This window comes from Bradyrhizobium quebecense (assembly GCF_013373795.3).
GTDB classification, from domain to species: Bacteria; Pseudomonadota; Alphaproteobacteria; order Rhizobiales; family Xanthobacteraceae; genus Bradyrhizobium; species Bradyrhizobium quebecense.
In genome coordinates this window covers 5,713,459-5,771,129 of record NZ_CP088022.1, presented here as the reverse complement: position 1 = coordinate 5,771,129, position 57,671 = coordinate 5,713,459, and the positions used below count along the sequence as shown (strand labels likewise).

The 57,671-nt window shown below is 58.6% G+C and carries 48 protein-coding genes and 14 pseudogenes; 52 read left to right on the top strand and 10 right to left on the bottom strand.

Annotated elements, in window-relative coordinates; genetic code table 11:
- Window positions 1-1,901 precede the first annotated feature (1,901 nt).
- The 4 genes from HU230_RS27835 to dctA form a co-directional block, all read right to left on the bottom strand.
- Window positions 1,902-2,288: a response regulator transcription factor gene (locus HU230_RS27835; protein WP_176529023.1), complete on the bottom strand. Its 387-nt coding sequence runs from the start codon at window positions 2,286-2,288 to the stop codon at window positions 1,902-1,904.
- 93 nt (window positions 2,289-2,381) lie between these two features.
- Window positions 2,382-3,059: a response regulator transcription factor gene (locus HU230_RS27830; protein ID WP_176529024.1), complete on the bottom strand. Its 678-nt coding sequence runs from the start codon at window positions 3,057-3,059 to the stop codon at window positions 2,382-2,384.
- The gene (locus HU230_RS27825; RefSeq protein ID WP_176529025.1) at window positions 3,056-5,728 is read right to left on the bottom strand and encodes a PAS domain S-box protein; all 2,673 of its coding nucleotides are present in this window, start codon (window positions 5,726-5,728) and stop codon (window positions 3,056-3,058) included. Before HU230_RS27825 ends, HU230_RS27830 begins: the two co-directional genes overlap by 4 nt.
- A 943-nt stretch (window positions 5,729-6,671) precedes the next feature.
- Window positions 6,672-7,994: a C4-dicarboxylate transporter DctA gene (gene dctA, locus HU230_RS27820; protein ID WP_176529026.1), complete on the bottom strand. Its 1,323-nt coding sequence runs from the start codon at window positions 7,992-7,994 to the stop codon at window positions 6,672-6,674.
- A 443-nt stretch (window positions 7,995-8,437) separates the two neighbouring features.
- Here dctA and HU230_RS27815 point away from each other — a divergent pair.
- From HU230_RS27815 to tnpC, 6 genes and pseudogenes are all read left to right on the top strand, one after another.
- A pseudogene (locus HU230_RS27815) lies at window positions 8,438-8,720 on the top strand (DNA-binding protein).
- Between the two features lie 256 nt (window positions 8,721-8,976).
- Window positions 8,977-9,987: pseudogene (locus HU230_RS27810) on the top strand (aromatic ring-hydroxylating dioxygenase subunit alpha).
- A gap of 3 nt (window positions 9,988-9,990) precedes the next feature.
- Window positions 9,991-10,400 (top strand): annotated as a pseudogene (locus tag HU230_RS27805) (GntR family transcriptional regulator); the annotation flags it as partial.
- A 251-nt stretch (window positions 10,401-10,651) separates the two neighbouring features.
- Entirely contained in the window at window positions 10,652-10,921 is a 270-nt protein-coding gene (locus tag HU230_RS44150) for a transposase (protein WP_420840809.1), read from the top strand.
- Window positions 10,918-11,268, top strand: a complete 351-nt coding sequence (gene tnpB, locus HU230_RS27790; protein ID WP_176529027.1) for an IS66 family insertion sequence element accessory protein TnpB — start codon at window positions 10,918-10,920, stop codon at window positions 11,266-11,268. Before HU230_RS44150 ends, tnpB begins: the two co-directional genes overlap by 4 nt.
- 99 nt (window positions 11,269-11,367) lie before the next feature.
- Entirely contained in the window at window positions 11,368-12,951 is a 1,584-nt protein-coding gene (gene tnpC, locus HU230_RS27785) for an IS66 family transposase (protein ID WP_176534833.1), read from the top strand.
- On the opposite strand, the gene HU230_RS27780 is transcribed toward tnpC, so the two are convergent.
- The gene (locus HU230_RS27780) at window positions 12,952-13,389 is read right to left on the bottom strand and encodes a hypothetical protein (RefSeq protein ID WP_166202962.1); all 438 of its coding nucleotides are present in this window, start codon (window positions 13,387-13,389) and stop codon (window positions 12,952-12,954) included.
- A gap of 136 nt (window positions 13,390-13,525) precedes the next feature.
- Between HU230_RS27780 and HU230_RS27775 the strand changes: the two are divergent.
- From HU230_RS27775 to HU230_RS27660, 27 genes and pseudogenes are all read left to right on the top strand, one after another.
- Window positions 13,526-13,884 (top strand): annotated as a pseudogene (locus HU230_RS27775) (FCD domain-containing protein); the annotation flags it as partial.
- A gap of 10 nt (window positions 13,885-13,894) precedes the next feature.
- Window positions 13,895-14,101, top strand: a complete 207-nt coding sequence (locus tag HU230_RS27770) for a hypothetical protein (protein ID WP_176529028.1) — start codon at window positions 13,895-13,897, stop codon at window positions 14,099-14,101.
- 843 nt (window positions 14,102-14,944) lie between these two features.
- Complete coding sequence (locus tag HU230_RS27765; RefSeq protein WP_176534834.1) at window positions 14,945-15,622, top strand: molybdate ABC transporter permease subunit; 678 nt, start codon at window positions 14,945-14,947, stop codon at window positions 15,620-15,622.
- A gap of 401 nt (window positions 15,623-16,023) precedes the next feature.
- A pseudogene (locus tag HU230_RS44410) lies at window positions 16,024-16,295 on the top strand (P-loop NTPase family protein); the annotation flags it as partial.
- Window positions 16,237-16,647: an acylphosphatase gene (locus HU230_RS44405; protein ID WP_476727275.1), complete on the top strand. Its 411-nt coding sequence runs from the start codon at window positions 16,237-16,239 to the stop codon at window positions 16,645-16,647. The pseudogene HU230_RS44410 and the gene HU230_RS44405, both read left to right, overlap by 59 nt.
- 35 nt (window positions 16,648-16,682) lie before the next feature.
- Entirely contained in the window at window positions 16,683-16,991 is a 309-nt protein-coding gene (locus HU230_RS44400) for a hypothetical protein (RefSeq protein WP_476695717.1), read from the top strand.
- Window positions 16,912-17,691, top strand: a pseudogene (locus HU230_RS44395) (Sua5/YciO/YrdC/YwlC family protein); the annotation flags it as partial. The gene HU230_RS44400 and the pseudogene HU230_RS44395, both read left to right, overlap by 80 nt.
- Before the next feature lie 83 nt (window positions 17,692-17,774).
- Window positions 17,775-18,155 (top strand): Kae1-like domain-containing protein, encoded by a 381-nt coding sequence (locus tag HU230_RS44390; protein ID WP_476727274.1) that lies wholly within the window; start codon window positions 17,775-17,777, stop codon window positions 18,153-18,155.
- A gap of 80 nt (window positions 18,156-18,235) precedes the next feature.
- Window positions 18,236-19,072: pseudogene (hypD, locus tag HU230_RS27750) on the top strand (hydrogenase formation protein HypD); the annotation flags it as partial.
- Window positions 19,069-20,117: pseudogene (hypE, locus tag HU230_RS27745) on the top strand (hydrogenase expression/formation protein HypE). The pseudogenes hypD and hypE, both read left to right, overlap by 4 nt.
- A gap of 799 nt (window positions 20,118-20,916) precedes the next feature.
- Window positions 20,917-21,951, top strand: a pseudogene (locus HU230_RS27740) (alanine dehydrogenase).
- A 728-nt stretch (window positions 21,952-22,679) separates the two neighbouring features.
- The gene (locus HU230_RS27735; protein ID WP_165128097.1) at window positions 22,680-22,874 is read left to right on the top strand and encodes a 4Fe-4S binding protein; all 195 of its coding nucleotides are present in this window, start codon (window positions 22,680-22,682) and stop codon (window positions 22,872-22,874) included.
- A 187-nt stretch (window positions 22,875-23,061) separates the two neighbouring features.
- Window positions 23,062-24,558, top strand: a complete 1,497-nt coding sequence (sufB, locus tag HU230_RS27730; RefSeq protein WP_176529029.1) for a Fe-S cluster assembly protein SufB — start codon at window positions 23,062-23,064, stop codon at window positions 24,556-24,558.
- A 68-nt stretch (window positions 24,559-24,626) separates the two neighbouring features.
- The gene (gene sufC / locus HU230_RS27725; protein ID WP_176529030.1) at window positions 24,627-25,379 is read left to right on the top strand and encodes a Fe-S cluster assembly ATPase SufC; all 753 of its coding nucleotides are present in this window, start codon (window positions 24,627-24,629) and stop codon (window positions 25,377-25,379) included.
- 19 nt (window positions 25,380-25,398) lie between these two features.
- A complete protein-coding gene (gene sufD / locus HU230_RS27720) occupies window positions 25,399-26,721 on the top strand; it encodes a Fe-S cluster assembly protein SufD (protein WP_176529031.1) in 1,323 nt (440 codons plus the stop codon).
- A complete protein-coding gene (locus HU230_RS27715; RefSeq protein WP_176529032.1) occupies window positions 26,718-27,965 on the top strand; it encodes a cysteine desulfurase in 1,248 nt (415 codons plus the stop codon). The genes sufD and HU230_RS27715 overlap by 4 nt, the downstream gene beginning before the upstream one ends.
- Before the next feature lie 469 nt (window positions 27,966-28,434).
- The gene (gene nifD, locus HU230_RS27710) at window positions 28,435-29,937 is read left to right on the top strand and encodes a nitrogenase molybdenum-iron protein alpha chain (protein ID WP_176529033.1); all 1,503 of its coding nucleotides are present in this window, start codon (window positions 28,435-28,437) and stop codon (window positions 29,935-29,937) included.
- 67 nt (window positions 29,938-30,004) lie between these two features.
- A complete protein-coding gene (nifK, locus tag HU230_RS27705; protein WP_176529034.1) occupies window positions 30,005-31,561 on the top strand; it encodes a nitrogenase molybdenum-iron protein subunit beta in 1,557 nt (518 codons plus the stop codon).
- Between the two features lie 95 nt (window positions 31,562-31,656).
- Window positions 31,657-33,303 (top strand): nitrogenase iron-molybdenum cofactor biosynthesis protein NifE, encoded by a 1,647-nt coding sequence (gene nifE / locus HU230_RS27700; protein ID WP_176529035.1) that lies wholly within the window; start codon window positions 31,657-31,659, stop codon window positions 33,301-33,303.
- Between the two features lie 8 nt (window positions 33,304-33,311).
- The gene (gene nifN / locus HU230_RS27695; protein WP_176529036.1) at window positions 33,312-34,721 is read left to right on the top strand and encodes a nitrogenase iron-molybdenum cofactor biosynthesis protein NifN; all 1,410 of its coding nucleotides are present in this window, start codon (window positions 33,312-33,314) and stop codon (window positions 34,719-34,721) included.
- The gene (gene nifX / locus HU230_RS27690) at window positions 34,718-35,113 is read left to right on the top strand and encodes a nitrogen fixation protein NifX (protein WP_166073337.1); all 396 of its coding nucleotides are present in this window, start codon (window positions 34,718-34,720) and stop codon (window positions 35,111-35,113) included. Before nifN ends, nifX begins: the two co-directional genes overlap by 4 nt.
- 6 nt (window positions 35,114-35,119) lie before the next feature.
- A complete protein-coding gene (locus HU230_RS27685) occupies window positions 35,120-35,578 on the top strand; it encodes a NifX-associated nitrogen fixation protein (RefSeq protein ID WP_176529037.1) in 459 nt (152 codons plus the stop codon).
- An 8-nt stretch (window positions 35,579-35,586) separates the two neighbouring features.
- On the top strand, window positions 35,587-35,787 hold the full coding sequence (locus HU230_RS27680) for a CCE_0567 family metalloprotein (protein WP_166073365.1): 201 nt from the start codon (window positions 35,587-35,589) through the stop codon (window positions 35,785-35,787).
- Between the two features lie 13 nt (window positions 35,788-35,800).
- The gene (gene fdxB, locus HU230_RS27675; RefSeq protein WP_176529038.1) at window positions 35,801-36,100 is read left to right on the top strand and encodes a ferredoxin III, nif-specific; all 300 of its coding nucleotides are present in this window, start codon (window positions 35,801-35,803) and stop codon (window positions 36,098-36,100) included.
- A gap of 96 nt (window positions 36,101-36,196) precedes the next feature.
- Window positions 36,197-37,150, top strand: coding sequence for an IS481 family transposase (locus HU230_RS27670; RefSeq protein WP_176529039.1), 954 nt, complete (start codon window positions 36,197-36,199; stop codon window positions 37,148-37,150).
- A 465-nt stretch (window positions 37,151-37,615) separates the two neighbouring features.
- On the top strand, window positions 37,616-38,467 hold the full coding sequence (locus HU230_RS27665) for a host specificity protein (RefSeq protein WP_224496567.1): 852 nt from the start codon (window positions 37,616-37,618) through the stop codon (window positions 38,465-38,467).
- Window positions 38,468-39,112: 645 nt separating this feature from the next.
- Window positions 39,113-39,508 carry a Rieske (2Fe-2S) protein gene (locus HU230_RS27660; protein WP_176529040.1) on the top strand — a complete coding sequence of 132 codons (396 nt, stop codon included), beginning with the start codon at window positions 39,113-39,115 and terminating at the stop codon, window positions 39,506-39,508.
- Window positions 39,509-39,517: 9 nt separating this feature from the next.
- On the opposite strand, the gene HU230_RS27655 is transcribed toward HU230_RS27660, so the two are convergent.
- Complete coding sequence (locus HU230_RS27655) at window positions 39,518-40,123, bottom strand: hypothetical protein (RefSeq protein WP_176529041.1); 606 nt, start codon at window positions 40,121-40,123, stop codon at window positions 39,518-39,520.
- Between the two features lie 272 nt (window positions 40,124-40,395).
- On the opposite strand from HU230_RS27655, the gene HU230_RS27650 reads away from it, so the two are divergent.
- From HU230_RS27650 to HU230_RS27625, 6 genes are all read left to right on the top strand, one after another.
- Complete coding sequence (locus HU230_RS27650) at window positions 40,396-40,716, top strand: HesB/IscA family protein (RefSeq protein ID WP_173643898.1); 321 nt, start codon at window positions 40,396-40,398, stop codon at window positions 40,714-40,716.
- 19 nt (window positions 40,717-40,735) lie between these two features.
- Window positions 40,736-41,026 (top strand): NifU family protein, encoded by a 291-nt coding sequence (locus tag HU230_RS27645; RefSeq protein ID WP_176529042.1) that lies wholly within the window; start codon window positions 40,736-40,738, stop codon window positions 41,024-41,026.
- An 11-nt stretch (window positions 41,027-41,037) separates the two neighbouring features.
- Window positions 41,038-42,231 carry a cysteine desulfurase NifS gene (nifS, locus tag HU230_RS27640; RefSeq protein ID WP_420840808.1) on the top strand — a complete coding sequence of 398 codons (1,194 nt, stop codon included), beginning with the start codon at window positions 41,038-41,040 and terminating at the stop codon, window positions 42,229-42,231.
- Complete coding sequence (gene nifT, locus HU230_RS27635; protein ID WP_166073478.1) at window positions 42,228-42,452, top strand: putative nitrogen fixation protein NifT; 225 nt, start codon at window positions 42,228-42,230, stop codon at window positions 42,450-42,452. Before nifS ends, nifT begins: the two co-directional genes overlap by 4 nt.
- Before the next feature lie 760 nt (window positions 42,453-43,212).
- Entirely contained in the window at window positions 43,213-44,766 is a 1,554-nt protein-coding gene (nifB, locus tag HU230_RS27630; RefSeq protein WP_176529044.1) for a nitrogenase cofactor biosynthesis protein NifB, read from the top strand.
- 11 nt (window positions 44,767-44,777) lie between these two features.
- Entirely contained in the window at window positions 44,778-45,002 is a 225-nt protein-coding gene (locus tag HU230_RS27625; protein WP_029084666.1) for a 4Fe-4S binding protein, read from the top strand.
- On the opposite strand, the gene HU230_RS27620 is transcribed toward HU230_RS27625, so the two are convergent.
- Window positions 44,999-45,262: a hypothetical protein gene (locus tag HU230_RS27620; protein ID WP_176529045.1), complete on the bottom strand. Its 264-nt coding sequence runs from the start codon at window positions 45,260-45,262 to the stop codon at window positions 44,999-45,001. The two genes, HU230_RS27625 and HU230_RS27620, sit on opposite strands and share 4 nt — an antisense overlap.
- Before the next feature lie 74 nt (window positions 45,263-45,336).
- On the opposite strand from HU230_RS27620, the gene HU230_RS27615 reads away from it, so the two are divergent.
- The 11 genes and pseudogenes from HU230_RS27615 to HU230_RS27565 form a co-directional block, all read left to right on the top strand.
- A complete protein-coding gene (locus HU230_RS27615) occupies window positions 45,337-45,873 on the top strand; it encodes a hypothetical protein (protein ID WP_176529046.1) in 537 nt (178 codons plus the stop codon).
- Window positions 45,870-46,190, top strand: a complete 321-nt coding sequence (locus HU230_RS27610; RefSeq protein WP_176529047.1) for a nitrogen fixation protein NifZ — start codon at window positions 45,870-45,872, stop codon at window positions 46,188-46,190. Before HU230_RS27615 ends, HU230_RS27610 begins: the two co-directional genes overlap by 4 nt.
- Window positions 46,187-46,427, top strand: a pseudogene (locus tag HU230_RS27605) (nitrogen fixation protein NifZ). The gene HU230_RS27610 and the pseudogene HU230_RS27605 overlap by 4 nt, the downstream one beginning before the upstream one ends.
- Window positions 46,428-46,442: 15 nt before the next feature.
- Window positions 46,443-46,802 carry a DUF3024 domain-containing protein gene (locus HU230_RS27600; RefSeq protein WP_176529048.1) on the top strand — a complete coding sequence of 120 codons (360 nt, stop codon included), beginning with the start codon at window positions 46,443-46,445 and terminating at the stop codon, window positions 46,800-46,802.
- Between the two features lie 32 nt (window positions 46,803-46,834).
- Window positions 46,835-47,095 (top strand): hypothetical protein, encoded by a 261-nt coding sequence (locus HU230_RS27595; protein WP_173643904.1) that lies wholly within the window; start codon window positions 46,835-46,837, stop codon window positions 47,093-47,095.
- Window positions 47,096-47,110: 15 nt separating this feature from the next.
- Window positions 47,111-48,304 carry a DegT/DnrJ/EryC1/StrS family aminotransferase gene (locus tag HU230_RS27590; RefSeq protein ID WP_176529049.1) on the top strand — a complete coding sequence of 398 codons (1,194 nt, stop codon included), beginning with the start codon at window positions 47,111-47,113 and terminating at the stop codon, window positions 48,302-48,304.
- 342 nt (window positions 48,305-48,646) lie between these two features.
- Entirely contained in the window at window positions 48,647-48,868 is a 222-nt protein-coding gene (locus tag HU230_RS27585; protein WP_176529050.1) for a hypothetical protein, read from the top strand.
- A pseudogene (locus HU230_RS27580) lies at window positions 48,865-49,339 on the top strand (Rieske (2Fe-2S) protein). The gene HU230_RS27585 and the pseudogene HU230_RS27580 overlap by 4 nt, the downstream one beginning before the upstream one ends.
- A gap of 429 nt (window positions 49,340-49,768) precedes the next feature.
- Window positions 49,769-50,065, top strand: a complete 297-nt coding sequence (locus HU230_RS27575; protein WP_176529051.1) for a hypothetical protein — start codon at window positions 49,769-49,771, stop codon at window positions 50,063-50,065.
- A gap of 759 nt (window positions 50,066-50,824) precedes the next feature.
- On the top strand, window positions 50,825-51,172 hold the full coding sequence (locus tag HU230_RS27570) for a (2Fe-2S) ferredoxin domain-containing protein (RefSeq protein ID WP_176529052.1): 348 nt from the start codon (window positions 50,825-50,827) through the stop codon (window positions 51,170-51,172).
- Window positions 51,173-51,263: 91 nt separating this feature from the next.
- Window positions 51,264-52,312, top strand: a pseudogene (locus HU230_RS27565) (IS630 family transposase); the annotation flags it as partial.
- A gap of 582 nt (window positions 52,313-52,894) precedes the next feature.
- On the opposite strand, the pseudogene HU230_RS27560 reads toward HU230_RS27565, so the two are convergent.
- Window positions 52,895-53,230: pseudogene (locus HU230_RS27560) on the bottom strand (OmpW/AlkL family protein); the annotation flags it as partial.
- A 217-nt stretch (window positions 53,231-53,447) separates the two neighbouring features.
- Here HU230_RS27560 and istA point away from each other — a divergent pair.
- A complete protein-coding gene (istA, locus tag HU230_RS27555) occupies window positions 53,448-54,986 on the top strand; it encodes an IS21 family transposase (RefSeq protein WP_420840807.1) in 1,539 nt (512 codons plus the stop codon).
- A 13-nt stretch (window positions 54,987-54,999) separates the two neighbouring features.
- The gene (gene istB, locus HU230_RS27550) at window positions 55,000-55,743 is read left to right on the top strand and encodes an IS21-like element helper ATPase IstB (protein ID WP_176529054.1); all 744 of its coding nucleotides are present in this window, start codon (window positions 55,000-55,002) and stop codon (window positions 55,741-55,743) included.
- A 268-nt stretch (window positions 55,744-56,011) separates the two neighbouring features.
- Here the strand turns inward: istB and HU230_RS27545 are convergent.
- Both HU230_RS27545 and HU230_RS27540 read right to left on the bottom strand, forming a co-directional pair.
- Window positions 56,012-56,431 (bottom strand): annotated as a pseudogene (locus HU230_RS27545) (OmpW/AlkL family protein); the annotation flags it as partial.
- A 459-nt stretch (window positions 56,432-56,890) separates the two neighbouring features.
- Window positions 56,891-57,304: an ArsC/Spx/MgsR family protein gene (locus HU230_RS27540; protein ID WP_176529055.1), complete on the bottom strand. Its 414-nt coding sequence runs from the start codon at window positions 57,302-57,304 to the stop codon at window positions 56,891-56,893.
- Between the last annotated feature and the right edge of the window lie 367 nt (window positions 57,305-57,671).

Sequence of the window (57,671 nt, the reverse complement as noted above, 5' to 3'; positions counted from 1 at the left end):
AAGTGTATGCCCGCTGGGAGCATCAATCGCCATGTATAATCGGATCAATGGCTTGTCCGACTTCCAATCCTCACGCTTTGTCGAAGCTGACGAGCAAGGGGATGCAAACAGCTTCGCGGATGCGTTCGCCAATATGCGCTTGGCCGCGCCAGGCCCCAGTGGCAGCTCATCGTCGGCAACAAGACCGTATTCGCTCGTTCAAAACCCTCCTGTGGTGGAGATCAATAGGCTCAGACCTATCACGGCGAAGAGATCAAGTACATCGCCGACAACCCGCAAGAGTACTCAGATTTCGTGTCCGCAAGAGCAAGGCGAACTGCGGAAATTGCTGAGGACTATGGAACAACTCGAGATTCCGATAATGCGCGATACTTCAGCTGCCAATTAGGAAACAAGAGTGTCGGGCTTCTAAGAATGGAAGGCGGCGACAGCATGACAGAGTTCGACGTCAAGCGATGGCGGGAGCTGTTTCCTGGGCGAACGGGGACTACCTCGAGTGTAGATCTTCAGGTCGTTCATCCGCTTGTCGAGAACGCTGGCGATATTCTGCTCGAGCATCGACTTCGAATGGACGGTAAGGCCGTTGCTCAATTTGCGTCCGGCTAATCCAGAAGCAGGAGCCGGTGCGGAGAAGTTGGGGTTTGTCGAGGTTGACGCCGACAAATGGTCCTCGACCCAGAGACGTCAGAAAATTGGATAAGGAACAGTGATGGTGAATGGCGGCGAAATGGCGCTGCCGCGCGATATCTTTCCGAAATTGGCAACTGTGAGAACGGTGATACCGAGATCGCAGAAGGCTCAGCGACATACGATTGCGAGGATGATTTTATGTGACTAGAGTATAGTTGCGTGGAACGTATCTCGTCGTGCTCTTCGCGCCGTCTTTGCTGCGCTAGGCGGCCTTGGGGAAGGCTCACAGTCAGAAGAGCTCCTGCGCAGAGAAGATGGTACGCAGACTGAGCCGGCCGGCGTAGTCTTCGCCGAGCTGCTAGTGCCTGGTGCGCTCTGTGACAGCATTGCACAAGCCGATAGATCGAATTGGCGGCGTCGTAATAACTTTACGAGGCGCGGCCAAGATCCGCCCGGCCGTCGAAAGGAGGCCGGGCATTTTGCACGCAGATTATGTGGGGTATCTGGAGGCAAAGGTCTTCCGGGCGATCTGATGAGGCCCAAGAGTTCATGAGGAGCAAAGGAGCAGCCTGAGATAGGGCGTGAAGGAGCTACGGAGCGATTGCTGCCTCCCAATAGACAAGGAGGATAGAAGCTGTGACGGGCGGCGCGGTGAACAGGAGCTCGTCCCACAGAGCTTTTCGCCCGACGACCAACATCGATGATGAACAAGACGCAAGCAATTGGTTCGAAAATGCTTTCCGGAGAGCTCCTGGGCTGAGCAGAGTTCTTTCGTTGTTGAAAATAGTATGCTTGCTGCAACGAGACCGAGCTAAGCAAGCGCGCGAACCTGTCGAATCCTGTCCGGGAGGAGGATCACCCTGAGCACCAGCCTACGGAGATTGAACGGATCCGGGAGTGCCGAGTACCGCGAGCCTCGCGGCGGCAACGTTGGTCTTGATCAACGCGGCTAGCGGGCGGAGCACGTCAAAGGATCAATAAGCCAAAGTAAGAAATCGACCGCTGGTGATGCCGGCCGATTTCGGGGAGTTCATTCCAGTAGATCGTACGAGCTCGAGATAGGATTTCAACATGCAGGTCTTGAACCCTGCTTGAGCGAACTCGCGGGTGACGAGCCTAAAAAAGCGGACCAACCAATTAGACTGGAGCGCGCGGACCCGGCCTCTGGGAGTTCTAATTACAGGCGCAGCGTGCTCGGCGCCAAGAAGCTGATCGATGTCGTGTAACGTGAGAAGTGCGCAGATTGGACATGAGGTTGGCGGTCTTCTGGATTAGGTGTGCCCCCCGTCGCGATTCTCCTGCAGTGCAGCATCGAGGCACTCGATCAGCGTATGCCCGGCGAAGGGCTTGGCCAGAAAGCCAATCGCTCCCGCGTCCAGGGCTGAGGTGCTCACGCGGTCGTTCGGGAACGCAGTAATGAAAATGAACGGCACACCGTGACCCCTCGCCCGCATTTCTGCCAACAGGTCCAAGCCGCTCATAACCGGCATCTGCAGATCCGAAATTACGCAGGAGGTTTCGTTCAATCGCGGTGACCTCAAGAAGTCCTCGGCCGACGCAAACGTTTGGACGATGTAGCCACGCGATTTCAGAAGGTTCTCTGTCGCCGCGCGGACCGACGCGTCGTCGTCAACGACAGATATTAAAGGCGTGCACAAGACGTGCCCTCCGGACGCGGGAATGGCGGCTGCCGCAGCATTAGCCACCCTCGGCGAAAAGTGGGCTTGAGTGTTGAAATTGTAAAATCATACTTAGGTTTGTTCGGGCCGATTTGCGCGGATGCTCAGCGTCTCAGTCATTCTGATCAAATCCGCGAGCGACCGGGCGCGCATCTTTTTCATTACGTGTCCACGGTAGATCTTGACCGTAATCTCGGCGAGCCCCAGCTCGGCGGCTATCTGCTTGTTCATCAGGCCGGTAGCGACCAGCTTCATCACCGCCTGCTCGCGCGGGCTTAAGGTGTTAAATAGAGCCTGCAGTTCCGCGACGGTCTGCTCAGCCTTCCGTCTTTTGCGATCACGTTCGGTCGCGGCGACCACGGCGTCAAGCAGCTCCTGATCGCGAAACGGTTTGGTGAGAAAATCGACGGCTCCGCCTTTCATGGCCCTGACGCTCATGGGAATGTCGCCATGGGCGGTGATGAAGATGATCGGAATATGAATGTTCAACCGCGCCAGGTCAGCCTGGAACTCAAGTCCACTCAGACCTGGCAGCCGGATATCAAGAACCAGGCAGCTAACAACATCGGGAAGCCCGCTCTGTGGCATTTCGCGGGCCGATCCGAATGCAACGACGTCCAGGCCGACCGATTGAAAAAGGTTCGTTAGCGACCGACGCATCGAGACGTCATCTTCGACAACGAAGACTGTCGCATTTGCCGACGCTTCAGCTTTGCTGCCTTCGCGCGGGGGGGAAGGGCGTTCGCTCACGGCACGAGCTCCTTGTGCAACGGCAGGTCAAACCGAAAGCTCGCTCCCGGCCCCTGCTTGCGAACGACTGAGAGGCGCCCTGCATGAGCTTCCACAATCGAGCGGCAGATCGAAAGGCCCATGCCAAGGCCACTCGACTTTGTCGTGAAGAAGGGGTCTAATACTCGGTCGGTATCATCTTCCGCGATCCCGACGCCGCAATCCGTCACGGTAACCTGCACATATCCCGTGCCGTCCTCCGACGACTGAATCACCAGTTCGCGCGTCCGGTCCGTAACTGCGTCCATGGCTTCGATCCCATTCATCACCAGATTGATAATCACCTGTTGCAGCTGAATCCGATCACCGAGGATTGCGGGCAGCGCTTCCGTCAACTTGGTCTTTAGCGTCACTCGGTGGTTAACCAGCTCACGTGCCACCAGAGCAATAACATCCTTAACGACATCATTGATATCGAGCGGTACCATCTCGATCTCGCCTTTCTTCGCAAGTGCGCGAATCCGACGGATCACCTCGCTTGCCCGGATTGCGTCTTCGATTATCCACTCAACCGAACAGCGAGCGGCGGAAAGGTCAGGTGTCTGGCGGCCCATCCAACCGAGGCACGCGTCGGCGTTGCTGATAATCGCGGCGAGTGGCTGGTTGATTTCGTGGGCGATGGAGGTTGTCAGCTCTCCTAGCGTCGTCACACGCGTCACATGCGCAAGCTCCGCCTGCGCCTTTCGGAGCTCTTGTTCGGTTTGATCTCCGCGAATCAAAGCGGTGATGTCGGTGCTGACGCCGCGGTAGCCGAGGAAATTGCCGTTTAAATCAAAAAAAGGCTTGCCGCTCGTCCGGACGTAGATCGGAGATCTCATACGATTGACAGTGCGGTAGACCAGATCCCGAAACGGAAGATGCGCCTCCAGCGTCGCCCGATGTTGCCGCCACTTCTCAGGTTCTTCCTCGACGTCGCACGCGATGTCCCAGCGAGGCAGGCCTATCAATCCCGTCGCCAATATTCCCGCAGCGCTGGTGTGCTCGGATAAGTGGGTGACCTGATGATCTGGTCCCGTCTCCCAGAGCCAGTCGGAAGCTGTTTCGGCGTAATCGCGAAAGCGCTGCTCGCTTTCGCGCAGCGCGGCAAGTGTGTTTTCCAAGCGTTCCCTAGCGGCGTATTGCTCGGTGACATCCATGTGTGTTCCGATCAGTTCGCGCACATTGCCATCGCTGCCGACCACCACATGCGCGACGGAGTGTATGCGTCTTATCCCGCCATCTGCTAGAAGGATTCGAAAATCATACTCGAAGCGCTCTTCCTTGCCTTCGATAGCCTGGCGCTGCACTTCCTGAAGCCGCGGCAGGTCATCTGGATGAACGCGCGACCGAATGGTCTCGATCGATACAGTCTCTTGCGGTTCAAAGCCAAATAGACGGTCGACCTCAGCGGAGCGATACACAAAGTCGAGACTGTAGAGGTCCCAGGACCAGCTGCCCGTGTGACTGAGACGCTGGGCCTCGGCCAAATAGGCTTCGCTACGGCGTAGCTGCTGTTCTACTTGCCTTGCTGCCGTGATATCCGTCGCTGCGCCGACAAACTCGATGTCACCGGTGGCAGTTCTTGTTGCTCGCACCCTCGCGTGGATGTGCTTCACCGAGCCGTCCGGCAGCAGCAACCGGTATTCGTGCTCGAAGTCCCTTGGGTCTCGCATCGCTCGATCGATGATCTCTTGGACCGAAGCTTTATCGTCTGGATGGGTACGCTCGACAACCAGTTCCGGCCCAGGAGCCGTCTGCGGGTCCAATTGGAAAATTCGAAAGTTCTCCTTTGACCAAAAGACCTCGCCGGTAGCAACGTTCCAGCCGAAGCTGCCTGTGTGGCTCAACTCCTGCGCCTGAGCCAAATGGGCTTCGCTCCGCTGCAGGGCAAGTTCGGTTCGCTTTCGCTCCGTGACATCTTCGCACGCTATTAGGACAATGGGCTGGTCATCGGCCCAGAGCATGGCTTTAGCGTTTTCACGTACCCACAGTACCGAGCCGTCTTTCCTGATTTTCTGGACATCCCAGGTGCGCGATTGGCCGATATTTTCAAGGCAGGTGCGAACGCATTTGTGAACGAACGCGCGATCTTCCTCGAGAAAGATTCCCAGCACGGATTGGCCGATCAGTTCGTCGCGAGCATACCCGAGTTGTGTTGCGCCGAAGCTATTGACGTTGAGGACCGTACCGGCTTCATCGAGCATGAAGTACATGGCCGGGTTGTGCTCAAAGATCGCGTGCCACCGTTTTTCGCGATCCTTCAAATCGGCCGCGCCGCGCCGCAGCTGGGCCGCAGCCTCATGCGCAGCCTCTCTTTCCTGGCGGACTCTTCCGATCAGGTGTGTTCCAACGATCGAGACCGTAAGAAATGCGACGACCACCGGAAGAGCTTGGGGGTCGTCAATCCGTAGACTGAACGCCGGCGGCGCAAAGCAGTAGGCCAAAGCAGCGATGGCTAAGACGGAAAGCGCGTATGAAGCGACAGAGCTGCCGATCAACGAAAACAGCAATATCACCAGCAGATAGACGAGCGCCATCGCGGCGAAATGCGTTTGAAGGTAAAAGGAAGCTAGCGTCACCACCGCCAGCGTTATGCTGCCGAAGGCAAACTGCGTGGCCGAACGTTTGAAATTGCTGATCTGATTATGCATTCTTCGACCATCCGGCCGTTATGCGGCAGGAGAGCTATAACATTCTAGGCAAAAATAAGGCAATCCTTTTTGCCCCAGAGACGCTCACGAGCATTTCCGGGATCGATTGCTTACGGTTGAACTGAGCACGTACCGAAGAAAGGCGCATTACAAACGTACGTATAGTTGTCCTAAACCATCCAATATCGCGCGCTGACATGCGTACAACCGAGCCCGGGCTATCTGTTTTCCTTCGCTATTTGAAACGCTCGCGGGCGTGTGAGGCTGCGGCCGAGTACAGCTGCGTGGCGCCAAGGCACATCAAGGTCAGGGTCACCGGCCACATCAATTCAGCTAAGCGCTGACGCTGAACAATGCGGCAGGCCTTCTGCCTATGCGGAGAGCAGCGAAAAGCTGTGGAGCGCCGTGACGTTACCCTCTGGGATCCATCTCATGCTGGTGAAGGGGGCAATCTGGTCCACCGTGATCACGTCCATCGCGGTCTCTTCCGCAATGCGCACCGGAACAAGCCAGATGATCGAGTTGCGCCAGCGTGGTCGCCGCCACATTGTGGGTCGGACATGGCGGGTTCAGTAGCCACGTACCAACCGTTTCATGGGCGGACCGGGTACCGTGGACCGTCACGCCGCACAGATTCTGTCATTAACGGTATGGTCTGGCTCGGCCAACGTTGCCCCGGCATTTGGATGGCCAGGAGCTGTACCTCAAAAGGCGCGCCTGGAGATGGCTGCCGAAAACAATGCTCTCTTTTCCCTTTATATGTGAGGATCTTTCTCAGAGCAGTTGCCTGGACCGCAGCGCAAAGCAGGCGGTCCGAGATCGCGTAAGAAAACGCTCCGGTTTGCAGTTCAGGTCGGCTGAGCCGATCTGAACTGCGAAGAATCAGAAGTTTGGGCAACACTCGCGTTCGACGCGTCTTGTAATTACGGATAAAGTCCGGGGCCTACCTCCTTGTGCTTCTAACGTCGATGCTGGTGGAATCGGCGGGCTGGTTGAGGCGGGCGTGCAGCGTCCCGTGCTTGAGTTCGCCTTCCCACCAGGAGACGAACACAGCTGCGATGCCGTTGCCGGTGATATTGGTAAGGGCGCGTACCTCGCTCATGAACTTGTCGATCGAGAACACGATTGCCATGCCCGGCACTAGCGTTGGGTTGACCACCGACAACGTAGCAGCGAGCGTGATGAAGCCCGCGCCGGTGACGCCGCTTGCCCCCTTCGAGGCCAGCATTGCCACGAGCAAGATCGTGAGCTGCTGGCCAAGAGTGAGATCGACCCCGAGCGCCTGGGCAATGAACAAGGTCGCAAGCGTCATATAGATGTTGGTGCCGTCGAGGTTGAAGGAGTAGCCGGTTGGCACCACGAGGCCGACCACGGGCTTGGAGCAGCCCAGCCGCTCGAGCTTCTCCATCAATTGCGGCAGCGCGCTTTCCGAAGACGATGTGCCGAGCACGATTAGAAGCTCATCCTTGATATAGGCAATGAACTTGAAGATCGAAAAGCCGACAAGGCGCGCGATTAGGCCGAGAACGACCACTACAAATATCGCGGCCGTCGCATAAAATAGCGCGATCAGACCGATCAGATTGCCGAGCACCGCCGGCCCGAACTTGCCGATCGTGAAGGCCATTGCGCCGAACGCGCCGATCGGAGCCGCTTTCATGATGATAGCGATCACGCCGAACACCGCGCGCGCAACGTCGTCAATCATGCCGCGCAGCCGCGCTCCACGCTCTCCCAGCGCCATCAGCGAAAAGCCAAACAGGATCGCGAACAGGAGCACCTGCAGAACATCGCCGCGAGCCAGGGCGCCGACCACGGTATCGGGAATGATATTGAGAAAGAAATCGACGGTTTTCGAGGCTTCCGCCTGCTTGACGAAATTGGCGACTGCCGCAGCGTCGGGTTTGACGGCAATGCCACGGCCGACTTGAACCAGATTGCCCATGACAAGGCCCAACACCAAGGCAAAGCTGGAGACGATTTCGAAGTATACCAGCGCCTTGACGCCGACGCGCCCAACTTTCTTTGCGTCCTGAATATGCGCGATGCCGGATGCAACGGTGCAGAAGATGATCGGCGCGATCACCATCTTGATCAGCTTGATGAAGCCGTCACCGAGCGCCTTGACCCAGTCGTTGGTCGCGACCGATGGCCACTGCCATCCGACGATGGCGCCAATCACGATAGCGATCAACACTTGGACGTAGAGAATTTTATACCAGGTTTGTGACGCGCGCGCAGGCGCCGCAGTTGCCATAGTGGTCATGACGCTTCCTTCCCGAATTCCCTCGAATGTGAGCCGCCGCGTCGTGAGAGCCGACGGCATCATACGAGGCTGTCCTTTTGGCCGTAGCCTTGTCCGATTGAAGACGGTTCCGGGAGCCGGCGCGTCATTCCAAAGGCAGGCATTCAGTCACGTTATCTTTTTCGGCAAGCAAGATTTGCACCAGACGCTAATCTGCGGCCGATCAAACCAGGCATAAGCCGTCTATCTCTTGATGAGGTTATCTGAATGCTCGGACCTGCGTTCGCATGTTCGAATGGAAGGCGTTGCGCTGGGTGACGTATCTCTTGCTCTGGCAGGGCACGTAAGCCGAGTCGCGTCTCGGCGTTGAAGCTTGGTGTGATCGGAATGTGTCGAGTGCCGAGTTGATGCAGCAGTGCGTCGCATTGGTAAAATCGATTGTTTGGATCGCAGGTATCCGCGCGATGGAAGCTTGGCGACATCTGAGCGTCAGATCGAGATTCTTTTGGGCGCGTTATCTCCGTCTGGCGGGCCGCACGCTCAAGAAGCACCGGACATATGGCGCAGGGCCAACGTATCGAAGAATTTGGCGGTCGCGTCATCTACGCACTGGATGAGCTGAAAGAGCTGAAAGCGTGGGCCGATCTCGCTGTCAGGGCGTCAACGTCCGATCCCGGTAAAGGCATCGTTACTGCCGGCCAAGAATCGCCCAAGGCTGCGCCCTATGCACGCCAGGAGTCACGGTGATCGCCGCACGAGAATAGCGACGATGCAGGACTGTGATGCAGCAGGATGTGCCGTCTGGCGATGTCCCGGGAGTTTGACCAGCTGATGCCTCTCCATCGCCGGCCGGGACATATAGGGTTGATAAAATCAAATCGTGTATACATGTTGCCATTACGACGACGATTTGGACTGCAAAAATTTCACCATAATGAGCATATTTCCCGCGAAATCTCGCATTAGTGTATACACTAACTATACAGAGAAGCGAGGTTGCCGCATGAGCTGTTGCTTTCCGACCAATGCCTGTACGCGGCCGCTTGGGATGCCGAGGTCAAGCAGGCGCTGTTGCCGCGCACGATCTGCGGCAGGCACGCCGTAATGTATCGGCGGGCCGATGGTGAAGTGGCGGCGCTGGAGGATGCCTGTTGGCATCGGTTGGTGCCGCTCTCAAAAGGGCGCCTTGAGGGCGACAGCGTTGTCTGCGGCTATCATGGGCTGAAATTCAATGCGCAGGGGCGCTGCACCTTCATGCCCTCGCAAGAGACAATCAATCCCTCCGCATGCGTGCGTGCCTATTCCGCAGTCGAGCGCAATCGCTTCATTTGCTGTGGATGGGCGATCTGGCGCTGGCTGACCCAGATTTGGTGCCGGACATGCACTGGAACGACGATCCTGCTTGGGTCGCTGATGGTGAGACCATTCACCTCAAATGCGACTATCGTTTGGTCGTCGACAATCTCATGGACCTGACGCACGAGACCTTTGTGCACGGGGCCAGTATTGGCAACGACGCCATCGCGGAAGCGCCGCTTGACGTCACGCACGGCGAGAAGACTGCCACGGTAACGCGCTGGATGAAGGGGAATACCCCCGCCGCCGTTCTGGTCGAAACAGTTGCAAAAGCCTGGTCGGGTGGTCCGCTGGCAAATCATTCGTTTCGAGGCGCCGTGCACCATCAATATCGACGTCGGGGTGGCGCCCGCCGGAACAGGAGCGCCCGAAGGCGATCGCTCGGCGGGTGTCAATGGTATGGTTCTCAACACCATCACGCCCGAAACAGAGACCAGCTGCCATTATTTCTGGGCATTCGTACGTAATTACCGCTTAAGCGAACAGTGTCTGACCACCGAACCCCGCCAAGGCGTTTCCGGCATCTTCCGGGAGGACGAACATGCCGATCGGGTCTTCTACAACCTCAACATCGACGCTGGCGCGATGTGGGCACGCCGCCTGATAGATCCATGATCGACGCGGAAATCCGCCGCAGCACCGGCAAGCCGCGGAGTAGGACATGGCCGAGCGTTACAGCGATCGCTCTGTCTCACAGACGGTGCGTGCCCAGCTCAGTTTGCGCGATCTGATTCTGTCGGGTGATTTGCGGGCCCGGCGAACGGATCTCCGAATTGCAGGCTGTGGAGGCGACCGGCGCCTCGCGCACTCCGGTGCGAATGGCGCTGGTTCGACTGCAGGAGGAAGGGCTTTTGGAAGCGATCTCTTCCGGTGGTTTCATGGTAAAGGCATTCTCCGAGCGTGATGTCGTGGACTCGATCGAACTGCACGGCACGCTCCAGAGGCTGGCCGCCACGCGTTGCCGCCGAGCGGGGTGTTTCATTGCGCGATCTCGAACCCTTGAAAGGTTGTCTTGACGAGACTGACGGTCTTGTGCGGCAGGATCCAATCTCCGTCCAGACTTTCGTGAGCGTCATGCGGAGACCACGCGCTGAGGGTTGATCTGGTCGGCTAGGAAGATCTCGCGGAATGGTTTGTCGCGAGGTCACAATGTCAAAGGATAGTCGTAAGGATAGCGATAAGGATAGGCATATGCCTATCCTCGAACACGGCGCCGACACGCTGCAGCGTGTCGAGATCATCACCGGGACGGGCCGACGTCGGCGCTGGTCGACCGAGCGAAGGCGGCGATTGTTGCGGAGAGTTTTGCGCCGGGTGCAAGCGTGTCCGCAGTGGCGCGGCGACACGACATCAGTCCAAGCCTGTTGTTTCTCTGGCGTCGCCAGGCTACGCGGGCGCAGGTCGCGGAGCGCGGGGACAGAGGCATGCCACCTGGCTTTGTGCCGGTCGCGATCACCGGCTGTGGGCGCCCGAGTGAGGAGCAGGCGGCGATCGAGATCGAGGTCGGTGCGATTCGCATCCGTGTCAGGGGGACAGTCGACCGGGAGGCACTGTGCGAGGTGCTGGCGGCGGTCGGGACGGTTGGTCGATGATCGGGCTTCGAGCTGGGGTGTCGATCTGGATTGCGACGCAGCCGGTCGATTTCCGCCGCGGCATGGACTCGCTGGCGATGCTGGTGAGCGAGGCCTTTGGAGCCGATCCGTTCGACGGCGGACTTTATGTCTTCCGCTCCAAGCGCCGAGATCGCGTGAAGATCCTGACTTGGGATGGAAGCGGCCTTGTCCTTTACTACAAAAGAATCGAGGGGCAGTTCACCTGGCCGCCGATCAAGGAAGGCGTCATGTCGCTATCTCATGCTCAGCTCTCGGTGCTGCTCGATGGCTCGGACTGGAAGCGTGTGCCGATGCGAGTTGTGGATCAGCCGATGCGAGCTGGTTGATCATTATCAAGAGTCGTTCGTCACTCATGCGGAGTTGTTGTAGAATCGCTCTGCATGAGTGATTTGCCTTCCGATCCAGCATTGCTCCGACAAGCCGTGATGACGCTATCGTCACGGCTTGCGGCGTTGTCGGAGGAATGCAGCACGCTGGCGACCGAGCGTGATGCAGCGATCGCCCAACGCGACGCTGCGATCCAGGAGAACGACAAGCTCCTGATGATCCTGTCCCGGTACAAGCGCACGATCTTCGGTCCGCGCTCCGAGACACTGGATATCGGACAGCTGTCTCTCTTCACCATCAGGGCACAGGCGGTTCGTGCCGCCGCCAACGACGACGTGACCGGAGGCAGGCTGCCTGACGGAGCGGAGGGCCGTGGAAAGCGACCGGCGCGACGCAACCGGGGGAAGCTTCCGGAGCATTTGCCGCGCATCGATGTCGTGATCGATATCGAGAGCCACATCTGCCCTTGCTGCGGCGAGCAGCTGCACAAGATCGGGGAGACCGTCAAGGAAGCCTTCGACGTCATTCCGATGCAGTACCGGGTCAAGCGCATCATGCGTCCACGGTACGGCTGCCGGGGATGCCGCCAGGGTGTTCTGCAGGCACCCGCGCCGGCCCAGGCGATCGACGGTGGAATGGTGACGGAAGCCTTGCTGGCCCACGTCGCGGTGATGAAATACGGCTACCAGCTGCCGCTGTATCGCCAGGAACAGATGTTTGCCGCCCAAGGCATCACGCTCGACCGGCAAACGCTGGCCTCGTGGATGGGCCGCGTCGCCTGGTGGCTGAAGCCGCTTCACGCGCTGTTGCGCCGCGCAGTGATGTCCTACCCGCGGCTGTTTGCCGACGAGACGCCGCTGCCAGTTCTCGATCCCGGCCGTGGCAGAACCAAAGTCTGCCAGTTCTGGGCGATCGCCACCGACGACCGCCCGTGGGGCGGCCCGGCGCCGCCGGCAGTAGTCTACGTGTTCGCCGAGGATCGCAAGGCAATCCGCGCCAGGCAGCTGTTTGGAGACTACGACGGCATCCTGCAGGTCGACGGCTACGCCGGGTACAAGGGGCTGATTAAAAACGGCGGCCGTCTGGTACAACTGGCGTTCTGCTTCGCGCATGCGCGGCGGAAGTTCTGGGACGTCCACATCGCGACGAAATCGCCGATTGCCGCGGAAGCGCTGCGGCGGATCGCGATGTTCTACGCCATTGAGGATCGCATTCGCGGTTTGCCGGCGACGCAGCGAGCTGCGGTGCGACAATCCGACACCAGACCGCTGATCGAGGACTTCAAGCCCTGGCTCGAGGCGCGACTGCTGGAAGTCTCGAAGAAATCCGGCCTTGGCAAGGCGATCCGCTACACCCTCAACCATTGGGATGGCCTGACGCGATTCATCGATGATGGGCGCATCGAGATCGACAGCAATACGGTCGAACGCAGCATCAAGCCGATCGGGCTGGGAAAGAAAAACTATCTGTTCGCAGGCAGTGAGGGCGGCGCCGAAACCTGGGCCACTCTCGCATCACTCATCAACTCCGCAAAGCTTCACGACATCGACCCACGGCACTATCTTACTGATGTTCTCGAGCGCATCGTCTCCGGACGTACCAAGATCAATCAGCTGAACACGCTGCTGCCGTGGAATTGGAAAGCCGAGCGCGATGGTTCGGAGCCAAAGCTCGCCGCTTGATCAGTTCGACGGCACGGCGTCGGGAACTTCCTGCGCATCGCTGGCGTCGTCGTAGATCTCTTCGCGGATCACGCGCAGCGTTACCTCGTGCAGATACACTTGCAGCGCACCCTCCAGCTCGGTGAACTCGGGCAGCAGGACTCGATCAACGAAGCCCCGTGACGCACGGACCATCACCGTGTTACGTCGCTGTCGGCGATAACGAAACGGCCGCAGCCCATATCGGCGGCAAAGCGCCAGAAACAGGTGCCGAGACCACTGGTCGGGAAGTGAGAATTGCTGTTCGATCGGTGGATCGTGGCGAGCAAGTTCCTCGACCCGGGCCCGCACCCGCTGCAGCGCGGCTTCCGCTGCAAGGCGCTCACCAGCAGTTCCGGCCCCCACGAACAACGCCTCGATCTTCCGAAGCTTCTCGCGCAGCTGCGACTCGCTGGTCATTCTGATCCCCGTTGCCCGCTCCGAACCGGGATCAACCCATCACCGCGCGCCGGCGGCGTCAATCATCCCGACCGCGCTATCCAGAGCATTCCGCGCAAGTCAAGCCCAGGCACCCGTGATCCTCTCGTGACGCTCACAGACTTTCTCCTCCTACGTCGCGCTCAACGCGCGCTTTCACGCGCTGCTGACGGAATTGTCGCGCATCCGCACTTGATCAGGCAGGTCGATCGCGCGTCCGCATTACCGTTCGCCTCGCCTAGCGGCTTTGTGATGACACAATTGACACTGCCGGATGTGCGCCACACAATCCTAATTGCGCAGGATCAACACCGCGTCGTAATCGACGCAATCGAAAATCGAAAAGGCGCGCGCGCCGAAGCAATCATGCGAGAGCACGCGCAAGTGGCGGCGCGCAATTTGCGCTTGGTGCTCAAGAACAAGACGCATTCCGACCAGCTGCCGGGACTGGCGCTCATTAGGATGGCAGGCGATTGAAGGGAGCTGCATGCGGTTCATTGAAAGCTGGATACCCGCAACCCCCGTTGCGACATGCGATCTGACGCCTTCGATCCGCGAGCTGCTGATCAAGCCGGACAACTTTGATGGCGCGACCTATCCGGTGGGCAGCCATAAAGGGCATCTCGCGCACGTCAACTCTGCAATTTCATTGTGCGGCGCTGTCCGCTCGAGGACAATGATGCCAGAAAGCTGACAGAGCGTTAGGTCCACTCCACAGCAATGCCCGCATCTATGCGCGTGTTTCCTCACGTTGAGCACGGAGTGCATCACATTTGGCAAGCGGCACAGACATTGCTGGACGAAGACAGGAGCTGCTGTTGAAGCGGCCCTGTCACAGGAGTCTCCGATGAGGACTGCGATTTCCGCCCTCTTGCCCTCTCTCGCAGAAACGACGCGCGTCAATTATGGCACCCCTCATCAAGTTCCGCATGCCGACGGATAGGCTTGCCGGATTGTCAAAGCGGGCGAGGTGGTCCGAAGCCATGTTGAATGTCATAGCGGGCACTGAGCTATACAGCCAGGCCACGCAAGCTCCAACATTTCTGGCGTTTCGCTCGGGCGACCGCGGTCGCCCGGCTCGGCTGCTTGAGGGCGGCCTCGCGCCTCTGGAAAGCCACTTCGCCTCTCTGGCGAGTTCGGCTTCGAACGTTGTGAATCGTGCGCGCAAGCCGTCGTCGTTCTCCGTGCCGTCGATCCGCAGGCGCGTCGTCGCCGCAAAAGGGACGAGTGGGCCGGACACCGCAGATGCATTCGCAATGGGGAAGGCGGCGCGGCCGAAGCTAGTACAGTGTGCGTCGATCCCACAGATTGATCGATTGGTTCAAACCGGAGATTCTGAATCGCCGCTAAAAGGCAACGATGTGATGTGAGAATGCGCCGGCGGTTAGCAAAGGACCTTGTGAACCGACCTGGCAGGATGCTCGCTCTTGGAGGGATCCGGCCAAAAGGCGCTGCATGCCAAATCCTCAGCAAGCCGGACGTGCAGGCGATCGCTCTGCCGATATGGCAACGTGCTCTCACCGTGGAGCTGACGCACATGGACACCTTTTCGGCCGAGATCTGGCAATCCGTTGCGCTCACGATCGAGCTCGCCAGCCTGACGACGATGATCCTTTTGGTTGTTGGCGCGCCACTCGCGTGGTGGCTGGCACGTTCAAAGACGGTTTTGAGCAAGGCGGTGGCGACGATCATCGCGCTGCCGCTGGTGCTGCCTCCGACGGCGCTTGGTTTCTGCGTACTCGTCCTGCTCGGCCCGAACAGACCGGGTGGCTTTCTCGCCTCTTTCTGGGGCGAGCACACGCTCGCCTTTACCTTTGCAGGAATTGTAGTCGGATCGGTCCTCTCAGCGCTCCCTTTGGTGGTGCAGCCAATCCATAATGCCTTTATTGCGATAGGCGGGGGACCGCTCGTCAATCAGCGTGCTTCTCCATTGTATGCCTTCATTACTATCGGTCTGCCGTTGGTGCGACTGGAGTTTCTCAAGGCTGCCTTGGTTGGCTTTGCTCATTCGATCGGCACCTTCGGCGTAGTGATGATGATCGGCGGCAACATTCCTGGGCGCACCAAGGTGTTGTCAGCTTATGTCATTGACTATGTGCAAGCATCGCGCTGGAGCGAGGCAAGTTGGATTTCCGGCGGTATGGTGATGTTTGCCTTTGCCGTCATTTTTATTCTAACCTTCATCGACAAACGCTGTGCCAGAAGAGGCACATGAGGGCACCAGCCCTGATTAAATCCGCTTCGGCATGACGGCCAGACATGTCCGATCGTGAGCGAGCAGCAGCATTGCAAGCCGGATCCGGCCATCCGTTATGGCCGCGGCTGCCGCTGGAATCGGCTTTAATTCGCCGCACGTCGCGCCTCTGCGGGAGGCTGGGGCTTGACGTCGGAGTTCCAAGAGCCGCCTTGCCAAACTGGAGGAGCTCTGCGCTCGATCGCTGGCAAGTGCGTGCCGGCGCGGGTTGCATCGCCTGAGGCGGCAAGCTCATCCACTAAAGGCGGGCAATTCGATCCCTGCGAAAGCAACATCGATGCGCTTCGAAGCGATATTCGCAGTCGCGTCCGTCGCCAAACCGATAATGGCGATTGCCTATTACGCTGAGGCAAGTTGCCTACCTCGTGATGCTATCGACCCCCGAAGGTGAAGACAAGCCGCTCAAATATCCGGATATGTTTGCCGCTTCGTCGCTCGTGCTGATTACAAGATTGATTTGACATCATTCCTTGAGTTCGATGTGAGCAAGATCATCGAGTATGCAAGGCGCGTCAATTCAAGGATCGAAGTGCTCACGGTCTTGGCGCGTACTGGCGAGGGTTTCGGCGCGCTCTATGTCTGGATCGGCAATCAGGCGCATCAGAGACTCGCCGAGAGGGACACAAGGCGATGAGCGCCGCCCCACCTGCGGCCAAACTCGGCTACGCGTGCGCGTGAGCGGAGCTGTGCAAAGGGTCGGATTTCGTCCTTACGTCTATGGCCTGGCCACGCGGTACGGATTGGCGGGGTTTGTCGTCAATGATCCAGAGGGCGTTACGATCGAGGTGGAGGGCAACCGTGCGTCGGAGTTTGTCGCCGCTTTGCCGCTTGAAGCACCACCACTGGCATGCATCGACCACATCTGCGTTCAGGAGACAGGAGCGCTCGCGGCGAAAGACTTTTCGATCGGCACCAGCGAAGGTGGCAAGTCGTCAACGCGGATCGTCGCCGATGCCGCGACCTGCCAGCAGTGCATCAGTGAGTAGTTCGATCCGAAAAGTCGCATTACCGTTATCCCTTCATCAGTTGCTCGCATTGCGGCCCGTCCCTCTCCGAACAGCTTCCCTACGATCGCCGAAACACGGTCATGAAGGCCTTTAGGCTGTGTGCCGCCTGCGTCAGCGAATATCTCGATCCGGCGAGTCGCAGGTTCCATGCGGAGGCGATCGCGTGTCCGACATGCGGCCCGCGGCTCAGTCATGGAAACAACGCTATTGTCGCGGCAATCGTCGACGGCCAAACCGTGGCGGGTGGGCGGATACCAGCTGCTTTGCGACGCGCGCAACCAGGGCGCGGTGCAGCGTTTGCGCGGCAGAAAGCGGCGTCTTGAGAAGCGATTCGCCGTCATGGTCGGTTCCATAGAGCGGGTCAATGAGATCGCGGAAGCGAATGAGCCCGAGTTCGCGCTACTCGAATCCGTAGCTCGTCCCGTCGTCCTTCTACGTTCGCGCCATAATTTAGCACCCGCGATAGCTCCCGGCTTATCGCGGGTAGGTGTCATGCTGCCCGCGGCCCCGCTGCATCACTTCATCTTTCAGGTACTTCGTTCGACCGGAGTATCGCTTGTGGGGACTGGCCCCGTCATCGTTGCCACCAGTGCCAATCTTTGTGGCGAACCGCTGCTGATCGACAACGCACAGGCGCTGCGGCGGCTTGAGGGAATCGCCGACCTTGTCGTGACCCATGATCGCGAGATCCTAACGCGTGCGGATGACTCCGTCGTGTCGGTTGTGGCGGGCCGCGCCCAACGCATTCGTCGCGCCCGTGGCTATGTTCCAGAACCGATCCGGCTGGCAAGATCTGTGCCGTCCGTACTCGCTGTTGGCGGTGCGTTGAAGTCGACCATCACCGTCACGCGGAACAACGAAGCGTTCGTCTCCCAGCATATTGGCGATCTCGATACGGCCGAAAGCATTCGTGTGTTTGAAGAGACGATTCGTCATCTCACATTGATTCTTGACGACGATCCCGCCGTCATCGCCCATGATCTGCATCCCAATATGGCGTCCACGCGCTTTGCGGAGGCAAGCGGCCGCGCGCTGGTCGCTGTCCAGCATCACCACACGCATGCTGCCGCCGTCATCGCTGAGCACGGTCATGCGGGACCTACGCTATGTTGCAGTTGCTTGGCAGGGGAACCGAAATCGGCCATCGCTTTGCAGCGCAACGCCAGTCTGAGCGCGTGCGCGCATTGCTGGATCAGCAGGGCGGGACCATCACAACCCGCGCGGGCCGGTTGTTTGATGCGGCGGCGGCGCTGCTGGGCATTGCGAGTTTGCAGAGCTATGAGGGCGAGGCCGCAATGAAGCTCGAGGCGCTGGTGCGGCGGACTGAGATTCTCGATGCCGGCTGGACGATGGATGGCGGCGTGCTGTCGCTTCGTCCGCTTTTTGAGCACTTGATTACAGACAACGTAGGCGCCACGGACGGAGCCGGGCTGTTTCATGGCACTCTCGCCGCCGCTTGCATTGACTGGGTCACGCGCTTTGCGTGAACAACCGGTGTCAATGCCGTCGTCCTAAGCGGCGGCTGCTTTTTGAACGCGGTGCTGGCTGACCAAATTACGCGCGGGTGAAGTCATTGCTGCGAGCCAAGGCGCTAGGCGCTGACATTCGGATGGTTTACTCGACGATCGACGCTATTCGGCTCGCCGAACAGGCACCGAGCCGGGACGTGGTCTTCTTTGCCACTGGATTTGCGACTACGACGCCACCGACGGCGGTGATGATCCGGATTGCCGAGAAGAAGCGGCTGAAGAGCCTCAGCGTGTTCTGCAAACACGTGCTTACACCGTCCGCCATGCACAGCATTCTCGAGAATCCGAAGATCCGCAATATCGGCGGGGGCGCAATTGATGGCTTCGTCGGGCCTGCACATGTCAGCACCATCATCGGTACGCGACCTTACGAACCTCTGGCAGAACAATTCGGTAAGCCGATCGTGATCGCGGGATTTGAACCGCTCGACGTCATGCAGGCGATCCTGATGCTGGTGCGGCAAGTGAACGAAGGCCGCTGCGGCGTGGAAAATCAATACAGCCGTGCGGTTACGCGCGAAGGCAATCCGCGCGCCAAGGACGAGGTCTCGCAGATATTCGAACTGCGTGAGCAGCTCGAATGGCTTGGACTTGGACTCGTACCCAAAAGCGGACTGAAGCTGAAGCGGGCATACGCGAGATTTGACGCCGAGGCGCGTTTTGCGATGCACGAACTGCGTGTCGCTGACAATCCAGCGTGCGAGTGCTGCGCAATTCTGCGCGGAGCCAAGCGGCCGGTCGACTGCAAGCTATTTGGAACTGCTTGCACGCCGGAAAATCCCATAGGAGCCTGCATGGTCTCATCGGAAGGCGCTTGCGCCGCGTATTGGACGTATGGCCGAGTTCGCGATGATCAGCTGGGACGGTTGTCATGAGCGTAAAGGCCCATCAACGCAGACTTGATGTCGAGAACGGACGCATTGATCTTTCTCACGGGTCCGGGGGCCGTGCCATGGCGCACCTAATCTCGGACATTTTTCACCGAGCCTTCGGTAACGAATGGCTCGCCCGCTGCAATGATCAATCGGCGTTTGATGTTGCAACAGGCAGAATAGTGATGACGACGGACGGCTATGTGGTTTCACCGCTGTTCTTTCCTGGCGGCAATATCGGGTCACTCGCTGTGAACGGCACGATCAATGATGTCGCTATGGCCGGCGCGCGTCCGCTCTATCTATCGGCTAGCTTTATTATCGAGGAGGGGTTCCGATTTTCGGATCTGCAAACGATTGCGGATTCGATGGGCTTAGCGGCGCGCGACGCCGGCGTTTACATCATCACTGGGGACACCAAGGTCGTCGAGCGCGGCAAGGCGGACGGTCTGTTCATCTCCACGACCGGGCATCGGGGTCCTGGCCGATGCGCTCGATCTCTCGGCCGACAAGGCAAGGGTTGGCGACCGTGTCCTGATTTCCGGTAGCCTCGGCGATCATGGGGTGGCGATCATGTCAAGGCGCCAGAACGTCGCCTTTCAAATCGAGATCGCGCTCGGATTCAGCCGCGCTGCACGACCTCGTAGCCGCCATGGTTGCGGCCGGTGACAGCGGTATCCGGGTGATGCGTGACCCCACGCGTGGCGGCCTTGCCGCCTCGCTCAACGAGATTGCGCATCAATTGGGCCTCGGCTTCCGTCTGCAGGAAGCCGCCATTCCTGTGAAGCCTGCGGTTGCGGCGACCTGCGAACTCCTTGGGCTTGATCCGATCCATGTCGCTAACGAGGGCAAGCTCGTTGCGATCGTCGCGCCTGATTCTGCCGATGCTGTGCTTGCAGCCATGAAGGCGCATCCGCTCGGGTGCGATGCAGCTGATATTGGAGAGGCGGTAGCTGACGATCACAAGTTTGTGCAGATGGCGACCAGTTTCGGTGGCGGACGAGTTGTCGATTGGCTGTCGGGCGAACAATTGCCTCCGATCTCTTGAACATGTCACGCCCAACTGCGGCGGGCATGAGGGGGCACGCATCAGCGGTTATTAGCCATTTAAAAAAATGAGCTAAAGTCTACGACCTGCCCTGCTGGCGGACTGTGATGCTCGCTCTTCCAAAAATTCGGCAAGGCTGGATTTTCATTTGTGGCATTCTCAAGCCGCGAACCCGGTCCCAAGCGTTTTATTCATGCGCCATTCGTCGCTCACCCGAAGTCGTTGCTCCCCCCTTGACACTTCGAGGTTAAGGTGAGGCGAAAGGCGCTCTTACGAGGCTCTTTACAGCGCCTTGGCTCAAGTCGCGCCGCTTAGTTTGTAGACTAGTGTCGCACAAGAGCAGCTTAGAAATAAGAGATCCTCGATCTGCTCCCCTGAATCTCGGCGGCTTAGGAGAAGGCACTGACACCGAGGTCCGTGCATTCGCCGACCTCGTGCATAGCCAACGCGTGATTCGCAGGTAATGAGATGGAATAGGTTTGGTCCAGAGCGGAAGGACCCTGTCATCGCGGCGAAGGTAGTTCTGTAGACGTTTTCAAGACGCCCACGGATCCGTTATATGATTTTTTCAGCGCGGGTGCCATTGCGGTCGAGAGCCTGTTCGCGTCGGCTGCGGAGGGCTCGATCGTTGAGCTCAGCGAGTACGGTTATCTTAGCCACTCAGCATCTTGCCGCATCCTGTTTGAAATCCTGCGCAGCTGGTCAAAGATCGCTGAATTCCTGCGCTATTGTGGCGCTCGCGTCGCAATATCGTTACGCACTTCCGATTAGAAAGCCCCTCTAGGCAGGGAGTTTTCAAATGAAGGTCGGAGTCCTCGAGGAAATCAAGGCGCACGAATATCGCGTGGGCCTTACCCCTGGAGCTGTCCGCGAATACGTGGCGGCGCGCCACCGCGTGATGATCGAGACCGATGCTGGCGCGGGCATTGGCGCGGCGGATGAAGATTATCGCAACGCCGGCACAACGATTCTGGCGTCCGCAGTCGAGGTATTCGAGTCGAGCGAGATGATTGTAAAGGTTAAGGAGCCTCAGCCGTCCGAATGGAGCCAGCTGCGGGATCTGGGTGGACCGAGATCGCCTATGAGACCGTAACTGATGAGCAAGGTGGCCTTCCGTTGCTGGCGCCCATGAGCGAGGTCGCGGATAGGCTTGCGATTGAAGGGGCGGGTAGCGCCCTGAGGTGTAGTGCTGGCGGACGAGGGCTGTTGATCGGTGGAGTGCCCGGTGTTCAGCCGGCCCGGATCGTGGTGATTGGAGGTCGCCTCGTTGGTACGCACGCGGCGCGCATGGCGATCGGTTTGGGTGCAGAGGTCACCATCATCGACCGCTCGATACCCCGGCTCGAACTGGACGAGCTTGCGCGTTCGGGCCAGAATCTCGACCATCGACGCCGTGGAGGAAGAGGTATTTGCGGCCGATGTTGTGATTGGTGCGGTACTTGTTCCAGGTGCGAGCGCGCCGAAGCTCGTTCGGCGGGGTATGCTGAGTTCAATGCGTAAGAGGGCGGTGATCGTGGACGTCGCTATCGATCAGGGCGGCTGCTTTGAGACATCGCACCCAACCACTCACGCTGATCCAACCTGCGAAGTGGATGGCGTTATTCATTATTGCGTGGCCAATATGCCCGGCGCCGTGCCGCTGACCTCAAGCCAGGCACTGACTAACGCCACGCTGCCGTTTGGTTTGGCACTGGCCAACAAGGCGTTTGCCGCCGCGCTCGAAAATCCGCACCTGCGCGCGGGCCTCAATGTCCATCGGGGCCGGCTAACTTACAAGGCCGTGGCCGAGAGCCTAGGGTTGCCTTTCTCATCGATCGAACAGGCTGCGGCCTGATCCCGGAGGCCCTTACGGGCGTTTCCTCCCTGACTTGGGCCACTCTTCGGGGTGGCTTTTTTTTCGGCTCGATCAATTTGCTAACCAGCGCGGGCGGATGTTTGAAACGCGAAGCGAAGCCGGGGAACACCAGATGATCGCGCTTGGCTTTCAGTTGCCCCATGAAGCGAGGCAATGTGCCTTTGCTCGTACAGGCATATGGATGAAGGTTACCGGTCATCTTCGGGCTTGAAAGCGGGTGCCGCGGCACCTAAACGCCGCGATCATCGGAGTGACTTTGTCTGGCGCGATCGCCGCGACAGTTTCTGGCTCTGCGGTGGAGATGTGCGTCGTTCCGGTGTGACCCCCGCCGGTTGTTCATCGTGGCGCTTTAGTCGAATCCGCCGCCATTCCGGTGAGCAGAACCAATAACATGGGGCCCGGCCGACCTGGCGGCGGAGCACTCGGGAAGAGGCGACCCGATCGCAGCCGCGTGACCGCGGCCATGGGAAGGATCGCGCCATAGGGCTGGCGGACGCAGTTCACGTGGTTGGCTGACCGCCGTCATTGATCGTGCGCCACGGCACCGAGATCAAGCCACTATGATTCCGAATGTAGAGTTTGCGACACGCCGTCGAGGCGGCGACATGCGCTCTGAAAGATAGCCGAGACAAATCAGCCCAGACTGATTGGCACGAGACTTGAAGGCAAGACGCGGTCCCGCACCTTCTGCTTATGGAACCGCAGTGATGGCCTACAAGATAATCGCGTCCCAGTGCACCGTCTGCGGTGCGTGTGAGTTCGAATGTCCCAACGCTGCGATTAGCCTGAAGAACGACATATATGTGATCGATCCGACCAAGTGCACCCAATGCGAAGGAAATTCTGACGCGCCGCAGTGCGCCGTCGTTTGCCCGGTGCCCGAGACCTGTGTGCCGGCATAGGGAATTAGCTGATGAGTGGGGCCCCGGCGCGAAACAGAATGAAGACACCACTGAGAGCGGCAGCCTACCGGCTTCGTCGACCGATTCTCTTACGCGCTGGCCCCGAGTTGGTCCTAACTTGTGGGATCAGTTCGGAGAGGGTGCGCCGGAACTGGTTGGAGTTGTCTTTGCGCGAGCGGAGCAGGCAATGGTAGCTGTAGAAGAGACGGTCGAGTGCGTCCGGCGTATCGACGTCGACCAGTATCGATATGGGTTTGAGACGCAGATCGAGTCCGACAAGGCCCCGAAGGGGCTGTCGGAAGACACCGTCCGCTTCATCTCTGCAAAGAAGAATGAGCCGGCCTGGATGCTGGAATGGCGCCTGGAGGCGTATCGCCGCTGGCTGACCATGATCGAGCCGACCTGGGCGCGCGTCAACTATCCGAAGATCGACTATCAGGACATCTACTACTACGCGGCGCCGAAGCCGAAGAAGACGCTGTCCTCTATCGACGAGATCGATCCGGAAATCCTCAAGACCTACGAGAAGCTCGGCATTCCTTTGCGCGAGGTTGCGATCCTCGAAGGTGTCGAGCCGCCGCCTGGTGGCGCGCCGTCGCCCAGCCGCAAGATCGCGGTCGACGCCGTGTTCGATTCGGTGTCGGTGGCGACCACCTTCCAGAAGGAGCTGAAGGCGGCCGGCGTGATCTTCATGCCGATCTCGGAGGCAATCCGCGAGCATCCCGAGCTGGTGCAGAAATATCTCGGCACGGTGGTGCCGACCACGGACAATTACTTCGCGACGCTGAACTCGGCGGTGTTCTCCGACGGCTCGTTCGTTTACGTGCCGCCGGGCGTGCGTTGCCCGATGGAGCTGTCGACCTATTTCCGCATCAACGAGCGCAACACCGGCCAGTTCGAGCGCACGCTGATCATCGCCGACAAGGGCTCCTACGTCTCCTATCTCGAAGGCTGCACCGCGCCGCAGCGCGACGAGAACCAGTTGCACGCCGCCGTGGTCGAGTTGGTCACACTCGACGATGCCGAGATCAAGTATTCGACGGTGCAGAACTGGTACCCCGGCAATTCCGAGGGCAAGGGCGGCATCTACAATTTCGTCACCAAGCGCGGCGACTGCCGCGGCAGGAATTCCAAGATCTCCTGGACCCAGGTCGAGACCGGTTCGGCGATCACCTGGAAATATCCGAGCTGCATCCTGCGCGGCGACAATTCGAGCGGCGAGTTCTACTCGATCGCGATCTCGAACGGCTTCCAGCAGGTCGATAGCGGCACCAAGATGATCCACCTCGGCAAGAACACGTCGAGCCGGATCATCTCCAAGGGCATCGCCGCCGGCAAATCGCAGAACACCTATCGCGGCCTCGTCAGTGCGCACCGTAAAGCCACCGGCGCGCGCAACTACACCGCCTGCGATTCGCTCCTGATCGGCGACAAATGCGGCGCGCACACCGTGCCCTATGTCGAGGCCAAGAACTCCTCGGCAACGTTCGAGCACGAAGCGACCACGTCGAAGATCTCCGAGGACGTGCTGTTCTACTGCGTCCAGAGAGGCTTGAGCGAGCAACAGGCCATTGGCCTTGTCGTCAATGGCTTCGCCAAGGACGTTCTGCAAAAACTGCCGATGGAGTTCGCGGTGGAAGCGCAGAAGCTGATCTCGATCTCGCTCGAAGGGGCCGTCGGATAGCCAACCGTCCCGCGGGACCTCCCGAGTGCGGCTCACCCGGGATGATGCATTTCAGGAGATAGATCAGAATGGCGCTACTCGAAGTTCGAGATTTGCATGCCGGCATGGACGAGCGCGAAATTCTTCGCGGGTTCGATCTTACGGTCAACGCGGGTGAGGTACACGCGATCATGGGGCCGAACGGCTCCGGAAAGACCACGCTCAGCCACGTTATTTCCGGCAAGCCCGGGTATCAAGTGAGTGCAGGCCAAATCCTGTTCAAGGATGAAGATCTTCTCGCGATGGAACCGGAGGAGCGCGCTGGCAAGGGAATATTTCTTGCGTTTCAGTATCCGGTCGAAATTCCCGGTGTGACCACCATGAACTTCCTGCGTACGGCGTTGAACGCTCAGCGTAAAGCGCGCGGGCAAGAGGAATTCTCCACGCCCGATTTTCTGAAAAGGGCCGGCGAGATAGCCAAGTCGCTCAACATCCCACAAGGCATGCTGAAGCGCGGCTTCAATGTCGGATTTTCCGGCGGCGAGAAAAAGCGCAACGAGATTTTGCAGATGGCGCTATTCGAGTCGAGCCTGTGCATCTTGGATGAGATAGATTCCGGCCTCGATATCGACGCGCTGCGCATCGTCTCCAACAGTATCAACGCTCTGCGTTCGCCGGAACGGGCGATGATCGTGATCACCCACTATCGGCGGCTTCTCGACTATATAACGCCGGATTTTGTGCATGTGATGTCCAAAGGGCGGGTAAGGAAGCGCGGCGGCAGAGAACTCGCGCTGGAGCTCGAGGCTTGTGGCTACGCTCAATTCGAAGGTGCGGCCTGACCTCTCAAGAGATTTCCTGATGAAGCGAGTTTTGGCAAGAGAAGCCGACGCCGGACGTGCAAAGAGCAATCTCTTCACCGCGGCGCACGGACGGCTGCCTGGCTGTGGGCCTGTCGCCCATATCCGTGCGAGGGCATTCGAGGCCTACGAGCGTGCCGGCCTCCCGCATCGGCGCATCGAGGCTTGGAAATATACAGATCTATGCGCCTTGATCGGCGAGGTACTGCCACTCGCTCCGCGACCAGATGCAGCTGCGCTGGTGCGCGCAAAGTCGTCGGTCATGCAAGCGGCTGCCGATCAAGCAGTCAAACTGGTTTTGGTGGATGGAATATTCGCACCCGAGCTATCCGACGTCGGTAGCCTCGAAAATGGGGTCGATGTGCGGTCGTTGCGAGAGATTCTGGAGAATCCGGCCAACAGTGCAATGGCCGGCCTGGTGCTTTCGACCACAACTGATGCGATGATCTCGCTCAATGCCGCGATGGCGACCGACGGCCTGGTGATTACGATCGCCGAGGGCAGCACGATTAAGCGTTCCATTCAGATCGTTCACGTTGCAACCTCATTGTCGGTGTCCGATTTTACCCGTTCCTACCTGCAGCTAGGTAAGGGAGCGCACGCGGCTGTGGTGGAAACATTCGTCGCGGCTGATGGCGCGAGCCGATATCAAACCAACGATGCGATAATTGTCCTGGTTGGTGACGAGGCGAGCCTTTCGTATATCCGGGTGGCAGCTGATGCCGCTGACGCCGTGAACCTTTCGTCGGGAATCATCGTAGTCGGTACCAGAGCGAGCCTCAATCTCTTCAGCATGACCTGCAGCGGCTCCATCGGTCGCTATCAGGGATTCGTCACACTGGCCGGCGAGGGATCCAGGCTCTCGGCGAACGGGGTCAATCTCATCAGGGAAAAACAGCACGCCGACACAACAATCGTAGTCGACCACGCCGTGCCGCATTGCATCAGTCGGAATAAGTTCCACGCGGTCGTTGACGATTGCGGCCGCTCGGTGTTCCAGGGCCAAGTCGTCGTACGTCCCGCATCGCAGAAGACGGATGCCGCGCTGATGACGCGCGCGCTGCTCCTGTCCGACCAGGCCGAGGCGGACAATAAGCCCGAACTCGAAATCCTTGCCGACGACGTGACTTGCGGCCACGGATCGACTTCAGGTGCGCTGGACACCAGTCTCATATTCTATCTGCGCGCTCGAGGTTTATCAGAGAAGGATGCGCAGGCGTTGTTGATTAGAGCATTCATTGGCGAGCCGATCGAGGAGATCCCCGCCGGCAATCTGCGCGAATTTGTGACCGCGCGAGCTGAACACTGGCTGCGGGCGCGATGAGTGTGCACCCCGCGATAGGCAACGGTAGTTACCAGGTCAGCCGTCTGCGCGCGGACTTTCCTGCGCTGTCCATGACGGTGTACGACAAGCCGCTTGTGTACCTTGATAACGCCGCATCCGCGCAAAAGCCGAATGCGGTTCTTGACCGCATGATGCATGTATACTCCAGCGAATACGCCAACGTACATCGCGGCCTGCACTATCTGGCGAATGCGGCGACGGAGGCGTATGAGGGCGCCCGTACCAAGGTGGCGCGGTTTGTGAACGCACATCTGAACGAAGAGATCGTCTTCACCCGCAGCGCCACGGAGGCCATCAATCTGGTCGCCCAGACCTTCGGCCGTGAACGGGTCAGCGCCGGCGACGAGATCGTTCTGTCGATTATGGAACACCACTCCAACATTGTGCCGTGGCATTTTTTAAGAGAACGGCTCGGCGCAGTCATCAAGTGGGCGCCGGTTGATGATGACGGCAATTTCCTGCTCGATGCATTTGAGCGGCTCTTGACCCCTCGCACTAAGATGGTAGCGATCACTCAGATGTCGAACGTGCTGGGTACCATTTTGCCAGTGAAAGACGTAGTGAGGATCGCACATGCACGGGGTATTCCCGTACTGGTCGACGGCTCGCAAGGATGTGTCCATTTGACCGTCGACGTCTGCGACATCGATTGCGATTTCTACGTAATGACAGGCCATAAACTCTATGGTCCGACAGGGATCGGCGTGCTTTACGGCAAGTCAGAGCATCTTTCGTCAATGCCGCCCTTCAATGGTGGCGGCGAGATGATCCGTCAGGTCTCGCGTGCCGGCGTCATCTATGGTGAACCGCCGCACCGGTTCGAGGCGGGGACGCCGCCGATTGTCGAGGCGATCGGTTTGGGGGCGGCTTTAGATTACATCAATTCGATAGGCAAAGAACAGATCCGCAAGCACGAGAACGCGCTGCTCGCCTACGCAAATGAGAAGCTAGGGGACATCAACGCCGTACGAATCATCGGGACGCCGGCCGAAAAGGGGCCGATCATCTCCTTTGATATGAAAGGCGCGCATGTACATGACATTGCCACGGTCGTCGACCGCGCCGGAGTTGCAGTGCGGGCGGGTGGCCATTGCGCGATGCCGCTGCTCGAGCGCTTGGGTGTGCTGGCTACGTGCCGTGCGTCTTTCGCACTTTACAACACAAGTGAAGAGATTGATACGCTCGTGCGGGCACTTATCAAGGCGCGACAGCTGTTCTCGTGAGCCCGTGAACTTGCGGCGTCTGGGCGGTGGAGCATCGAACTCCCGACGATGACGACGTCATAACCGTTGGCATCATCGTCGTCGCTGAAGGCAAGTATCTGTAGATCTCAACAGGCATGGATGGCGTAGGCAAACCCGGGCTCGATCAGCCGGCCTTTGCCGCTCGGTTCGCTTGTTACGGGCGCTCTCTCGAGCGCGGAGCATCGCGATCGGCAGCCGCACATCTGGAATCGTGCGGCGCTACTTCACATATCGCCGCCCCTGTTCCATTTCGAACAGGACCAAACGAAGGGTTCTCCGGGCAAAGCGCAATGTCGCGTTAGCCACAATACCCCGTGCTGCACCACCGAGCGCGCTAACTGATTTAAATCGTTCCGCTTTTTGTGCTCGCGCCGCATTGGCATGCTCGTTGCAAAACTCTAGGTCACGAAGCCGCTCTCGCAACAGCTAACCCTCGAAGGACCTCAGCATGAGCCTCGCCTCGACCCGGAGCATCGCAGAAATCAGGGCTCGCAACAAAGAGCTGATTGAGGAGGTGCTGAAGGTCTATCCGGAGAAGACCGCAAAACGGCGCGCCAAGCATCTCAACGTGCACCAAGCCGGCAAGTCGGACTGTGGGGTCAAATCCAACATCAAATCCATCCCTGGTGTGATGACAATCAGAGGCTGCGCCTACGCAGGATCCAAGGGCGTGGTCTGGGGGCCGATCAAGGACATGGTCCATATCAGCCATGGACCGGTGGGCTGCGGTCAGTACTCGTGGGGCTCGCGTCGTAACTATTACGTTGGCACGACCGGGATCGATAGCTTCGTGACCCTGCAATTCACCTCCGACTTCCAGGAAAAGGATATCGTATTCGGCGGCGACAAGAAACTGGTCAAAGTTCTTGACGAAATCCAGGAGCTTTTCCCACTCAACAACGGCATCACCATCCAGTCGGAATGCCCGATCGGATTGATTGGAGACGACATCGAGGCTGTGTCAAGAGCGAAATCCAAGGAGTATGGCGGCAAGACCATCGTGCCGGTCCGCTGCGAGGGCTTTCGCGGCGTCTCGCAGTCGCTCGGCCACCACATTGCCAACGACGCCGTGCGCGATTGGATTTTCGACAAGTTCGAGCCAGGTGGTAAACCGAAGTTTGAGTCGACGCCGTACGATGTTGCGATCATCGGAGACTACAATATCGGTGGCGACGCCTGGTCATCGCGAATTCTTCTGGAGGAAATGGGCCTGCGGGTGATTGCGCAGTGGTCTGGTGACGGTTCAATCGCTGAGCTCGAGGCAACGCCGAAGGCAAAGCTCAACATTCTGCATTGTTACCGCTCCATGAACTACATCTCCCGCCACATGGAAGAGAAGTTCGGTATTCCGTGGTGCGAGTATAACTTCTTTGGACCTTCAAAGATCGCAGAGTCGCTGCGCAAGATCGCGGGCTACTTCGACGATAAGATTAAAGAAGGCGCTGAGCGGGTGATTGAAAAGTACCAGCCGCTGGTGAACGCCGTAATAGCAAGATATCGCCCGCGCCTGGAGGGCAAGACCGTGATGTTGTACGTCGGCGGTCTTCGCCCGCGTCATGTGATTGGCGCATACGAGGACCTCGGGATGGAAGTCGTGGGTACCGGATACGAGTTCGGCCACAACGACGACTATCAGCGCACCGCCCAGCACTACGTCAAGGACAGCACGCTCATCTACGACGACGTCAATGGCTACGAGTTCGAGAGTTTTGTCGAAAAGCTCCAGCCCGACCTGGTCGGATCGGGCATCAAGGAAAAATACGTTTTCCAAAAGATGGGTATACCGTTCCGGCAGATGCATTCCTGGGACTATTCAGGTCCATATCACGGCTATGACGGCTTTGCGATCTTCGCGCGCGACATGGACATGGCTGTCAACTCGCCGATCTGGAAGAAGATGAAAGCGCCTTGGAAAGAAGCTTCGAAGGCGAAGCTCTTGGCTGCAGAATAAAGCAATGTATCTGGCTCTTCGTGGAGAGCCGGGACGATACCAATTTCGATAGTGAAGGATCTCAAAAATGGCGCAGAGTGCAGAACACGTGCTCGATCATCTCGAACTGTTTCGCGGTCCAGAATACCAGCAGATGCTGGCTAACAAGAAGATGTTCGAGAATTCCCGCGATCCAGCCGAGGTTGAACGCATCAAGGAATGGACGAAAACGCCTGAATACCGCGAGAAGAATTTTGCGCGGGAGGCGCTGGCGGTAAATCCGGCCAAAGCCTGCCAGCCGCTTGGCGCCGTGTTCGCCTCGGTCGGTTTTGAGGGCACGCTGCCCTTCGTCCACGGCTCGCAAGGCTGCGTGGCCTACTACCGCAGCCATCTGTCGAGGCACTTCAAGGAGCCGAGTTCCTGCGTCTCTTCCTCGATGACGGAAGACGCCGCGGTGTTCGGCGGCTTGAACAACATGATCGATGGACTTGCCAACAGCTACAACATGTACAAGCCCAAGATGATTGCGGTTTCCACGACCTGCATGGCCGAGGTGATTGGCGATGATCTCAATGCGTTCATCAAGACATCGAAGGAAAAGGGCTCTGTTCCGGCGGAGTTCGACGTGCCGTTTGCACACACGCCGGCGTTCGTCGGTAGCCACGTCACCGGGTATGACAACGCACTCAAGGGTGTTCTGGAGCATTTCTGGGACGGCAAGGCCGGAACAGCGCCGAAGCTGGAGCGCAAGCCAAACGAGTCGATCAACATCATTGGTGGGTTCGATGGCTACACCGTCGGAAACCTTCGTGAGATTAAGCGCATCTTAGCGCTGATGGGTATCCAATACACCATACTGGCCGATAACTCCGACGTCTTCGATACCCCGACTGATGGCGATTTCCGGATGTATGACGGCGGCACCACGCTGGAAGACGCAGCTAACGCGGTTCACGCCAAGGCGACAATCTCAATGCAGCAGTGGTGTACCGAAAAAACGCTGCGGCTCGTGTCTGAGCATGGCCAGGACGTCGTCTCTTTCAATTACCCGGTGGGCGTCTCCGCAACAGATGACCTTCTCCTGGCGCTATCACGCATCAGCGGCAAGCAGGTCCCGGAGCAACTCGCGCGAGAGCGTGGCCGCTTGGTTGATGCCATCGCTGACTCCAGCGCGCATATCCATGGCAAGAAGTTCGCAATCTATGGCGATCCGGATCTCTGCTATGGGTTGGCCGCCTTTCTGCTCGAACTCGGCGCCGAACCAACCCATGTGCTGTCCACCAACGGCAATACGGCGTGGCAGGACAAAATGCAGGCGCTGTTTGCAAGCTCACCGTTTGGGCATGCCTGCCAGTCCTATCCGGGGCGAGACCTCTGGCACATGCGCTCGCTCTTGTTCACCGAGCCGGTCGATCTTCTGATTGGCAACACCTATGGCAAGTACCTGGAACGTGACACAGGAACGCCACTGATCCGCATGGGCTTTCCGGTGTTTGATCGGCATCATCACCACCGCTCCCCTGTGTGGGGCTATCAGGGCGGCCTGAATGTGCTGGTGAAGATCCTCGACAAGATATTCGACGAAATCGACCGGAAGACCAACGTTCTTGGCAAAACTGACTACAGCTTCGACATCATTCGTTGATGACGGACAATGCACGTGCCGTCGCCGAAAACACTGGCGATAGCACGAGCGCACGATGGCTCAACTTGCAATTAGTTCGGCTAAGAGGAGAACGGATGAGTTCGCTGTCAGCTACGGTCCAGAATATTTTCAACGAGCCGGGCTGCGCCAAGAACGGCAGTAAGTCGGAGGCTGAGCGCAAGAAGGGATGCACCAAGCTACTGCAGCCGGGTAGTGCGGCGGGCGGCTGCGCCTTCGACGGTGCTAAGATCGCGCTACAGCCGTTTACCGACGTCGCTCATTTGGTGCATGGTCCAATCGCTTGCGAAGGCAACTCCTGGGACAATCGCGGCGCGGCGTCTTCCGGTTCGAATCTATGGCGCACCGCATTCACAACCGATATGAACGAAACCGATATCGTATTTGGAGGTGAGAGGCGGCTCTGGAAGGCGATCAAGGAAATCGTCGACAAGCATGACCCGCCCGCCATTTTCGTCTATCAGACCTGTGTTCCCGCGATGATCGGCGACGACGTCAACGCGGTCTGTAAGGCCGCCTCGCAAAGGTTTGGCAAACCGGTCATCCCGATCAATTCCCCGGGGTTCGTTGGCTCCAAGAACCTCGGCAACAAGCTCGCCGGCGAGGCTTTGCTGGAACATGTGATCGGAACGCGGGAGCCAGACTGCACCACACCTTACGACATCAATCTGATCGGAGAATACAATCTTTCGGGGGAGCTCTGGCAAGTTAAGCCTTCGCTCGATGAGCTTGGAATCCGGATTCTCTCATGCATCTCGGGCGATGCCAAATATCGTGAAGTCGCGTCATCCCATCGCGCGCGGGCGGCGATGTTGGTGTGCTCAAAGGGCATGATCAACGTCGCGCGCAAGATGGAGGAACGCTACGGAATCCCGTTCTTCGAAGGCTCGTTCTACGGTGTCCAGGATTCAAGTGATTCGCTGCGCCAGATTGCCCGCTTATTGGTTGAGCGCGGCGCACCGCAAGATCTGCTCGGGCGCACCGACGCGGTGATCGCGCGCGAGGAGGCGCGGGCCTGGGCCGCGATCAAACCGTACAAGTCACGCTTCAAGGGAAAGAAGGCTTTGCTGATTACCGGCGGGGTCAAGTCATGGTCGGTCGTTGCGGCACTACAGGAGGCCGGGCTCGAATTGGTCGGAACCAGCGTGAAGAAATCGACAAGGGAGGACAAAGAGCGCATCAAGGAGCTCATGGGACAGGATGCCCACATGATCGAGGACATGTCGCCGCGTGAAATGTACGAGATGTTGAAGGGCGCAAAAGCGGACATCATGCTATCGGGCGGCAAATCGCAGTTCGTCGCGCTGAAAGCAGCGACGCCTTGGCTCGATATCAACCAGGAGCGATGCCATGCCTATATGGGCTATGTCGGAATGATCAAGTTAGTGGAGGAGATCGACAAGTCGCTCTCAAATCCGATGTGGGAGCAGGTACGTCGACCGGCACCATGGGAGGCCTTGGCCAGGGCGAAGCTGCATATGCAGTCGCCGGCGGCCGAGATCACCTGCGAACCGGCGCTCGCCGAAACGGCGCGCCGCGCGAGGAAGATTTGCCACTGTAACACGGTCGATCTCGGCACGATCGAGGATGCGATCTACGCGCATGGTCTGAGAAGCGTCGAGGAAGTCAAAGAGCACACCGATGCGGTCGGTGGTTGCTGCAAGAGACGCATCGAGGACATCTTGGTGTCCTCGCCATCTGCCATGCTGCAGGCCGCAGAATAGGGGGAATCATGGCCCTCACCACGGTGCCAACAAAAGCCTGCGCGGTCAACCCGCTGAAGATGAGCCAGCCGATTGGCGGCGCATTCGCCTTCATGGGGCTGCGCGGGGCGATGCCGCTTCTGCATGGCTCGCAAGGATGCACTTCTTTCGGGCTCACGCTCTTTGTGCGGCATTTCAAGGAGGTGGTACCGCTGCAGACCACCGCGATGAGCGAGGTCGCGACCGTGCTCGGCGGCTATGAGAACCTCGAGCAGGCGATACTCAATATCTACAACCGAGCCAAGCCAAAGATCGTCGGAATCTGCTCGACCGGCATCACCGAGACTAACGGGGACGATGTGGATGCTTACCTCAAGCTAATCCGAAACAAGCATCGGCAACTTGCGAAATTGCCGCTGGTCTATGTCTCGACACCCGATTTCAAGGGCGCGTTCCAGGACGGCTGGGAGAAGGCTGTGACGCGCATTGTGGAATTGCTGGTGGAAGGGCCCAACGTCAACGGCCTGCGCGATTCCTCGAGAGTGAACGTTCTTCCAGGATGTCACCTCACGCCGGGTGATCTTGACGAACTCCGTGCCATCCTGGAGGATTGTGGGTTGCGGCCATCCTTCCTGCCTGACCTGGCAGCGTCGCTCGATGGGCATATCCCCGACGAGTTTACGTCAACGACCATCGGCGGCATCGGCGTCGACGAGATCGCGAGCATGGGCCGCGCCGGGTGGACCATTGCAATCGGCGCGCAGATGCGGCGAGCGGCAGAGGTCATGCAGGCCAAAAGCGGCGTTCCATTTCGCCTCTTCGAGCGGCTGTGCGGCCTCGGTCCGTGCGACGAATTCATGACGTTTGTGAGTGAAATCAGCGGCCGTCCCGTGCCACCGAAATATCGGCGGCAGCGCGGCCAGCTCACGGATGCAATGCTGGACGCGCACTTCCATATTGGTGGTCGCAGACTTGCGATCGCCGCTGAGCCAGACCTCCTATATGATCTCTCCAGTATGCTGCACGAGATGGGGGCGCAGGTGCGTGCGGCCGTAACGACCACACAATCGGCGGTGATCGAGCGGATCAAGACCAACGAGGTGCTAATTGGTGATCTTGAGGATCTCGAAGAGCTTGCCAGAACCGAGAATTGCGACTTGCTGATCACGCATTCGCATGGCAGGCAAGCGGCTGCCCGGCTGAAAATTCCGTTCTATCGTGCGGGTTTTCCGATGTTCGATCGACTTGGCGCAGGGCACCAACTATCGATTGGTTATCGTGGTACCCGCGATCTGATCTTCGATATCGCCAATCTCGGGATCGCGGACCGCGAGGAGAACCATCAACCTACGCCCGATCGATGGCGGGCTCCGGTCGCACTGCCATCAAGGTCCGGGCATCTCAGTTCCATCGGTGCAGCCGAGAGGTCGACTGCATGAAGGTCGCATTCGCCACTCAAGATCTAAGGCGCGTCGATGCTCATTTTGGTTGGGCAAAGAATATTGCTATCTACGAGGTCGCGCCAAGCGGACATGTGTTTCTCAAAGCGGTTGAGTTTGAGGGCGATCTCAAGGAAGACGGCAACGACGACAAGTTAGCGCCGAAGATCGAGGCGATTAAAGATTGCGCAATTCTTTACGTTGCTGCCATCGGCGGCGCCGGTGCTGCCCGGGTGGTCGCCAACAAGATCCATCCGATCAAGGTAAACAAGCCAGAAAACATTCTGGTGTTGCTCGAAAAGCTCGAGGATGTCCTAAGAGGCACACCACCTCCCTGGCTACGCAAGGCAATGGCAAAGGACCAGCGGAGCACATTCGAGTTCGACGAATGAGATGAAATGACAGCAGAAATAGAGCAGCAGGACAGCTCCGCCGATGCGCTGTTCATCAAGGAGCTAGTAAAGATTTGGCGCGCTCAGGACACCACGGGAGCCTGGAAGGCCAAGAGCGATCTCGACCTTCTCGAGCCCTATGTCTTGGACAAGGAAAAGCGGCGTGCGTTGCCGATTGTCGGTGATCCTGGCCCCGATACGCTGTGGCGGCTGGAACTGTTCTTCAACGCGCTCGCGGTCGAGAGGGAAGCCGGTGTGATGATCCAGCCGATCTTGAAGCTGCATCATGAAGGATTTGGCCGCATCGTGCTGATCGGAGGCCGGCTGATCGCCGTGAACAAGCGGCTGCGTAATGTGCATCGCTTCGGGTTCGATAGCCTCGCAAAGCTCGCGCAAGAGGGAGGCAAATATGTCAGGGAGGGAATCGACCTAATACGGAAGTTTCCGGACGTGGCGAACTATTGAGGATCCCGATGAGCGAACGTGAAACACTGAAGGCTGAAATAAAGAAGCTATCGGCCAAAGCGCTACAAGCCAAAATGGATCTGCACGACCTTTCGGAGGAATTGCCCATCAACTGGACCTCGATCATGGTGTTTGCGCAGAAGGCGCACGATGCCTATGCCGAACTTGAGCGCAGAAACCATGATTTGAAGGCGTTGGAAAATACTTAAGAGGGGCCGACTCATGTCATTTACAGCGCGCGATGGCCGCGACTGGACGCCAGACTACCTGATGTCGATTGACGCCAAAAAATGCATCGGCTGTGGCCGCTGTTTCAAGGTGTGTGGCCGAGGTGTCATGGCGTTGAAGGGAATCAGCGAGGACGGCGAACTTGTTGATCTTGACGATGACGAGGACGATGAGATCGAAAAGAAGATCATGGTTCTGAATGATCAGGGCGCCTGCATCGGCTGCGGCGCGTGCGCCAGGGTGTGTCCGGCCAATTGCCAGGTCCATGTTTCAGCCCCAGCCGAAGCTGCCTGACCGGTGGCCTAGCTTTGGTGTCTCAGGAGGTTGTCCATCTGGTCTGAACCGAGGAAGCTGAGGTTGCGAAGCTTCAGCGTTTCAAGGAGAGACCAGATGAACGTCCACAAGAATGCGCCTTTGACGCCCAAAGGTCGAGAGGCGATGGTGCGGGGCGTGGTCGAGGGCGGGTTGAGCCAGGCCGCCGCGGCGGATCAGTTTAACACGACACCGAAAACGGTGGCCAAATGGGTCAAGCGGTTCCGCGCAGAAGGTGTCGATGGTTTGCGCGACCGCTCGTCGCGACCTCATTCATCGCCAAGCCAAACCCCGCCTGCCACGCGCGCCGCCGTCGAGACGTTGCGCCGGCGGCGCCACACCGGCAAGCAGATCGCAGCCGAGGTCGCGGTGTCGCCGGCCACTGTCAGCCGCATCCTTCGTCGCTTGGGATTAAGCCGGCTACGCGATCTGGAGCCTGCGGAGCCGGTGCGCCGGTATGAGCGCGAGCAGCCCGGCGAGCTCATCCATATCGACATTAAGAAGCTCGGCAGGTTCGTAAGACCAGGCCACCGCATCACCCACGATCGCCAGAAGGGCGAAAGCCGCGGCGCCGGCCACGAGTTCGTCCACGTAGCGATCGACGATACATCGCGCTTGGCCTTCTCCCAGATCCGGCGGGATCAAAAAAAGGAGAGTGCCATCGCCTTCCTCAAGGAGACTGTCACCTACTACCGCAGCCTCGGCATGAAGGTCACCGGCATCATGACCGACAACGGCTCCTGCTACCGCGCCAAGGCCTTCGCCAGAGCGTGCAGGAAGCTCGGCCTCAAGCACATCTTCACCAGACCCTACAGACCGCAAACCAACGGCAAGGCCGAACGCTTCATCCAGACCGCGCTCCGCGAGTGGGCCTACGTTCGCGCCTACGACACCTCAGACCTGCGGGCCAAAAACCTGCCAATCTGGCTTCATCACTACAACTGGCTTCGCCCCCACGGTAGTCTGCAAGCCAAACCGCCCATCAGCCGCCTCGGCCTTCCGATGGACGACCTGTTGAGATTCCACACCTAGCCCGCTTGCGGCAGGCGCTATATTTGCAATGGAATAGATCCATTGTTGATCACTTGATCTGCGAAGAAGATCAGACCCGCATGTTCTGACGGCTTCGGTTATTAAGACACAGCGAGCGGAGACGTTGCAGCTAAGACTGTTTGATCGGCAAGGCAAGCGCATACCCTTGGGTGACAACACCGTCTCGAAGATCAGTCTCTTAGCAGTGGGGTCAGCGTTTCGTGCAGGTGTATTGCGATTCAGGTCATAACGCATTGCGCAATGCTGATCCAGATGAGGGAGCACGCTCCTCGGGTAAACGGTACCGTCTTTATTTGATTGCCTGCTCCCTTGAGGATTGGAAGAGCCTAAATTGGCTGCCTATGCGTCAGGTTATGGTCAGCTAACCTGTATATCATCCTCCGCAGAGCTCGTGCGGCACGAGCTCATACAGCGAGTAATTGTGCCGAGAGGAGAGCGAATCTGATGTATGGCAGAATCGTCGGATCGTCCAGCCAGTCTGGAAGCGCCAGCCACGTTGATGAGTCTGGAGATGAGGGAGAGAGCCCGCGATTTGCGGACACAGTTGCCGGCATGGAGCCCGGTGCGTCGTCGTCGGTGACAACGACGCCATACTCTCTGGCTTCCGATCCGCCGATCATAGAGATCGATCGATCTTCCTTCACGGAGGGAGTGAGGAGATTTTTGGGCGGTGACATCAGGCACATCGCCAGTAACCCAGAAGAGTACTCGGATTTCGTGTCCGGGAAGGCTCGGCGCGCAGGAATGGTTGCTGGAAGCTACCTCCACACTTACGATGATCCAAGCAAGCCAGCACGATTCTACAGCTATCAGTTGGGTGACGAAACTGTCGGGCTTTTAAGAGCAGGTGGGCCGGCTCGAATCAAGGGGGAGCAGTTTCGGCAACAGTTTGGACGCAATGATATCACGTCCGTGGTTGACCTTCGGGTTACTCATCCGTTGGTCGAGAACGCGGGCGATATTCTGCTGGAGCATCAACTGCGACAGGACGGCGACCATCCCTTGGTCTTGTCACGTCCTGGCTTGGAGGGCATGGAACCTCGTCTGGCCGAAATGGGTTTTGTTCACATGGGGCGTAATTATTGGGCGCTTGATCCTAACCAGCATCCCGAAGTGTGGACGAAAAACGAGAGCAACGAGTGGCAGCGAGTAGACAAACCTACGAAGTATCTTACTAAGGTCGAGGATAGTGACACCGCTTCTGAAGCAAGTGTCGAAAGTGCCGAAGCGGCCTCTTCAGATGATGATCCGTCATTCTACTTGGAGCAAGCTCTCGAAGGATTGCGCATGGAGTAGAACAGCCGCAATAAAGAGACTTGGGCAGGAAATGACGGCTGTTTCGTGAATGGACGCGTCGCCGCGAAGGTCCTAGCGTTAAACGAGGGGGGCGTTCGTTAGCAGCGTGCGGCCCCATTCGCCTGCCTATCCTATTCAGAAAGTAATGATATTCTCGCGCTTGCGGGCCGTGCAGCTGGAATCGGTGCAACGAAGATCGAGTACGAATCCGCGCCCCAATCGTGTAGCCAATGCAACGGCGCGTCATGATATGAGCGGGTTGAGGGCGGTATGTGCTCAAGGAGGCTTCGGATCAAACTATATGCCAAGGTGACGATCGCGACACAATTCGCAGCGTCATTTGGTCTAGTTGGCGCAAGTGGAAAGGCTGTGGCGATCAGTGAGCAACCACTGCGCTTAGTTCAGTAAGGTGTCGGAGAAGTTGGCGCGCGAAAGTTGCAGCTGCGAATGGGCAGGGAGTAGGCAATAATCCTCGATGCTCGCGCGGAGCTGACCCAATCGTGCACCTGCGCCATCAGCTGCGCTGCACTGACGAAGCATTAAGGTCGGATCGTCAGAAAGCCGAGCGGTTCTGGCTCTCCTACGGTTCTTGCATGTTTGATCGTCCCGCGAAATGAAGAGCGTCCTGCAATAAACGAGCAATGAATGCAGCCAGATGCAATCTATGCGATTTGTGGCATTAACGACATTCCAAGCCGCCGGGCCATGGGTTTCCATCTGCTGGTCGTCGATGACGAGGGCGGTCACCGGCCGTGGTCTATCGTTGTAGTGCGGTGGGGCAAGCAGGTGTTTGGTTATGCCAATAAATGCCCGCACAACAGCGTCAATCTGGACTGGAACTGGAACGAATTCCTGGATCCATACGGCATCCGGCTGATGTGCGGCAAGCACGGATCGACCTTCGAGCTCGCCACGGGACGGTGCGTCGAAGGTCCATGTAAGGGTGGCGCGCTCACGCCGATTGCGTTGACGGTTCTGGATGGTGATATCTGTGTCGTCGGTATGCCTCTTGTCGAAGACGATGCGCTTCCCAACGAATGAAGGCTGCGTTCAGACCGGCCGGTTTTCGTTACGGTTTTTCACGGGTTCCATCCTCTTCAGCCCGTCTTCGTACGAGATCTCGTCATAGGATAGCTCAAGATCGGACCGCTCGATGTCGTTTGCCGCATCGAGCAGGTAATCAAGCTTGCCGCCCGCATCGAGCTTCTTGATGTCGTCCTTGCTGACTCCGACCAGGTCCATCATCTCCTTCCAAACGGTGGATTCGTCACACGGTAAGACGTGGAAGGTAACATCACCGAGCTTGATTCGGTATTTCGCCAGCAAATCTATGTTGTTGCAGAATATGAAATAGCTGCCATTCGGGCTTAAGGCGCCGTCAAGGACGGCTGCGACGTCAGCCAGATACGCGAAGGAATGCAGATACCCTGCCAGCACCGGAATAGTGCGTTTTCCTTCCTGCGCGATCGTTAGAACCTGCTCGATGGAATAGTCCGGCGGTCGCTTCTCGTCGGCGACCTGGGTCTGGAATTTCAGTGCGACATCGCCGCGAAAGCCGAACCGGCCCGGCTTGGTGGTCCCGCCTTTGAGTACGGCATTGAGCAGGCGACCCTCCTTCTCAAGTCTGCCGAGTGCGGTGTTTTCGATTGCAGTCATTAAAATCGTCCTCGATCTGAGCTCCTCACCGACGACTTGGCCGGTGCGAATGCAATGCAAATTGCTTGCCGTCGCATGCGTGGCGGCCTTCGGCGTATCTTAGATAAGAAAGGCGTAAGTGGGCTGCGATTGCCTCAAGTGGCTTTGAAAGAAATCCGACACGAGTTCAAAAGCCAACAGGTGCGATCCGGAAAGGTAAGCATCATCAAGCGTCCTCTCGCTGGCACATGACTTGCCCTTCAGCAGGCAAAGCTAAGCGGTTGAGAGAGGCCATGATCAAGCTAACGGATAGCGCGGTGAATGCGGTCAGGGGCGCAATGTCGTCATCGGCGCAGCCAGCAAGCGGGCTGCGCATTATGGTCGAGGCAGGCGGCTGCAACGGACTCAAATACATGATGGGTCTGGCCGAGGAGCCGAAGCCTGACGACACGGTGATCGAGTGTGATGGTGTGAAGGTGTTTGTCCACAACAAGAGCCATGACCATCTGGTCGGCACAACCATCGATTTCGTGATGGCGCTGGAGAGCCCAGGCTTCACTTTTAATAACCCAAACGCCACTTCGAGCTGCTCCTGCGGCAAATCGTTCAGCTGATAAGAAAAGGCGTCAAAACATGCTGGCGGAACCCGAACAACTGAGGCAATTGACGGCGATCTCGACCGGCCGAGCGGGACGCATCCCCGCTGTAATTGAGGAGATCCGTGCCAATCTGCAACGCAGTGGCGCCAACTATCAGTTGATTGGAATTGATGGCAGCAAGATCATGGTAGGCGCAACCCGTGCCTGCGCGCTCTTTAAGCTCTTGAGGATGACGCTGGAAGGCGTTCAAGTGCAGCTGGCCGACAGGCTCGTCGAATTCGTCCGCCTGATCACGGTTGTTGTTGCAGGTAAGACGCGGGATTGAATGGGGATCAAATGCCGGTTTATCTAGACAACAATGCGACGACGCGGACCGATCCATCCGTCGTGCAAGCCATGTTGCCGTTCTTTACCGAGCAGTTCGGAAATGCCTCCTCGGCCCACGCCTTTGGCGGTGAGGCCGCGGCCGCGCTGAAGCAGGCGCGGCGTAGCTTGCAGGCTTTGCTAGGGAATGCCTACGATCATGAAATCGTTTTTACCTCCGGTGGAACCGAGGCCAATAATGCCGCCATTCTTTCTGCGCTTGCCACCCAAGATGGTCGCGACGAGATTGTCACGACCTCGGTTGAGCATTCCGCCGTGCTTGCGCTGGTCGAGCAACTGGCGACAAGAGGTGTCAAGACGCATATCATACCCGTAGATGCCCACGGCTGGCTTGACGTCGAGGCCTTTCGCTGCGCGCTCGGGCCACGCACAGCGATCGCCTCGATTATGTGGGCGAACAACGAGACCGGCACCATTTTTCCCGTGGAGTTTTTAGCCGGCTTGGCACGTGAGGCGGGCGCACTGTTCCATACCGATGCGGTCCAGGCCATAGGCAAGCTGCGCGTCGACCTAAGGGACAGTGCGATCGATATGTTGTCGCTGTCCGCACACAAATTGCACGGTCCCAAAGGAATGGGCGCGCTCTACCTGCGCAAAGGGACAAAATTCCGACCCCTGATCTGGGGCGGATCACAGGAAAGGCGGCGCCGCGGCGGAACGGAAAATATTCCCGGCATCGTCGGTCTTGGAAGGGCTGCGGAGCTTGCTGTGGAGCGGCTCGAGCCGGAGCGCGTTCGCATTGGTGCATTGCGCGACCGTCTGGAGCAGGGGATCTTACATAATGGCGAATGCTTTGCGCTCGGCGATGTCAACAACCGGTTAGCGAACACAGCCAATATCGCTTTCGATCATCTCGAAGGCGAAGCAGTCGTCCATCATCTCAATCGTGCGGGCATTGCCGTGTCGCTCGGATCAGCCTGCAGCTCCGGCTCAATGGTGCCGTCGCACGTTCTGCGCGCCATGCAGGTGCCGGCGTGGAGGATGCGCGGCGCGGTGCGCTTTTCTCTCTCTCGTGAAACCACCGTCGCGGAGGTTGACGAGGTCGTGTGCGCTCTGTCAGACATTGTTGCTCGCTTGCGTGCCACCTCGCGGGAGTCTGGCGCTCCGCCCAGCTATGCGTCACAGTCGAGGGAGTTGCGCTTGTGAAAATCATGATCCGCCGCTCGTCGGACGCGGGCCTGTCGATCTACGTGCCAAAAAAGGATCTCGAAGAGCCGATCGTGGAATCTGAGTACGAGTCGCTCTGGGGCGGCTGGATCAAGATAGCTAATGGCTGGGTGCTCGATTTACCCGAGATGGCGAGCGACACACCATTGCCGATCACAATCAATGCCAAAAAACGGGGCGAGAACGGGAAAGATCCATGAACATGAGCCCAATCTTCTACATCGGCATTGGAGAGAATTGCTAATATCGTTTCGCTGACCTGCTTGGCCAGGAGGTCGATAGTATCGTTGCCGGGCTTCGGTGTCTCGATCTCGATTCCGATCAGTGCCTCGACATATTGCAGCCAGAGATCAGGAAGCTCTTGGCGGCTGCTCGCTATGGCAGCATCGTGGTTCAGTTGCCAGACGCCATCAAGGAAAGGCGGACCGAACGGAGCTTTCTTGCTCTCGCTTCAACTATCGCTATTGCGAAGCAATGCGGCGAAGATCATCAGGCGTTCCTGCCGATACCACGATGCAATCGTCGATCCGAGCGTCTTCTCAATGCAATGAGCGCCGTGTTCAGCTCAAGCAAGGCCTGACACCGATTTGGCTCGCTCGCGCGTTGGGGATAATGCTCATCAATTAACGGCGCTGTGACGTCGGATCGCCAGAAGTATCGACCCATTTGTGGCCGGCAGCAGCGCGCAAAACCATGCAGATAGAGCAAGGATCCCGGCGCCTAGCGCGAGTATGAATGCACCATCCACGGATCTCTGTGTCTGAATCACGACGTACCTGCCGCATTTCCAACATGCGCTTCGTTGCTATTCTAGTATCAATATCGATCATTACCGCTGACTGTTTAAGTAGGGCTGCAACGTCACCGTTTCCGCTATGGCATGTGAGTTGCTACTCCCCTCATGAGGCGTTCTCAGGATTGGTCTTGGAAAGCCGATGATGCCTGCACGGGGAGATGAAAATGAACGCGGTCGTTGGGCACGGCAGATATGTCGAAGGTTCATTGGACAAGATGATGCGGCCCACCGCCGAGCACAGGGGCTGCGGCACGTCGGTCAACACAGGCCAGGCGAGCTGCCGCTCACGGGCGGCCCACGGCGAACTGCCGGCCGAGATTTGGGAAAAGGTGAAGAAGCATCCCTGCTACAGCGAAGGGGCACATCATCACTACGCCCGTATGCATGTCGCGGTGGCTCCGGCCTGCAACATCCAGTGCAACTACTGCAACCGCAAATATGATTGCGCCAATGAATCGCGTCCGGGCGTGGTGAGCGAGAAGCTTACCCCCGAGCAGGCGGTGAAAAAAGTGCTCGCGGTCGCGACCATCATTCCGCAGACGACTGTGCTTGGCATCGCTGGTCCCGGCGATCCGTTGGCCAATCCAGAAAAAACATTCAAGACGTTCGACCTGGTCGCCAAGGCGGCTCCCGACATCAAGCTGTGTCTGTCGACCAACGGATTGGCCCTGCCGGACTATGTTGACACCATCGCCAAGTCCAAGATCGAGCACGTCACCATCACCATTAACACGATCGATCCTGAAATCGGCGCAAAGATCTATCCGTGGATCTTCTTCAGCCACAGGCGTTACGTTGGCATCGACGCGGCAAGGATACTCACCGATCGTCAGCTACAGGGTCTCGAGATGCTTAGCGAGCGGGGTATCCTATGCAAGGTCAACTCGGTAATGATCCCGCATATCAATGACCATCACCTTGTCGAGGTCAACAAGGCGGTGAAGTCGCGCGGAGCCTTCCTTCACAATATCATGCCGCTGATCTCGGCGCCCGAGTACGGCACAGTATTCGGCCTCAACGGTCAACGAGGTCCGACGGCTCAGGCACTGAAGGCACTGCAGGATGCTTGTGAGGGAGGGGTAAACATGATGCGGCATTGCCGTCAGTGCCGCGCCGATGCGGTGGGTCTGGTCGGAGCGGATCGCGGAAGCGAGTTCAACATCGACCGAGTCATGAAAATGGATGTCAAATATGACCCCGAGATGCGCAAAGCTTATCAAGAAAAGGTAGAGGCTGAGCGTGCCGCCAAAGTCGCGGCCAGCCGAGCGGGCCTCGCGGAGTTCGCCGGCGAGATGAGCGAAATCACCGTTCTGGTCGCGGTTGCAACCAAAGGCTCGGGGCTGATCAACGAGCACTTTGGACATGCAAAAGAGTTTCAGGTGTACGAAATTTCCACATCCGGCGCCAAATTCGTCGGCCACCGGCGCGTGGATGTCTACTGCCAGGGCGGCTATGGCGAGGGGGAGAGGCTTTCGACCATCATCCGAAGCGTAAATGACTGCCATGCGGTGTTCGTGGCCAAGATCGGCGGTTGCCCGAAGAGCAATCTGATCAGCGCCGGAATCGAACCGGTCGATCGATACGCGCATGAGTTCATAGAGAAGTCGGCGATCGCTTGGTTCAGGTCCTATCTCGAGAAGGTAAAACGCGGAGAAATCCAGCATGCCCAGCGAGGTGACGCCGACATTCGGTGTGGGTCCCTGATCTCTGCGGGGTAAAGGGGGCGTATGTGCCATTCAAGATCATTGCCTCGCAGTGTACGAGCTGCTCAGCCTGCGAACCGTTGTGCCCAAATGTTGCGATCTCGGAGAGCGCGGGGCGCTTCGTCATTGAACCGGCGAAATGCACCGAATGCATCGGTCATTTCGATGAGCCACAATGTGTCGCGGCTTGTCCCGTCGACGGCACCTGCGTCATTGACACCTCCTTGCCGCGTTACCAGGCGCCATCCTAAAGAATTAGCCCATGATCAGAATGCCAAGAGCTGCTGCTGAAAGCGTCCAAAGCGTCGTACTGCGCGTTAGCGGCGCCGTAGGCGCCGAGGTTCGGGCCTTTCTCAGAAACGGCGGCTGCTCTGGATTGGCCGCTGCCCGCGAGCAGAAAGAACGCTGTGGACAATTCGTCCCGTGCAGCGCTCCAACGACGTTTCTCGACGCCGGCAGCCGCCTTCCAGGCGGTGCTGTCATCGTCGATGTGACTGATGCTGCTGCGCACGCCAGTCCATCATTGGTTGGACCAGGCGCTTCGCGGCGGAGCGTGACGGCGCACACCCAAGAGCACAGCTGCCGATGAACTTAACAGCCAACCCGCCGTCCGGCAGCCAGAGAGCGCTGATCTTGTCCACGCCGACCGGCGATGATCTCCCCGGCGCGACCGAGGCTCGGCTGCGGCAGGCACGGCTGTTCGATCATCTTGACGAGGTTGCAAACCAACATGTAGTCGAAGCGCGTGCGCTCACCTCGGACCGCGCCGCCGCATTGATGATCGAGGCGCGCCGCATCGCGCCGCAGCTGCTCGGTCAGCTGATGAGTGATACGGACGTCGAGTTCTGCGACATGGTGGCGCGCGATGTTCCCTATCAGTGGTTGCCAGCCGTAGTGAGCGGCCCAGATGCCTCGGTGGAGTTCGAGATCGCGCGATCGCCCTTGCCAGAGGCGCCAACTGCTCTACGGCACGGCCCTGATCGGCAGGTTTACCTAGAAGCGGCGAGCTGCATCTCAGATATTGAATTGACAAATCGCGCCGGAGGTGAGGGCGAAGTGATGCGGGACCTCGCCTGCGATGGCTCGGGCATGCCTGCATGTCCGCTTGGGAGAGGCGCATGAGCAACATCGTTCGCGACAGCGACGTCGTCGAGCTCAGCGGGCCGCCTGTCTTCAGCTTTGGCGAAAAGGTACGATCCAATCGCACCATCCGCAATGATGGCACCTATCCCGGCAAGCAGGTTGGCGACATTCTGGTCACGAAGGGAGAGGTGGGTTACGTCGTCTCGATCGGCACGTTCCTGCAGCAATTCTTCATTTACGGGGTCGAGTTTCTGGAAACGGGCTACCGAGTTGGCATGAAGCGCAAGGAGCTTGAGTCGGTGGACACGTGCGAGGAGACCGATGATCTGCCATTGCCGGAAGAGGCTGTGTCATGAGTGAGTTCCGCTTTTCGAGGTATCGCTGGGGCCAGCGCGTTAAAGCCGTCGTCGACCTCATCAACGACGGCTCTTTGTCCCAATACGGAGCCCGAGGAGTGCTTGCTCGGCGCCGGAGCGACCGGCGAGATCATCAGGGTGGCTATCCATAACCAAGCGAACGTGCCGATAAATACTGTCGATTTCGGTGAACGCCTGCTCATCGGCTGTCTAGAAGAAGAGATCACAGTGCTTTGAAGGAGGGAGTTCGCGATGAATGCCGCGCTGATGAGGAAGGTAAAGACGGGGCTGATTCCTCACCCGAACGAACTCGATCGCAAGCGGATCGAGCGCGGCTTGAGTTCGCGCAAGCGTTATCTGTATGTTTCACCGAACGTGACGCCGGTGAGGGGTGGCTATCTCATCGAGAGCGCCTGTTGCTCGCGCAATATCGATAAGGATGGCGGTCTGATTGATGTTGCCTTGATTCTTTATGATGCCGTGGGTGGGATCTGGAAGCTGTTTTGCAAGAACCACGCAAAGGGAATCTGGGAGTTCTACAGCCTTAACCACCGTCTGACTTCAGCAATCGACGAATTGAACACCGATCCGGAACGTCTGTTCTGGCAATGACGAACGAACTTGACGAGCCATAAAGAGCCACGATGGCGCTCAGTGCGGAGGAATTGATCGAAATCGAGCAGCTGCTTGCGGACGATGGCGCCGATACTGGCTCCTTTGTCGAGCTGCCGCGCCGCTTCCCGCAGCTTGCCTGGGTACGTTGCGATGCGTCGGATGTAGCGGACCAGCCGTTCCGGCAGTTTCCTCATTTCGACCTGCATTTGCTAGATGGCTCGGATCACTGCGTGCGGATTACGGCCGATCCGACACGGGCGACCGGCATTGTACTGGCGAAAAGGAATTGAGGGCGGTGAGCTGCATTGAACTCGCAGCGCACCCCGCTGGATAGCGCGGATAGTGTTGAGGCAAATCCATCCTTTATTCCACTGTCCGATCCCGATATCACCTTAGCCGAGCTCTCTGCCGTGGAAACATTGCTATGTTCACCGCAAATCTCCAATGGGCTGACCACTGAGGCGTTCGAGCACGCTTTCGTAGCGTATCTTGGCCGCAAATATGCCGTTGCCGTATCAAGCGACACCATCGGGCTCCTGCTTGCGCTCAAGGCGCTCGGGATCGAATCAGGGCAGGAAGTCATCGCCTCGCCCTATTCCTTTCGCGAGACGGTCCATGCCATCAGTCTCGCAGGCGTACGGGTGGTATTTTCCGACATCGACTATTGGTCGGCAACATTGGTCCCAGCAAAGGCCGAGGAACGCATCACGGCAAACACGCGGGCGATTGTCGCCAGCAATTCCAACGGTCATCGGGCGCCATGGTCGGAATTGCGTGCGATTGCCCAACGCGATCAGCTACCGCTTTTGGAGGATTCCACCGAGGCGATCGGATCGAGCTATAAGGGCGAGCTCGTCGGCAGGTTTGGCGACCTGGCGGTATTCGACTTTGCTCAGCCCCTGGCCATAAGTTGCGGCGAAGGCGCCATGGTCGTGACCGATGATATCGATATCGCGGTTAGCTTGCGTCGGTATTGCGCCCATCGACTGGACGAGCGCTCCTCCGTTGTCGTCAGTGCCACCGCACCTTACCAGGCTCGTATGAGCGATCTCACCGCGGCTTTGGGGTTGGCACAGCTCAAGCGTCTCAACGAAAGCCTGGAGCGTCGCCGGTTGGTCGAGCAGCTCTACAACGCGCATATGCAATCATTTGAAGGCATCAAACCGCCTTACGTTGGCCCCCATGTGACCGAGGTGAACTGGATGCTCTATCTCGTCCATCTAGGGATGCGCTTCACGCGATCCGGCCGTGACGCCATTGTCGATGATCTGCGTGCCGCCAAGATTGAATCCGCCGCCTATAGCCATCCATTGCATTTGCAACGTCACTATTTTGATCTCGGCTATCGGCGGGGCGATTTCCCGGTTGCGGAAAAGATCGCCGATCGCGCCCTGGCGCTGCCGTTTCACACCCATCTCACGAACGACAAGGTCGAATTTATCGCCGAAACCACGAAAGAGGCGTCGATCAATGTGGGCGCGGGTGCAGCGATCTACTAAGATGCTGGTCATCCACGACTGAAGGAACAATAGGTTGAGTTGCGATGAGCCGCTGCCATTGAGCTAGACCAGCAACGCGAGGGCGGGCCGTCTGTGGCGGCATTTGCGCGCAGATCGCCACCCCGACGAATATGGAGGAAGGCCGGATTCCACATCTTCGTCCGAAATCCCGGAAGAGAAATGCTCTCCGACAGCGATCGTGCAAAACACTGGCAAAGTAGCGAAGGCGCCGTCTCCGACCAGAGGGTCCAGGCCCGCGCCAGGGCCTCGGAACCGAGCACGTCATAAATCCAGATCCTCAGTTTCGGTTCGGGTCTTTAGGTTGACCAGTAGGGAATTGCTGTGAACTCGCAACAGGTCATTGTTCACGTCCGCTTCGCTCCGAACGGGAGGGTGGTGCAAATCAGCGAGCGCCCGGCGAAGCTCACGCCGAACCAATGGTTTGATGTCCTTAACGCCCGTGCCAGCTCAAGCTATCGCCCGATCGCTCGTGGTCGTGGTGTTTTTCGACTGACGCGGACCGCGATCGAAACCTTCAAGCAGGAAACCACGAGGCGGGAATGAGCGAAGGTATAATGGGCAACCTGCTGAGCGATCAGATCGAGGTATTCGCCGTATGTCCCGCTGATGCTATCGAGCGGACTGGCGCAAAGGGCTTTAGCCTGTCGCGGATCGATGCTAGCGGCGAGTGCCGGCCGCTTCTAATTATTGTGGTGCGCACTTTCGGGAACGATTATTTCGGGTATGTCAACCGTTGTCCGCATGACAGTGCCTGGCTCAACATCGGCTCCGGCGAGTTTTTCTCTCCAGATCGCTCCATTCTCAGATGCGGACGGCATGGTGCGAGATTCGAGGTCGACACTGGGGTATGCATTCGATGGGCCCTGCAACGGACAAGCGCTCGAGCCGGTCGCACTCACCGTGATAGATGGTGACGTCTGCCTGTGCGGCGTCAAGCTGCTGGCGGATGATCGGCGTGCCGACCTATTCGAGGACAGCGGCGAAACCATTGATGTTATGATCCACCCCGATTAACAGCTGCATCGCTTAGCTATTGCTCGAGTTGCCTTAGGCGTTTGGCGCCGGATAAAGCCTTGTGAGCGTTGGCGCAGGTGCGTGTCGTCGCTTTTTGAACTTGTAAGAGCAGAACGTTTTGAACCCGCAAGTTCAGTGGCACGCATCCGGATCCCGGTCATGCACCCGGCGATCTCCGTGGCACGAAGGAAGGGCTCTGGCGCTAACTCACCAAATGGACCTGGCATGCAAGAACCGCTTCTGGCTGCCGGTGGATGACAATAGGTTCGAGAAAGAAATGCCCTCGGCGGCTGCAAGCCCACCGAGGGCACCGTCTGGGCTGGAAGAATGGGGAGACCTAGACTGACAGGAGCGTTTGAGCAGAGAAATGACGATCCTGTATCCGATGTTCGCGGGACACGCAGCGCGCAACGCACGCCGAACGATCGGATGTCCGCGGGCGCCGCCGGCGTTCGTGTCTGCGTTGCAATTGCAATGCCAACCCTCTGTACATCCGACGCCCTTGGCGAATTTCGTCACCTTAATCCACTGACGGCATCGCTCCAGGTCAAATGCTTTAACGAGCACGTGCGCGTGGTCATTCTCATCGTTCCGCAAGATGCGGCGAGCGAATCTCGAGTTGAAGCGCTCGAAGCGGTTGAGGCAAGCCGACATCGTTGTGTGGGCGGTTTTGCCGCTGCTGCCAATCAGGATTGCGGCAGGCCAGCTCTGTCGCCTCAAACGTAAGCTCGGTGATCACCTGTGCCTCGCTCGGACCCCGTCGCGATTGGGCGCTATCTTTGACGAAAACGCGGGATGAGCAGCGGCACGTGCGCGGCGCTTAGGAAGTTCTTTGGTTCGCGGTCGAACGATGCAATTAGCCGACTCCCCTGGGCAGAGCGCTCTCTTCACTGGGCCGATCGCCATACGCGCTCCTCGATAGACGGGACGCAGATCACGGCTCATTCCGCGAAATGACCGTGCAAGGTCTGAACAGACCGAGCGAGTATCTTCCGTCCAATCGCAAGAGCGGACTGCGGAAAGCTGAAGCTGAAGCTGAAGCGTTGAACATGATGCGACGTTTGTCATGTCCGGAACAGGAGAGAACGACATTGTCGTAACCGCGGCAATGAGTGTCAGTGACGCCGGAGGCGGGCAAGGGATCGTTGCGGAAACGAGCGTTACGCATTGGCGTGGAAGTTGCTTGAACATGTTGGATGGTTGAGCAAATGATGCGTGAGCAGAAACGGTCGCGATTTGGGAGAAGGCGTTGAAATTGATCAAGGAGGCCGGTCAGACGCGGAGGTATCTGCTCGCGGATTTTCCGATAACAAGCACGATTAACAAGCACGATGATGTCCGCTCGCTTCGGCTGCTTTCGCGAGCACGAGTGGGAGTCAGCTGCTTCAATTGATCGATCCGGCGTTCAACTGAAGAATAGATTGTGCGGCAAGTACTCCGGCGTTGCCGCTTTTCAGATGAACCCGTTGATTTCAGGATAGGCGCATGAACGCAGAAACCGAATTCGAGCTTCCTCAACTTTACAGGTATCATGTCTTTGCCTGCCATACGCAGCGTCCGCCGAATCATCCGCACGGCAGCTGCGGTGCCTCGGGCGCGCAAGCCCTGTGGGATAGGATGGGCAAGGCGATCGAATCGCAAGGTCTGGACCATGTCGGCTTCACGGTGGCGGGCTGCCTCGGCTTTTGTAACTCCGGCCCTTTGATGGTCGTCTATCCCGACGGAGTCTGGTACCGCGCGACCACGCCCGAGGACGTGGACGAAATCGTAAATTCTCATCTCGTACAAGGCAAACGTGTGGACCGTCTTGTGATGGTGCTCAAGCGAAGCTAATGTCCTGAGTCACAAAGTTCGCAATCGTAAATTCGCAGTAGATTCGCGTCGCCGTCCCAAGGACGGAGCTGTAGCAGCGACGGAGGATCTGATGGCGGTCCAGCAACTTGCGCCCCTGACATTGAGCGATGAAGAGCATGCCGAACTGAAGTCGCTGACGATGCAGCGGAAGACAGCGCAGGCGCTGGCTCTGAGAGCCCGGATCGTGCTGACCTGCGCGGAGGGCGGTCAGAACAAGGAAGTCGCGGCCAAGCTGGGCCTGGACCGATCGACGGTAGGCAAGTGGCGGCGGCGTTTTGTGGAGTGGCGCGTGGACGGGCTGCATGACGAGCCGCGCTCCGGGGCGCCACGTACGGTTGACGATGCCCGCATCGAAGCCGTGATCGTGAGGACGTTGGAGAGTTGCCCCGAGAACGCCACCCATTGGAGTTCTCGCGACATGGCGAAGGCCAGCGGCCTATCAGTGTCGACGGTGCAACGCATCTGGCGGGCCTTTGGGCTCCAGCCGCACCGGATGGAGACGTTCAAGCTCTCGACCGATCCGAACTTCGTGGCCAAAGTGCGCGACGTTGTGGGCCTCTACGTCTCGCCACCGGAGCACGCCATCGTTCTATGTGTGCATGAGAAGTCCCAAATCCAGGCGCTGGACTGCAGTCAGCCGATGCTGCCGATGCGTCCCGGCCAGCCGGCCCGAAGAAGCCATGACTACACGAGGCACGGCACCACATCGCTGTTCGCCGCCCTCGACATTGCTAGCGGACGGGTCATCGGCAAGTGCTATGGACGCCACCGTGCTGCTGAGTTCCGCAAGTTCCTCAACGAGATCGAAGCTGCCGTGCCGCGTGAACCGGACGTCCATCTCGTCATGGACAATTACGCCACGCACAAGACCCCCTTGATCCAAAAATGGCTGGCTAAACGGCCGCGTTGGCACGTGCACCTGACCCCGACCAGTTCGTCATGGCTCAACCAGGTCGAGCGCTTCTTCGCGCTCCTCACCGATAAGAAGATCAGGCGCGGCATCTATCGCAGCGTCGCCGCTCTCAGGGCTGACATCACTTCGTTCATCGGCCGACACAACGCCGTTTCCGATGGACCAAATCTGCCGATGACATCCTTGCTTCCATCGAACGCTTCTGCCGGTACAATGCCCCCGGCAAAACACGACCCGATGTCGCGAACTTCTGGTTCAGGACACTAGAGGCTTCGCTTAGCGCCGCTTGGTCCGGGCTATCGGGAATGCACGGCTTATCTGTTCAAAGACTGGGGTCGTTGAGCTGTTCGATCGTTCTTAAGGTGACTGGGTGCCCTCACGCCTCCAAGGAGGTGCGCAACAGGAGGCCATTGACCTTGTCGCTGTGGCCTTGGATTCAAAAATGTTCGGTGAGAGACGGACCGGTCAGAGTAGTGCGCTTGATCGAGTCCGATGAGGCCCGAGCGTCACCCCTTTGTAGCGCGGTCTATCCCAGAGCGACAACCGATTTGAATTGCCGCCTTTGATAAGCGGCTGGCACTCTGCAGCGTGCAAGGAGGCAGGGAGCTGAATCTAGTCGATCACTATTAGTGATGCAGGCGTTCCGCCACTTCATGCCATCAATTCGTAGCTCACAGAGCGAGCATTGTTGCGCGTGCAGTCCGGCGCCGGCGAGACGGTGCACCTTAAACTCGCCGTCTCGCTCGCATCTGAACAAGCCGATCTCTTCCCTGGAGCTTGTGCTATCGTCAGAACTTGTACGTGATTCCGCCGCTGACGAGCCATGGGTCGATATTGGCGCGGCCAGTGACGACTATCGCATTGTTTACGGTCGCCGAGTAATCCGGCCGCAGCCACAACTTCTTCACGTCGAAGTTGAGGCCCCAGTGACGGTCAAGCATGTAATCGAAGCCGAATTGGACCGCGGCGCCAAACTGGTTGCTGATGCGTACATCCGCCACCGCAAGCCCCGCGAGCGGCGTATTGGCTGCTGATTGGTTGAAGAATGCGGTGTAGTTGATGCCCGCGCCGATATAGGGCTTGAGCGGCCCGAAATCGGTGAAGTGATATTGCAGCGTCAGTGTCTGCGCGTTCCAGACGATCGTGATCACCAATTCCAGGCCATCGTGATCACTCATTCCAGAGCATCGTGATCACCGTTTCCAGGGGATCGTGATCACCAATTCCACAGGATCGTGATCGCTATTTCCAGCGGATCATGATCGGGGACAGCGAGCCGGACACCACTGACAGTCTGCAACCCAGGTAGCTTGATCTTTTGCCCGACAGCAGAGGATCGAGATGCCGACAGAGAGACTGTCCATGCGCCACATTCGCGAAGTTTTACGCCTGCACTACAGCGTCGGCATGTCGCAGCGCGCGGTTGCCCGCAGCCTCGGCCTGGCCCAGGGCACGGTCAACAAGTACCTCAACCTAGCGCGCCGGGCCGGCCTGACCTGGCCGTTGCCGCCGGAGCTCGGTGACGATGTCCGGCTCGAGAACCGGCTGTTTCCGCCACCGTCCGATTTGCCCAGCGACGAGCGGCCGCAGCCGGATTGGGCGCTCGTGCATCGCGAGCTGCGGCGGAGGAACGTCACGCTGATGTTGTTGTGGGAGGAGTATTGCGGCTCCCACTCCGACAGTTTCAGCTATTCGTGGCTCTGCGAACGCTACAGGGAGTGGGCCAGCCGCCTCAAGCCGACCCTGCGCCAGGTTCATGTCGCCGGCGAGAAGCTGTTCGTCGACTATTCTGGCCACACCATGGAGGTGGTTGACGGGCTCACCGGCGAGGTGCGCAGCGCGCAGATCTTCGTCGCCGTGCTCGGTGCCTCGAACTACACCTACGCCGAGGCCAGCCTCAGCCAGAGCCTGCCGGACTGGATCGGCTCGCACGTCCGCGCCTTTGCCTATTTCGGCGGCACCGCCCGGCAGACGGTGAGCGACAATCTGAAGGCCGGCATCACCCGGGCCTGCTTTCACGAGCCGATGGTGAACCGGACCTATGCCGATCTCGCCCGCCATTACCGCACCGCCATTGTGCCGGCGCGGCCGTATCGTCCGCGCGACAAGGCCAAGGTCGAAGTCGGGGTCCAGATCGTCGGGCGATGGATTCTGGCGCGCCTGCGCAACCGCCGCTTCTTCTCGCTCGCCGCCCTCAACGAGGCAATTTACGCGCTCCTTGTCGAGCTGAACGATCGACCTCTCCGGAGCTGGGGACGAAGCCGGCGCGACCTGTTCGAGGAGCTCGATCGCCCGGCGCTGACCCCCTTGCCGGATGAGCCCTACGAGTATGCCGAGTGGAAGCGCTGCCGGGTCAATCTCGACTATCATATCGAGATTGCCAAACATTATTACAGCGTGCCTCACCACCTCGTGCATCAGGAGGTCGAGGCACGGATCACCCTCAAAACCGTCGAGATTTTCCTGCGCGGCAAGCGTGTCGCCTCGCATCTGCGCAGCACCCTGCCGCATCGTCCGACGACGATCCCCGAGCATATGCCAAGCTCGCATCGCCGCTACCGCGACTGGACCCACGAGCGCATCCGCTCCGAAGCCGCCAAGGTGGGGCCCGACGCCGAGACCCTGATCGACGTCATCCTGCGCTCGCGGCCGCATCCGGAGCAGGGCTTCCGCTCGGCCATCGGCATTCTCGGGCTGGTCAAACGCTATGGCCAGGAGCGCGTCGACGCCGCCTGCGCCCGTGCCCTTTTGCTCAATGCCCGTTCCTACAAATCGGTCGCTGCCATCCTCAAGAACGGCACCGACAAAACCGCGCCTCCGACCCAGGACGCACCCATCCTCTTCCACGCCAACATCCGCGGCCGCGGTTACTACAACTGATCAGGAGATCATCGTGCTCATCCATCCGACCGTCGAACGCCTGCGCGCACTCGGCCTCACTGCCATGGCCGATACCGTCATCGAACTGCAGAACAATCCCGAGGCCGCCGAGATGCCGCACCCCGATTGGCTCGGCCTCCTCGTCGATCGCGAGGTGACCGCCCGCGACAACCGTCGCCTCACGCGCCGCTTGAGCAATGCCAAGCTCCGCCAGGCCGCCACCATCGAGAACGTCGACTATCGCACCGCGCGCGGTCTCGACCGTTCGCTCTTCCAGACCCTCGCCTCCGGCCAATGGATCCGCGATCACAACCATCTGGTGATTGTCGGCCCGACCGGCACCGGTAAGTCCTGGCTGGCTTGCGCGCTCGGCAACAGAGCATGCCGCGATGGTTTCTCCGTCCTCTACAAGCGCGTGCCCCGCTTGTTCGCCGATCTCGCCCAGGCGCGTGGCGAAGGCCGTCTCGCCCGTCTGATCGCGGCGCTGGAGCGCGTCAATCTACTCATCCTTGACGACTGGGGGCCCGAACCGCTCACCGCCGACCAGCGTCGTGATCTACTCGAGATCGTCGATGATCGCTACGACAAGGGATCATTGTTGATCACAAGTCAGCTCCCCGTGTCGCAATGGCATGACGTGATTGCCGATCCCACGCTTGGCGATGCCATCTTGGATCGCATCATTCACAATGCACACCGCATCGAGCTCAAGGGCGACAGCCTGCGTCGGCGGGCCGACGATAGGACAAACGCGTGACCACCGCACGCCCGATCGCCCCACCGGCCCACAGGTCCCTCCCGCGCGCGCCGCTGCGTCGCTCGTGGGGCCACTCCGCGCCGCGCGCGGGGCCCTCCCATGGACCGCCGGACCGATCTCCAAACCCTCCCGTCTGTCTTGACCAGGAAGACCATTTCCAGCACACATTAAACACGTCAGTCGTGTTCGCCTCCGCAAGTGATCACCATCGTCTGGAATCCGTGATCACGATCGCCTGCAATCGCTGATCACTATCCGTGGAATACGCAAGTGTCGGAGGCAATAGCCAGGCCTTTCCAACATCGAGCCCGTTGAGCGTGCCGCTACCGCTGATGTGATGGCTGGCCACGCCGAGAATGAGTTCGGCGGCAATGTTTTTTGTGAAGAAATAGGTGATGTCGAGCTCCGGTATCACTCGATCGCTGATCGACAGGCCCGAGCTTGGTGACGACAGCGGCGGGGCTCCCGCGACGTTGACCGAGCTGCCTGCGCTGTCCGGCAAGACGCCGAGCACGCGCAGGCGGATCATCCACGGATTGAAGGGGGCGATCGGGGGCGATTTGTAATAGACCGGTGCCGGCGCCAGATCTGCAGCCTGTACCGAGATGCTGACGGAACTGAACGAGGTCGCGAGCGTGAGCAGCGATGCCGTCGTCAGAAGGGTTCTTACTTTCATCAAGTTCTCCATTCCAAGTCCGCGCGAAGAGTCGCGCGAGAACCTCTGTCACACATCGCGGATGGAGAAGGATTTGATGCCGATCAAAATGGCTACGGTCGTAGCGCAATTAAGCAGCCAAGTTGCATAAGCACCACGGCCGTGAAGTGTCGTGGCGCCTGTTCATCGATGTTCGACTCAATATTCTGTCTGAGCCGAACTCTACGAGGAACTGGTTATCATCTTATCGATCTGATCCAAGCCAGATGAGTCATGGGGCGATGGAGGCGGTCTAGCTGCAGCGGCCTCTTACACTCCGTGAGCGCGAAAGGGTTGTGTTAACACGGAGCGCAACATGGGCTCCGCTGTGTTACAGACGAGCCACTCACACTTGCTTGTCGGCGAAAAGCGTGTCGGCGGTCCCTGAAGGATTCGGAGGGCGACAACGTCGATCTTCGCGTCAGTTTCCGCACGATAGCATTCATCATCTCATTACATCTGGAGACAGCCTGGGGCTTTTCCTTCGTGCGGACATCTCTCGAGATCATCTTGCGTCTTCTGGCCAAGCATCGACAATACGGGCTCGTCATCGAATCCGGCGTATCTTGCACCGTCGGCGTTGATCAGCGGGCGTCGGATCAGGAGCGGATCGCGCAGCATCAACGCGAGCGCGCTCGCCGCGTCGATTTCGTCGGGATTGATATCGCCCGACTTGATACGAGGCGCGGCTCGGTTGAACCAGGATGCGATCGGCTTATTGCCGAAGAAGAGGCGTAAATCCTCGGCGGTCCATGGCTCCTTCAAGATGTTCTTGGCTATCACGTCATGGCCAGCGGCCTTCAGCGCCTGCATCTGATACGCATTGGTGTCGCAGCCGGGTTTTTGATAAAAGATAATTGTCGCCATGGCCTGCTCCTTATGTAGGTACGCTGCGCTGAACGATCGGGCCGGCGACCGCCGCGTTCCAGAGTGCATTCGACCTTTTTTGAGAACCATCTCCAAGGTCAGCGGCTTTACCAACTGCCGCGGCTCATGCCGCCGACCGACTTGGCCTCCTCGAGCGTTTGCAAACGACCAAGATCCGGACATTTTGAAATTGAGCCGCTAACTCATCGATGAGCTCCTTTCGGTCTCGGAAAGAAGGCACCGAGCAGGAGTGCATTTGGCGTCAACCCATGGGTGACGCTTGAAAGGCGTCTTGGGCGGTAAGCTCGTGCGCCCCGATCTGGTTCATGCTGCATTGAATTTCAGGTCGCGCGGCAGATCGAACACC

Coding starts and splice junctions, on each gene's coding strand:
- HU230_RS27825 (WP_176529025.1), bottom strand. CDS start 5,728: ATGCATAATCAGATCAGCAATTTCAAACGTTCGGCCACGCAGTTTGCC.
- dctA (WP_176529026.1), bottom strand. CDS start 7,994: ATGACCACTATGGCAACTGCGGCGCCTGCGCGCGCGTCACAAACCTGG.
- tnpB (WP_176529027.1), top strand. CDS start 10,918: ATGATCGGGCTTCGAGCTGGGGTGTCGATCTGGATTGCGACGCAGCCG.
- tnpC (WP_176534833.1), top strand. CDS start 11,368: ATGACGCTATCGTCACGGCTTGCGGCGTTGTCGGAGGAATGCAGCACG.
- HU230_RS27780 (WP_166202962.1), bottom strand. CDS start 13,389: ATGACCAGCGAGTCGCAGCTGCGCGAGAAGCTTCGGAAGATCGAGGCG.
- HU230_RS27770 (WP_176529028.1), top strand. CDS start 13,895: ATGCGGTTCATTGAAAGCTGGATACCCGCAACCCCCGTTGCGACATGC.
- HU230_RS27765 (WP_176534834.1), top strand. CDS start 14,945: ATGGACACCTTTTCGGCCGAGATCTGGCAATCCGTTGCGCTCACGATC.
- HU230_RS44405 (WP_476727275.1), top strand. CDS start 16,237: ATGTCTGGATCGGCAATCAGGCGCATCAGAGACTCGCCGAGAGGGACA.
- HU230_RS44390 (WP_476727274.1), top strand. CDS start 17,775: ATGTTGCAGTTGCTTGGCAGGGGAACCGAAATCGGCCATCGCTTTGCA.
- HU230_RS27735 (WP_165128097.1), top strand. CDS start 22,680: ATGGCCTACAAGATAATCGCGTCCCAGTGCACCGTCTGCGGTGCGTGT.
- sufB (WP_176529029.1), top strand. CDS start 23,062: ATGGTAGCTGTAGAAGAGACGGTCGAGTGCGTCCGGCGTATCGACGTC.
- sufC (WP_176529030.1), top strand. CDS start 24,627: ATGGCGCTACTCGAAGTTCGAGATTTGCATGCCGGCATGGACGAGCGC.
- sufD (WP_176529031.1), top strand. CDS start 25,399: ATGAAGCGAGTTTTGGCAAGAGAAGCCGACGCCGGACGTGCAAAGAGC.
- HU230_RS27715 (WP_176529032.1), top strand. CDS start 26,718: ATGAGTGTGCACCCCGCGATAGGCAACGGTAGTTACCAGGTCAGCCGT.
- nifD (WP_176529033.1), top strand. CDS start 28,435: ATGAGCCTCGCCTCGACCCGGAGCATCGCAGAAATCAGGGCTCGCAAC.
- nifK (WP_176529034.1), top strand. CDS start 30,005: ATGGCGCAGAGTGCAGAACACGTGCTCGATCATCTCGAACTGTTTCGC.
- nifE (WP_176529035.1), top strand. CDS start 31,657: ATGAGTTCGCTGTCAGCTACGGTCCAGAATATTTTCAACGAGCCGGGC.
- nifN (WP_176529036.1), top strand. CDS start 33,312: ATGGCCCTCACCACGGTGCCAACAAAAGCCTGCGCGGTCAACCCGCTG.
- nifX (WP_166073337.1), top strand. CDS start 34,718: ATGAAGGTCGCATTCGCCACTCAAGATCTAAGGCGCGTCGATGCTCAT.
- HU230_RS27685 (WP_176529037.1), top strand. CDS start 35,120: ATGACAGCAGAAATAGAGCAGCAGGACAGCTCCGCCGATGCGCTGTTC.
- HU230_RS27680 (WP_166073365.1), top strand. CDS start 35,587: ATGAGCGAACGTGAAACACTGAAGGCTGAAATAAAGAAGCTATCGGCC.
- fdxB (WP_176529038.1), top strand. CDS start 35,801: ATGTCATTTACAGCGCGCGATGGCCGCGACTGGACGCCAGACTACCTG.
- HU230_RS27670 (WP_176529039.1), top strand. CDS start 36,197: ATGAACGTCCACAAGAATGCGCCTTTGACGCCCAAAGGTCGAGAGGCG.
- HU230_RS27665 (WP_224496567.1), top strand. CDS start 37,616: ATGTATGGCAGAATCGTCGGATCGTCCAGCCAGTCTGGAAGCGCCAGC.
- HU230_RS27660 (WP_176529040.1), top strand. CDS start 39,113: ATGCAGCCAGATGCAATCTATGCGATTTGTGGCATTAACGACATTCCA.
- HU230_RS27655 (WP_176529041.1), bottom strand. CDS start 40,123: ATGACTGCAATCGAAAACACCGCACTCGGCAGACTTGAGAAGGAGGGT.
- HU230_RS27650 (WP_173643898.1), top strand. CDS start 40,396: ATGATCAAGCTAACGGATAGCGCGGTGAATGCGGTCAGGGGCGCAATG.
- HU230_RS27645 (WP_176529042.1), top strand. CDS start 40,736: ATGCTGGCGGAACCCGAACAACTGAGGCAATTGACGGCGATCTCGACC.
- nifS (WP_420840808.1), top strand. CDS start 41,038: ATGCCGGTTTATCTAGACAACAATGCGACGACGCGGACCGATCCATCC.
- nifB (WP_176529044.1), top strand. CDS start 43,213: ATGAACGCGGTCGTTGGGCACGGCAGATATGTCGAAGGTTCATTGGAC.
- HU230_RS27615 (WP_176529046.1), top strand. CDS start 45,337: ATGAACTTAACAGCCAACCCGCCGTCCGGCAGCCAGAGAGCGCTGATC.
- HU230_RS27610 (WP_176529047.1), top strand. CDS start 45,870: ATGAGCAACATCGTTCGCGACAGCGACGTCGTCGAGCTCAGCGGGCCG.
- HU230_RS27600 (WP_176529048.1), top strand. CDS start 46,443: ATGAATGCCGCGCTGATGAGGAAGGTAAAGACGGGGCTGATTCCTCAC.
- HU230_RS27595 (WP_173643904.1), top strand. CDS start 46,835: ATGGCGCTCAGTGCGGAGGAATTGATCGAAATCGAGCAGCTGCTTGCG.
- HU230_RS27575 (WP_176529051.1), top strand. CDS start 49,769: ATGTCCGCGGGCGCCGCCGGCGTTCGTGTCTGCGTTGCAATTGCAATG.
- HU230_RS27570 (WP_176529052.1), top strand. CDS start 50,825: ATGAACGCAGAAACCGAATTCGAGCTTCCTCAACTTTACAGGTATCAT.
- istA (WP_420840807.1), top strand. CDS start 53,448: ATGCCGACAGAGAGACTGTCCATGCGCCACATTCGCGAAGTTTTACGC.
- HU230_RS27540 (WP_176529055.1), bottom strand. CDS start 57,304: ATGGCGACAATTATCTTTTATCAAAAACCCGGCTGCGACACCAATGCG.